General features: G+C 70.2%; 52 protein-coding genes and 2 pseudogenes. 31 read left to right on the top strand and 23 right to left on the bottom strand.

Features of this window, described 5'->3' with window-relative positions:
* The 3 genes from VGL30_RS12060 to VGL30_RS12050 form a co-directional block, all read right to left on the bottom strand.
* Positions 1-257 (bottom strand): hypothetical protein (locus VGL30_RS12060; protein WP_331540239.1); only part of this gene is annotated, 257 nt, incomplete at its 3' end.
* Between the two features lie 457 nt (positions 258-714).
* Positions 715-1,809 carry a PA0069 family radical SAM protein gene (locus tag VGL30_RS12055; protein ID WP_331540238.1) on the bottom strand — a complete coding sequence of 365 codons (1,095 nt, stop codon included), beginning with the start codon at positions 1,807-1,809 and terminating at the stop codon, positions 715-717.
* A complete protein-coding gene (locus tag VGL30_RS12050; RefSeq protein ID WP_414694987.1) occupies positions 1,806-2,102 on the bottom strand; it encodes a hypothetical protein in 297 nt (98 codons plus the stop codon). Before VGL30_RS12050 ends, VGL30_RS12055 begins: the two co-directional genes overlap by 4 nt.
* A 135-nt stretch (positions 2,103-2,237) precedes the next feature.
* On the opposite strand from VGL30_RS12050, the pseudogene VGL30_RS18835 reads away from it, so the two are divergent.
* Positions 2,238-2,746 (top strand): annotated as a pseudogene (locus VGL30_RS18835) (efflux RND transporter permease subunit).
* A 10-nt stretch (positions 2,747-2,756) separates the two neighbouring features.
* Here VGL30_RS18835 and VGL30_RS12035 read toward each other — a convergent pair.
* Positions 2,757-3,701, bottom strand: a complete 945-nt coding sequence (locus tag VGL30_RS12035; RefSeq protein ID WP_331540235.1) for a LysR family transcriptional regulator — start codon at positions 3,699-3,701, stop codon at positions 2,757-2,759.
* Between the two features lie 108 nt (positions 3,702-3,809).
* On the opposite strand from VGL30_RS12035, the gene VGL30_RS12030 reads away from it, so the two are divergent.
* A complete protein-coding gene (locus VGL30_RS12030; protein WP_331540234.1) occupies positions 3,810-4,433 on the top strand; it encodes an FMN-dependent NADH-azoreductase in 624 nt (207 codons plus the stop codon).
* A gap of 61 nt (positions 4,434-4,494) precedes the next feature.
* A complete protein-coding gene (locus VGL30_RS12025) occupies positions 4,495-4,956 on the top strand; it encodes a hypothetical protein (protein ID WP_331540233.1) in 462 nt (153 codons plus the stop codon).
* 4 nt (positions 4,957-4,960) lie between these two features.
* On the opposite strand, the gene VGL30_RS12020 is transcribed toward VGL30_RS12025, so the two are convergent.
* Together VGL30_RS12020 and VGL30_RS12015 are read right to left on the bottom strand one after the other, a co-directional pair.
* Positions 4,961-6,538, bottom strand: coding sequence for a lytic transglycosylase domain-containing protein (locus VGL30_RS12020; protein ID WP_331540232.1), 1,578 nt, complete (start codon positions 6,536-6,538; stop codon positions 4,961-4,963).
* A gap of 66 nt (positions 6,539-6,604) precedes the next feature.
* On the bottom strand, positions 6,605-7,432 hold the full coding sequence (locus VGL30_RS12015; RefSeq protein WP_331540231.1) for a uracil-DNA glycosylase: 828 nt from the start codon (positions 7,430-7,432) through the stop codon (positions 6,605-6,607).
* 133 nt (positions 7,433-7,565) lie between these two features.
* Here VGL30_RS12015 and VGL30_RS12010 point away from each other — a divergent pair, with 133 nt between their 5' ends.
* From VGL30_RS12010 to VGL30_RS12000, 3 genes are read left to right on the top strand one after another with little or no spacing between them, the layout of a single operon-like run.
* Positions 7,566-9,239: an electron transfer flavoprotein-ubiquinone oxidoreductase gene (locus VGL30_RS12010; protein WP_331540230.1), complete on the top strand. Its 1,674-nt coding sequence runs from the start codon at positions 7,566-7,568 to the stop codon at positions 9,237-9,239.
* A gap of 48 nt (positions 9,240-9,287) precedes the next feature.
* Positions 9,288-10,985: a tetratricopeptide repeat protein gene (locus VGL30_RS12005; protein WP_331540229.1), complete on the top strand. Its 1,698-nt coding sequence runs from the start codon at positions 9,288-9,290 to the stop codon at positions 10,983-10,985.
* Between the two features lie 5 nt (positions 10,986-10,990).
* A complete protein-coding gene (locus tag VGL30_RS12000) occupies positions 10,991-11,881 on the top strand; it encodes a 4-(cytidine 5'-diphospho)-2-C-methyl-D-erythritol kinase (protein WP_331540228.1) in 891 nt (296 codons plus the stop codon).
* A 66-nt stretch (positions 11,882-11,947) separates the two neighbouring features.
* Here VGL30_RS12000 and VGL30_RS11995 read toward each other — a convergent pair whose 3' ends face one another.
* Positions 11,948-13,378 carry an ammonium transporter gene (locus VGL30_RS11995; protein WP_331540227.1) on the bottom strand — a complete coding sequence of 477 codons (1,431 nt, stop codon included), beginning with the start codon at positions 13,376-13,378 and terminating at the stop codon, positions 11,948-11,950.
* A 34-nt stretch (positions 13,379-13,412) separates the two neighbouring features.
* Complete coding sequence (locus VGL30_RS11990) at positions 13,413-13,751, bottom strand: P-II family nitrogen regulator (protein WP_331540226.1); 339 nt, start codon at positions 13,749-13,751, stop codon at positions 13,413-13,415.
* A gap of 390 nt (positions 13,752-14,141) precedes the next feature.
* Here VGL30_RS11990 and VGL30_RS11985 point away from each other — a divergent pair, with 390 nt between their 5' ends.
* The 7 genes from VGL30_RS11985 to VGL30_RS11955 all read left to right on the top strand — a co-directional run bounded on the left by VGL30_RS11985 (position 14,142) and on the right by VGL30_RS11955 (position 23,404).
* Positions 14,142-14,816, top strand: a complete 675-nt coding sequence (locus VGL30_RS11985; RefSeq protein WP_331540225.1) for a fasciclin domain-containing protein — start codon at positions 14,142-14,144, stop codon at positions 14,814-14,816.
* 75 nt (positions 14,817-14,891) lie between these two features.
* Entirely contained in the window at positions 14,892-15,239 is a 348-nt protein-coding gene (locus VGL30_RS11980) for a hypothetical protein (protein WP_331540224.1), read from the top strand.
* An 84-nt stretch (positions 15,240-15,323) separates the two neighbouring features.
* Positions 15,324-16,226: a glycine--tRNA ligase subunit alpha gene (locus VGL30_RS11975; RefSeq protein WP_331540223.1), complete on the top strand. Its 903-nt coding sequence runs from the start codon at positions 15,324-15,326 to the stop codon at positions 16,224-16,226.
* Positions 16,227-16,393: 167 nt separating this feature from the next.
* Entirely contained in the window at positions 16,394-18,676 is a 2,283-nt protein-coding gene (gene glyS, locus VGL30_RS11970; protein WP_331540222.1) for a glycine--tRNA ligase subunit beta, read from the top strand.
* Between the two features lie 10 nt (positions 18,677-18,686).
* On the top strand, positions 18,687-21,383 hold the full coding sequence (ppdK, locus tag VGL30_RS11965; protein WP_331540221.1) for a pyruvate, phosphate dikinase: 2,697 nt from the start codon (positions 18,687-18,689) through the stop codon (positions 21,381-21,383).
* 87 nt (positions 21,384-21,470) lie between these two features.
* Entirely contained in the window at positions 21,471-22,676 is a 1,206-nt protein-coding gene (locus VGL30_RS11960) for a M48 family metallopeptidase (RefSeq protein ID WP_331540219.1), read from the top strand.
* 170 nt (positions 22,677-22,846) lie between these two features.
* Complete coding sequence (locus VGL30_RS11955; protein ID WP_331540217.1) at positions 22,847-23,404, top strand: outer membrane beta-barrel protein; 558 nt, start codon at positions 22,847-22,849, stop codon at positions 23,402-23,404.
* A 202-nt stretch (positions 23,405-23,606) separates the two neighbouring features.
* Here VGL30_RS11955 and VGL30_RS11950 read toward each other — a convergent pair whose 3' ends face one another.
* From VGL30_RS11950 to VGL30_RS11940, 3 genes are read right to left on the bottom strand one after another with little or no spacing between them, the layout of a single operon-like run.
* On the bottom strand, positions 23,607-24,602 hold the full coding sequence (locus VGL30_RS11950; RefSeq protein WP_331540215.1) for an NUDIX hydrolase: 996 nt from the start codon (positions 24,600-24,602) through the stop codon (positions 23,607-23,609).
* On the bottom strand, positions 24,599-25,111 hold the full coding sequence (locus VGL30_RS11945; protein WP_331540213.1) for a hypothetical protein: 513 nt from the start codon (positions 25,109-25,111) through the stop codon (positions 24,599-24,601). The genes VGL30_RS11950 and VGL30_RS11945 overlap by 4 nt, the downstream gene beginning before the upstream one ends.
* Before the next feature lie 8 nt (positions 25,112-25,119).
* Complete coding sequence (locus tag VGL30_RS11940; protein WP_331540241.1) at positions 25,120-25,713, bottom strand: HD family hydrolase; 594 nt, start codon at positions 25,711-25,713, stop codon at positions 25,120-25,122.
* Positions 25,714-25,873: 160 nt separating this feature from the next.
* On the opposite strand from VGL30_RS11940, the gene VGL30_RS11935 reads away from it, so the two are divergent.
* Complete coding sequence (locus VGL30_RS11935) at positions 25,874-26,686, top strand: universal stress protein (RefSeq protein ID WP_331540211.1); 813 nt, start codon at positions 25,874-25,876, stop codon at positions 26,684-26,686.
* 16 nt (positions 26,687-26,702) lie between these two features.
* Positions 26,703-27,077 (top strand): hypothetical protein, encoded by a 375-nt coding sequence (locus VGL30_RS11930; protein ID WP_331540209.1) that lies wholly within the window; start codon positions 26,703-26,705, stop codon positions 27,075-27,077.
* A gap of 125 nt (positions 27,078-27,202) precedes the next feature.
* On the opposite strand, the gene VGL30_RS11925 is transcribed toward VGL30_RS11930, so the two are convergent.
* The 6 genes from VGL30_RS11925 to VGL30_RS11900 all read right to left on the bottom strand — a co-directional run bounded on the left by VGL30_RS11925 (position 27,203) and on the right by VGL30_RS11900 (position 32,234).
* Positions 27,203-27,847 (bottom strand): glutathione S-transferase family protein, encoded by a 645-nt coding sequence (locus VGL30_RS11925; RefSeq protein ID WP_331540207.1) that lies wholly within the window; start codon positions 27,845-27,847, stop codon positions 27,203-27,205.
* On the bottom strand, positions 27,844-28,284 hold the full coding sequence (locus tag VGL30_RS11920) for an SRPBCC domain-containing protein (protein WP_331540205.1): 441 nt from the start codon (positions 28,282-28,284) through the stop codon (positions 27,844-27,846). Before VGL30_RS11920 ends, VGL30_RS11925 begins: the two co-directional genes overlap by 4 nt.
* Positions 28,281-28,619, bottom strand: coding sequence for a metalloregulator ArsR/SmtB family transcription factor (locus tag VGL30_RS11915; RefSeq protein ID WP_331540203.1), 339 nt, complete (start codon positions 28,617-28,619; stop codon positions 28,281-28,283). The genes VGL30_RS11920 and VGL30_RS11915 overlap by 4 nt, the downstream gene beginning before the upstream one ends.
* A 287-nt stretch (positions 28,620-28,906) precedes the next feature.
* Complete coding sequence (locus VGL30_RS11910; protein WP_331540201.1) at positions 28,907-29,779, bottom strand: MoxR family ATPase; 873 nt, start codon at positions 29,777-29,779, stop codon at positions 28,907-28,909.
* Between the two features lie 148 nt (positions 29,780-29,927).
* Positions 29,928-30,416 carry a hypothetical protein gene (locus VGL30_RS11905; protein WP_331540199.1) on the bottom strand — a complete coding sequence of 163 codons (489 nt, stop codon included), beginning with the start codon at positions 30,414-30,416 and terminating at the stop codon, positions 29,928-29,930.
* Between the two features lie 57 nt (positions 30,417-30,473).
* A complete protein-coding gene (locus VGL30_RS11900) occupies positions 30,474-32,234 on the bottom strand; it encodes a tetratricopeptide repeat protein (protein ID WP_331540197.1) in 1,761 nt (586 codons plus the stop codon).
* 242 nt (positions 32,235-32,476) lie between these two features.
* Here VGL30_RS11900 and flbT point away from each other — a divergent pair, with 242 nt between their 5' ends.
* The 9 genes from flbT to ssb all read left to right on the top strand — a co-directional run bounded on the left by flbT (position 32,477) and on the right by ssb (position 40,707).
* Positions 32,477-32,902, top strand: a complete 426-nt coding sequence (gene flbT / locus VGL30_RS11895) for a flagellar biosynthesis repressor FlbT (RefSeq protein WP_331540195.1) — start codon at positions 32,477-32,479, stop codon at positions 32,900-32,902.
* Positions 32,862-33,218, top strand: coding sequence for a flagellar biosynthesis regulator FlaF (flaF, locus tag VGL30_RS11890; protein WP_331540193.1), 357 nt, complete (start codon positions 32,862-32,864; stop codon positions 33,216-33,218). The genes flbT and flaF overlap by 41 nt, the downstream gene beginning before the upstream one ends.
* Before the next feature lie 477 nt (positions 33,219-33,695).
* A complete protein-coding gene (locus VGL30_RS11885) occupies positions 33,696-34,529 on the top strand; it encodes a flagellin (RefSeq protein WP_331540191.1) in 834 nt (277 codons plus the stop codon).
* A 135-nt stretch (positions 34,530-34,664) separates the two neighbouring features.
* Positions 34,665-34,946 (top strand): hypothetical protein, encoded by a 282-nt coding sequence (locus VGL30_RS11880; protein WP_331540189.1) that lies wholly within the window; start codon positions 34,665-34,667, stop codon positions 34,944-34,946.
* A 178-nt stretch (positions 34,947-35,124) separates the two neighbouring features.
* Complete coding sequence (locus tag VGL30_RS11875; protein ID WP_331540187.1) at positions 35,125-35,955, top strand: flagellin; 831 nt, start codon at positions 35,125-35,127, stop codon at positions 35,953-35,955.
* A gap of 199 nt (positions 35,956-36,154) precedes the next feature.
* On the top strand, positions 36,155-38,941 hold the full coding sequence (locus VGL30_RS11870; RefSeq protein WP_331540185.1) for a hypothetical protein: 2,787 nt from the start codon (positions 36,155-36,157) through the stop codon (positions 38,939-38,941).
* Positions 38,942-38,982: 41 nt separating this feature from the next.
* A complete protein-coding gene (locus VGL30_RS11865) occupies positions 38,983-39,678 on the top strand; it encodes a hypothetical protein (protein ID WP_331540183.1) in 696 nt (231 codons plus the stop codon).
* Positions 39,679-39,694: 16 nt separating this feature from the next.
* The gene (locus VGL30_RS11860; protein WP_331540181.1) at positions 39,695-40,078 is read left to right on the top strand and encodes a hypothetical protein; all 384 of its coding nucleotides are present in this window, start codon (positions 39,695-39,697) and stop codon (positions 40,076-40,078) included.
* A gap of 143 nt (positions 40,079-40,221) precedes the next feature.
* Complete coding sequence (gene ssb, locus VGL30_RS11855) at positions 40,222-40,707, top strand: single-stranded DNA-binding protein (RefSeq protein ID WP_331540179.1); 486 nt, start codon at positions 40,222-40,224, stop codon at positions 40,705-40,707.
* Positions 40,708-40,773: 66 nt separating this feature from the next.
* On the opposite strand, the gene VGL30_RS11850 is transcribed toward ssb, so the two are convergent.
* The 4 genes from VGL30_RS11850 to sodC all read right to left on the bottom strand — a co-directional run bounded on the left by VGL30_RS11850 (position 40,774) and on the right by sodC (position 44,048).
* Positions 40,774-41,214, bottom strand: a complete 441-nt coding sequence (locus VGL30_RS11850) for a DUF3617 domain-containing protein (protein ID WP_331540177.1) — start codon at positions 41,212-41,214, stop codon at positions 40,774-40,776.
* Positions 41,215-41,242: 28 nt separating this feature from the next.
* A complete protein-coding gene (locus tag VGL30_RS11845) occupies positions 41,243-42,313 on the bottom strand; it encodes a 2OG-Fe(II) oxygenase family protein (protein ID WP_331540175.1) in 1,071 nt (356 codons plus the stop codon).
* A gap of 85 nt (positions 42,314-42,398) precedes the next feature.
* A complete protein-coding gene (locus tag VGL30_RS11840; RefSeq protein ID WP_331540173.1) occupies positions 42,399-43,508 on the bottom strand; it encodes a 2OG-Fe(II) oxygenase in 1,110 nt (369 codons plus the stop codon).
* 9 nt (positions 43,509-43,517) lie between these two features.
* Positions 43,518-44,048 carry a superoxide dismutase[Cu-Zn] gene (gene sodC / locus VGL30_RS11835; RefSeq protein ID WP_331540171.1) on the bottom strand — a complete coding sequence of 177 codons (531 nt, stop codon included), beginning with the start codon at positions 44,046-44,048 and terminating at the stop codon, positions 43,518-43,520.
* Positions 44,049-44,155: 107 nt separating this feature from the next.
* On the opposite strand from sodC, the gene gyrA reads away from it, so the two are divergent.
* From gyrA to VGL30_RS11810, 5 genes are read left to right on the top strand one after another with little or no spacing between them, the layout of a single operon-like run.
* The gene (gene gyrA / locus VGL30_RS11830; protein WP_331540169.1) at positions 44,156-46,930 is read left to right on the top strand and encodes a DNA gyrase subunit A; all 2,775 of its coding nucleotides are present in this window, start codon (positions 44,156-44,158) and stop codon (positions 46,928-46,930) included.
* A gap of 60 nt (positions 46,931-46,990) precedes the next feature.
* Positions 46,991-47,485 (top strand): pantetheine-phosphate adenylyltransferase, encoded by a 495-nt coding sequence (gene coaD / locus VGL30_RS11825; RefSeq protein ID WP_331540167.1) that lies wholly within the window; start codon positions 46,991-46,993, stop codon positions 47,483-47,485.
* Positions 47,486-47,543: 58 nt separating this feature from the next.
* Positions 47,544-48,443 (top strand): peptidylprolyl isomerase, encoded by a 900-nt coding sequence (locus tag VGL30_RS11820; RefSeq protein WP_331540165.1) that lies wholly within the window; start codon positions 47,544-47,546, stop codon positions 48,441-48,443.
* Positions 48,443-48,910, top strand: a complete 468-nt coding sequence (locus tag VGL30_RS11815; RefSeq protein WP_331540163.1) for a peptidylprolyl isomerase — start codon at positions 48,443-48,445, stop codon at positions 48,908-48,910. The genes VGL30_RS11820 and VGL30_RS11815 overlap by 1 nt, the downstream gene beginning before the upstream one ends.
* 52 nt (positions 48,911-48,962) lie before the next feature.
* The gene (locus tag VGL30_RS11810; RefSeq protein WP_331540161.1) at positions 48,963-49,421 is read left to right on the top strand and encodes a hypothetical protein; all 459 of its coding nucleotides are present in this window, start codon (positions 48,963-48,965) and stop codon (positions 49,419-49,421) included.
* Positions 49,422-49,436: 15 nt separating this feature from the next.
* On the opposite strand, the gene VGL30_RS11805 is transcribed toward VGL30_RS11810, so the two are convergent.
* Positions 49,437-50,411 (bottom strand): endonuclease/exonuclease/phosphatase family protein, encoded by a 975-nt coding sequence (locus tag VGL30_RS11805; protein ID WP_331540159.1) that lies wholly within the window; start codon positions 50,409-50,411, stop codon positions 49,437-49,439.
* 68 nt (positions 50,412-50,479) lie between these two features.
* On the opposite strand from VGL30_RS11805, the gene queA reads away from it, so the two are divergent.
* Complete coding sequence (gene queA, locus VGL30_RS11800; RefSeq protein ID WP_331540240.1) at positions 50,480-51,556, top strand: tRNA preQ1(34) S-adenosylmethionine ribosyltransferase-isomerase QueA; 1,077 nt, start codon at positions 50,480-50,482, stop codon at positions 51,554-51,556.
* Entirely contained in the window at positions 51,553-52,674 is a 1,122-nt protein-coding gene (tgt, locus tag VGL30_RS11795) for a tRNA guanosine(34) transglycosylase Tgt (RefSeq protein WP_331540157.1), read from the top strand. Before queA ends, tgt begins: the two co-directional genes overlap by 4 nt.
* On the opposite strand, the pseudogene VGL30_RS11790 reads toward tgt, so the two are convergent.
* Positions 52,607-52,846: pseudogene (locus VGL30_RS11790) on the bottom strand (hypothetical protein); the annotation flags it as partial. The gene tgt and the pseudogene VGL30_RS11790 overlap by 68 nt on opposite strands.

The raw sequence follows: 52,846 nt of genomic DNA, 5'->3' as shown, positions 1-52,846 counted from the left end.
AAAGCGGTGGCGATCCACGGGTGCTTCCAGACGTGCCGGTCGAAGAGCCAGTACAGCACCGCGAAGACAGTGAAGGCCCCGATAGGCGGGAAAAGGACCGTCGGAATCTGTTCACCGAAGCCCAGGGTGTGGGCGACGTCAAAGGCGGCCAGCAACACGGCCACTAAGAAGGATGAAACGGCGGCGGCGATGACGCCGATCACCTGCCCGATCCGGGCTCGGTTGACGCCGCCGAGGACGCAGTATTCGTGATTCACAGGCGCTCCTTCGATGGACCGCCCAGGTGGTGCGCGTGCGCTCGACGTCCGCACAATCGGTTGTGCATACGCGCGTCGGGCGATACTCTTCGCGGCACCGACTTGAGCGAGTCGGGACCTTGGTGAGAGGGCGACGTTCTTGGACCGGCAAGTCGGACCGTCGTCCTCTCCCATCCAGCGGCAGACGCCGCCAGAGCCGCAGATCGGCTCCTGAAAAATCAAGCCGCCCGCTGCTTAGGTTCGTAGATTTTCGGCGGTGAAGCCCACCCTGCCGCGAACGCCGAATCGGCCCCCGCAACGCAATGATAGGCAGATTCAACGCGCAGCCAAGGCGCGTTAACCTTTTGCCTGTGACTGTCCCGAGATTCGGGCCTTCTGTCCACATCTTGAGGGGTGGTTGTGGATGGCCGCTAGATGTAGCGCCCATGTCACCGGAGCCGAGGCGAAATCAAGTCGCCTAGACGCGAAACAGATCGATCTGGTCCCCAGCCTGCGGCGGAACCCGAAATCTCGACAGGTCTAGGGAAGGCGAGGGGAAATCGAGGCCGTATCGCCGCTTCGCTGCCACGAACCGCTGCGCCATCAGGTCGGCGATCGGGCCTTCCCCCTTCATCCGCTTCCCGAACTCGGAGGCGTAATCCTTCCCGCCGCGCATCTGGCGGACAAGCGACATGACCTTTCGCGCCCGACCCGGATGATCCGTCGCAAGCCATTCCTGGAACAGGTCGGCGATCTCCAACGGCAGGCGCAACGCGACATATCCGGCAGTCCTGGCGCCTGCCTCGGCGGATCGTCGCAGAACGTCTTCCATTTCGTGGTCGTTCAGGCCGGGAATCGCGGGCGCGAACATCACCGCCACCGGGACGCCCGCCGAGGAAAGGTGACGCACCGCTTCAAGGCGGCGTTCGGGGGTGGCGGCGCGCGGCTCCATACTTCGCGCGAGCTTCCGATCGAGCGTCGTGATGGAGACCGCAACGCGCACCAAACTCGACGCCGCCATCGGCGCCAAGATGTCGAGGTCCCGAAGGATCAGCGCCGACTTCGTGATGATCGAGAACGGATGCTGGAATCGCTGTAGCGTCTCCAGGATCCCGCGCGTGATCCGTAGGCGCCGCTCGGCGGGCTGATAGGGGTCCGTGTCGCCGCCGATGTGAATGACCTGCGGCTTGTAGCGGGGGCGTGACAACTCACTAGCTAGGAGCCGACCGGCTTCCGGTTTGAAAAACAGCTTGGTCTCGAAATCGAGGCCCGCCGATAGCCCGAGATAGGTGTGAGCGGGCCTAGCGTAGCAATATACGCAACCGTGGCTGCAACCTCGATAGGGATTGATCGAGGCGGAGAACCCGACGTCGGGGCTGTCATTATGCGCGATCACGGTCTTCGACCGCATCGGTGTCAGGGTGTCGTCGATGCGCGCCGGCCTGGGGTCGTCGTCGTTGTTCCAGCCGTCGTCAAAGTCCTCGCGCTGCGCGGATTCAAACCGCCCGGAGCGATTGGAGCGGGCGCCACGGCCGCGCAATGCCGGCCCCGAGACGGGAGGATTTGGGCTCATGCTGCCTCCCACGCAAAGGACTGCGTAAAATAGGAGTTGACGCAGCCATGCTCGCAGCCCCGGTAGGGGTTGATCGAGGCGGAGAAGCCCACGTCGGGGCTGTCGTTGTGGGTGATGATCTTGCGGGCGGTCTCGGCGGTGAGGGTCGTGGCGATCTGCGCCGGCTGCGGGTCCTCAGCCGTCCAGCCATCGTCGAAGGCTTCGCGGACCTGGGCCTCGTAACGGCCGGTGGCGTTGGTGCGGGCGCCGCGGCCCCGAGGCGTTTTCGGGATCTGTCGGGTGAAGGTGGTCACCCGGGTAGCATAGCGCCTTGATCAGAACAAAACAAGAACTCATGGACCGCCGGCGCAGGTGCAGGGCTTGTGGCGTTGTACGCGTCCGTGGCTTCGGTCGATCGCGGCGCCGCGTTCGACTGTTTCCATTGTGCAATGCGGCGCCATCCTGCGGAAAGGCAGGTTGACTCTCAGGCCTGCCATTACCTGCGGTACGCGCCGGACGGGCGCCTGCCTTCGGCGGGCCTGGGCGCACTGATCGCCCTTTTGCTTGCGGGGCAGAACCTCAACGTCATCGGGATCATCGCCATCATCCTGCTGATCGGGATCGTGAAGAAGAACGGCATCATGATCGTCGACGTGGCCCTGCGCCTGGAGCGTGAGGGTCACATGACCGCCAGGGAAGCGGTGGTCCAGGCCTCCCACGTCCGGCTGCGGCCGATCCTGATGACCGCGGCCTGCGCGATGTTGGGGGTCTGCCGATGATCGTCGGCGCGGGAACCGGCTCGGAGTTCCGCCAGCCGCTGGGCTTCGCGATCGTCGGCGGCCTGCTGGTGTCGCAGGTGCTGACCCTGTTCACGACGCCAGTGGTCTACATCTATCTCGACCGCCTCCGCACACGCGGTCGCGACGCCGAGCTCGAGCCGGTGCTGGCTCAAAGCTGACCGCGCCAGCTCATGCCGGCAGGCGGCCCGCGCCGGCCCCCGCCGCCTTGCGCGCAGCGTAGCAGCCGTCCCAGTAGGGCTCGCCGCCGAAGCGCTCGACGAGCAGGTCGGTGAGGGCGCGGACCTTCCGGGTCGCGGGGCCGGCCGGGGGCGGGCGCACGACGTAGAGGCCGCCCTGGGGGATCGGATAGTCCGGCAGCAGCGGGACCGCCTGGCCGCTTTCGAGAGCGGGGCTGGCCAGGAAGGTGGGCAGCACAGCCACGCCCAGGCCGGCGATCACGCCGTCCAGCAGGGCCTGGCCGTTGTCGGCGCGGAAGCGGCCCTGCGGGCGTACGACGATCTCGCGCTCCCCGTCGCGAAAGCGCCAGACCTCGTCGCCCTGCGTCAACGCCGGATGGTGCGCCAGGTCGGAAGGGGTGGCGGGCGCGCCGAAGCGGGCCAGATAACCGGGACTGGCGACCGCGGCGGCGTTGATCGGGGCGATCCGGCGGGCGATCAGGCTGGAATCCACCAGGAAGCCCACGCGCACCGCCACGTCGAAGCGCTCGCCGATCAGGTCCACGAAACGGTCGCTGTAGGACGCCTCCAGCTTCAGGTCCGGATGGCGCATCGCCAGCTCGGCGAGCACGGGCGCCAGATGGGTCAGGCCGAAGGACAGCGGGGCGGCGACGCGCAGCGTGCCCACCACCTGGTCCCCCTGGCTGGCGATGGCGTCGCGGGCTGCGTCCAGGTCGGCGATCACCCGGTCTGCGTGGACCTTGAACGCCAGGCCGGCCTCGGTGACCAGCACGCCGCGGGTGGTGCGCGACAGAAGCTTGGCGCCAAGCTCGCCCTCCAGACGCGCCACGCGGCGGCTGACCATGGACTTGGACAGGCCCAACCGCTGGCCGGCCCGGCCGAAGCCGCCGCTCTCCACCACCTCGGCGAAGGCCTGGATGTCGTTCAGGTCGAACAAAACCGTTTCCTTATATGCAACAGATTGGTGCTGAATCAGGGCTTCTGTTGCTGATTTTGCGCCACCAGATGCAGGGGGTCAATTCATCCAGCGCTTGGGAACACAACCATGTCCAACCTGCTCGTCCTCAACAGCAGCGCCAGCGGCGAGGCCTCGGTCTCCAACCTCCTGGTGCAGGAAGCCGTGAACCAGATCGTCGACGGCAATCTCGCCACCCATGTGGTGCGCCGCGACCTCGATCTCGACCCCCTGCCGCACCTGACCTCGCGGACGGCGGCGGGGGTGCGCGCCGAGCCGGCCACCCCGGCGGAGCGCGAGAGCCGCGCCCTGTCCGACGCCCTGGTCGCCGAGCTGCAGGCCGCCGACCTCATCGTCATCGGCGCGCCGATGTACAATTTCAGCCTGCCCACCACGCTGCGGGCCTGGTTCGACCATGTGCTGCGCCCCGGCGTGACCTTCGGCTACTCGGAAGCCGGCCCCAAGGGCCTGGTGACCGGCAAGCGCGTGCTGGTGGTGGAGGCCCGCGGCGGCCTCTACAGCGAAGGCCCGGCGCAGGCGGCGGATTTCCAGGAGCCCTACCTGCGCCAGCTGCTGGGCTTCATCGGGCTGACCGACGTCACCTTCGTCCGCGCCGAGAAGATCGGCTTCGGACCGGACGCCCGCGCCGAGGCGATCGCCAAGGCCCGGGTGGAGATCGCCCGGTTCGCGCAGCCGCAAGCGATCGCGGCGTAAAAGCCCGTCGATCCAGCGGCGCCGCATTGACCCGCCGGCGGCGGAGCGGGTTAGTGAGCCGGTGCTCTCGGTCGTCATCCTCGCCAGCGATTCCGCCGCCGATGCGGCCGCCCTGATGCGCGCCCTGGTGCCGGCGGCGGTGGACGGGCTGGTGCGCGACCTGGTGGTGGCGCAGACAGGTCCGGGCGACGACCTGACGGACCTGTGCGAAGCCGCCGGCGCGGCCCTGGTCCGGGGCGGGCTCGCCGAGGCCGCCAGCCTGGCGAAGCGCGATCTGGTGCTGGTGGTCCCCAGCGGCCTGCGCCTGCCGGATATGTGGATGCGCCGGCTGGGCGAGACGCTGACCCGCGGCGTCCGGGCGGCGGTGGTCGCCGGCGAGGCGGAACGGGGCCTGCTGGCGGCGCTAAAGCCGCGGCCCTACGGCCTGGTGGCCCCGCGCGAGGAGATCGCGGCCCTCGGCGCGGCCGGCGACCTCGCGGCCCTGAAGCGGCGGCTGGGGGGGCGGGCGGTGAAGGTCGGGTAAGGGGCTAGCGGTCCAGCCGGGCGTCGATGAACTTGGCGCCGCCGGCCAGGGCGTCGAGGGTCTTGTTCTGCTGGCCGAACATATTGCGGTAGGTCCAGTAGGCGGCCATCACCTTCTCGACGTAGTTGCGGGTCTCCAGCGCCGGCAGGCACTCGATGACCAGCAGGCTGTCCGGGTCGCCGCCCAGCTGCTGGGCGGTTTTCTGCAACATGCCGGGCCCGCCGTTGTAGGCCGCCACCGCGCGCAGGATGTCGTAGCCCACGCCGCGCTCCATCAGCCAGGTCACGTAGTCCTGCCCGACCCGCAGGTTGAAGGCCGGGTCCAGGAGCGGCTTCATGTCGGCCTTCAGCTTGTCGTCGCCGGCGGCGCGGGCGGCGGCCTCGGGCATCAGCTGCATCAGGCCCACGGCGCCGGCGCGGGACAGGGCCAGCGGGTTGAAGCGGCTTTCCTGGCGCACGATGGCGTAGACTAGCGCCTTGTCGAGGGTGAAGCCCGACCGGGGCTCCAGCGGCGGGGTGGGGTAGTCGGCGGCGCTGGCGGTGCGCGTCACGGGCGGTGCGCCGCGGGCAGCCTGCGGGTTCAGCGCCAGGACCAGCGAGGTCCAAAGCTGCCGCTCCTGCGGCGTCCTGGCCAGGGCCAGGCCGGCGCGCAGCTCCTGGTTGGACTCCGTCGGCCGGCCGATCTGCGACAGCGCCGCGGCGCGGTGGGCGCGGGGATCCAGCTTGACGAAGCGGGTGATCTCCACCGTCGGGCCGCTGTAGGCGGCCAGGACGATGTCGCCCTGGCGCGCGCCGCCCGGGTCCGCGTTCAGCGCGGCGGTCTGCAGCCGTCCCTGCCGCTCGGCGATCATGCCGTAGAAGGTGTCAGGGAAGGCGGCGGCGTCGCGCAGATGCGCCGCGGCCTTGGCCCGGTCGCCCAGCGCCGTCGCCGAGCGCGCCGCCCAGTAGCCGCCGCCGGCCCGCAACCAGGGGTCCTCGCGGCCGTCGTCGGCCACCTTGTCGAAATAGCTCTCGGCCAGGGCGTAGTTCCCCAGGCGGTAGGCGGAAAGCCCGGCGATCCACTCGTCGCCGGCGCCCGGCGCCAGGGCGAGGGCGCGCTTGACGTCGCCGGCGTAGAAGGCCTGGCGGGCGGCCTGGCCGCGGCTGCCCGGCAGCCGGTTGATCCACTGCTGGGCGCTGTCGCTCAGGCCCTGCCAGTCGATCCCGGCCAGCAGCGGCGCCTTGGGGGCGGCGGCGCCTGTGGGCTTGCGCCTGGCGGCCAGGTTGAACACCCGGTCGGCCCAGGGCAGGTCGGCGTACTTGGAGAGCCAGGCGTTGAGCTCGGCGAAGGTGGCCGTATGCGCCGACGGGTGCATGAGCTGCTGGAAGGAGAGCAGGCCCAGGAGCGAGGTGTCCTTGATCCCGCTGGACGACATCTGGGCTTCGATGAAGTCGCCCCGCTCGGTCGCCGCGAACGCCTGCGAATAGGCCTGCGCGTCCGAGGCCGACAGGGCCTGCGGGCCGGCGGCCTGGGCGGAGCCCACGGAAATGGCGGTGCAGATCATGGCCAGGACCGCGATCCGCATGCGCGTCTTAAGCGTCATGCCGTCTTCCACCCGACCGCGATATTTCGCATGCCGCATGGCCCTTTTCCCAATGACCGGACCTGTCTAGGCGGGGCGTTCGGGGCGATCAAGCCTTTCGGCCAGAGTCAAAAGGTCGCTCCAGGCCCGCTTCTTGGCGGCCGGCTGACGCAGCAGGAAGGCCGGGTGCAGGGTCGGCAGGGCGGGGATCTCGCGGGCGCCGTCCGCCGGGCGCCACTCGAACCAGCGGCCGCGCAGCGACAGGATGCCTTCCTCACGCCGCAGCATCGACTTGGCCGAGGCCCCGCCCACGAGCAGAAGAAACCTTGGCGAAATCAATTCGATAGCCCGCTCCAGGAAGGGTGCGCAGACCTGCTGCTCAGCCAGGACCGGGGTGCGGTTGCCGGGGGGGCGCCAGAAGACGGTGTTGGTGATGAACACCCGTTCCGACAGGCCCGCGGCGGCCAGCATGCGGTCCAGCAGCTTGCCCGCCCGCCCGACGAAGGGCTGGCCCTGCACGTCCTCCTCGGCGCCCGGACCTTCACCGATCACAAAGAGGGGAGCGTCCACCGAACCGCGGCAAAAGACCGATTGGCGGGCGGCGCCCTCGAATTTCAGCGGGCAGCCGTCGAAGCCGGCGATGGCGGCGGCCAGCGCCGGGATGTCCGCAGCCGCGGCGGCCAGGCGGCGGGCATCCTCGACCCGGGCGGCGACATCGGGCGAGGGCGACGCGCCGGCCGCCGGCTTCGCGGCCGGCGCGGCGGGGCGGGCCGCCGGCCTGGGCGGGACCGTGCGACCGGCGGCGATGCGGTCGACGGGGGCGTCCAGCAGCATGGCGTCGACGCCCGCCTCGGCCCAGAAGGCCAGCAGGCTTTCGGCCCGCCGATCGTGTCCCGTGCTTCCGGCGGCGGCCATGATGCGTGTTGTTTCCCTGGGTGCGGCGGCGTTCATGCTTGACCGCCTGCGTGCGACATTCCGATAAGTCGCGCCACGGATCAACGCTGCGAGAGGCCGAGGGGGCTCCTCGCGCGGCAAGGAGACTGAGATCATGACCGAGGCCGTCGAACGCGAGGCCATGGACTATGACGTCGTGATCGTCGGCGGCGGGCCGGCGGGCCTCGCCGCGGCGATCCGCCTGAAGCAGCAGGCCGAGGCGGCGGGCGCCGAGATCAGTGTGGCCCTGCTGGAGAAAGGTTCGGAGGTCGGGGCCCACATCCTGTCGGGCGCGGTGATCGACCCGATCGCCATGAACGAGCTGTTCCCCAACTGGAAGGAGCTGGGCGCGCCGCTGGAGACGCCGGTCACGGAGGACAAGTTTCTGTTCCTCGGCCCGCAGGGCGAGCTGGACCTGGGCTTCGTGCCGTTCCCGAAGTTCGTGCTGAACCACGGCAACTACATCGCCTCCCTGGCCAACGTCTGCCGCTGGCTGGCGACCCAGGCCGAGGCACTGGGCGTGGAGGTCTATCCCGGCATGGCCGCCTCGCAGCTGGTCTACCGCGAGGACGGCTCGGTGAAGGGCGTCGTGGCCGGGGTGTTCGGCGTCGGCAAGGACGGCCAGCCCAAGCCGGACTACCAGCCGGGCATCGAGCTCAACGGCAAATATGTGTTCATCGCCGAGGGCGCCCGCGGCTACCTGGCCAAGCAACTGGCGGCCAAGTTCGGCCTCGAGGACAACTGCGACCCGCAGAAGTTCGGCATCGGACTGAAGGAGGTCTGGCAGATCCCCGACGCGGCCTTCGTGCCCGGCTACGTGCAGCACACCTTCGGCTGGCCGCTGGACAACGCCACCGGCGGCGGCAGCTTCATGTACCACTTCGGGGACAATTACGTGGCCTTGGGCTTCGTGGTGCACCTGAACTACAAGAACCCCTGGCTCTCACCCTTCGACGAGTTCCAGCGCTGGAAGCAGCACCCGTCGGTGCGCAAGTTCCTGGAGGGCGGCAAGCGCATCGCCTACGGCGCGCGCGCCATCACCGAGGGCGGTTACCAGTCGGTGCCGCAGCTGCACTTCCCGGGCGGCGTGCTGATCGGCTGCTCGGCCGGCTTCGTGAACCTGCCGCGCATCAAGGGCAGCCATAACGCCATGAAGACCGGCATGCTGGCCGCCGAGGCCGCCTTCGCCGCCATCCAGGCCGGCCGCGAGGGCGACGAGCTGGTCGAATACCAGACCGCCTACGACAATTCCTGGGTCAAGCAGGAGCTCAAGGTCGTCCGCAACGTCAAGCCGCTGCTCACCCGGTTCGGCACCCTCGCGGGCCTGCTGCTGGGCGGGATCGACATGACCATCGCCAGCCTCACCAAGGGCTTCTCGCTGTTCGGCACCCTGCACCACACCAAGACCGACGCGGCCTCCACGGGCCTGGCGAAGGATTACGAGCCGATCGTCTATCCCAAGCCCGACGGCGAGATCAGCTTCGACAAGCTGTCCTCGGTGTTCCTGTCCTCCACCATGCACGAGGAGGACGAGCCGTCGCACCTGAAGCTGAAGGACCCCTCGATCCCGATCTCGCTCAACCTGCCCCGCTACGGCGAGCCCGCCCGCCTGTATTGCCCGGCGGGGGTCTACGAGGTGCTGTACGACGAGCAGGGATACAATCCGCGGTTCCAGATCAACTTCCAGAACTGCGTCCACTGCAAGACCTGCGACATCAAGGACCCGACGCAGAACATCGTCTGGACCACGCCGCAGGGCGGGGAAGGGCCCAACTATCCGAATATGTGACGCGAGGGGCGCTTGCGGCGGGCGTTCAAAGCGACGAAGGGTCCTTTCATGCGTAACGCGTTCCTGAGCCTCCCCCTGCTGCTGCTGGCGGCCTGCGCCACCTCCCAGAGCCCGACGGCCGCCGCCGGGCCGGACTCGCCCGCCAGCCATTCCGCCTACGGTCTCTTCCTGGCGGGCGAAGGGGCGATGAACGACGGCCGCAGCCACGAGGCCGGCGAGTTCTTCAGCCACGTACGGTCGGGCGGCGAGGACGAGGGCCTCGTGGGCGAGCGCGCCTTCACCGCCGCCCTGCTGGCCGGCGAGGTGGACAAGGCCGCCGCGCTGGCCCCCGACGGCGAGCAGGTGTCGGAGGGCGCCAAGCGCCTCGCCCTGCTGGTCAAGGCCGTGAAGGCCATGGCCGACGGCGACGGCAAGGCCGCCAAGGTGCTCCTATCCGGCGAGGAGATCGGCTTCCCGCACCGTCCGGCCGCCGCCCTGCTGGCGCCCTGGGCCTCCGCCATGGCCGGCGACGTGGACGGCTCCGTGGTGCGGCCCGAGGTGCGCGGCGACAAGCTGGTCGACTACTTCGGCCAGCTCGGCCAAGCCTACCTCTTCGAGCGCGCCAGGCGCTACGACGAGGCCGAGACTGACTTCAAGGCGGTGACCGGAAGCGACAGGCCCGGCGAGATGGTGGTGCTGGCCTACGGCGGCTTCCTGGAGCGTCGCGCCCGGCGCGCCGACGCCATCGCCCTCTATGACGCGAGCCTGGCCCGCGATCCGGACAGCCAGGGGCTGAAGGCGGCCCGCGAGCGGACGGCGGCGAACAAGCCCGCCCCGCCGGCCCCGACCCTGAAGCAGGGCGCGGCCCAGGCCCTGCTGGCGCCGGCGGCCACCATGCTGGCGGCCAAGCAGAACCAGCTGGCGCTGGCCGACCTTCGGCTGGCGCTGCGCCTCGACCCGGACCGCGACGAGGCCTGGGTGATGGTGGGCGACGTCAAGGCCGACGAGGGCGACCAGGAGGCCGCCCGCGCCGCCTACGGCATGCCCAAGCCGGGTTCGCTGGAATATCCGTCCGCCCGCGCCAAGCTCGCCTGGACCTACCAGGCCGACAAGGACACCGCCACCGCGCTGAAGCTGGCCCGCGAGGGCGCGGCTTCCGGCGACACGGACGCGCGGCTGACGCTGGCCGACCTCCTGCGGGTCAACGAGCAGTACGAGGAATCGGCGCAGATCGTCTCGGCCCTGATCGCCCAGTCCAAGTCGCCCGAATGGCGGCTGCTCTACGCCAGAGGCGTCGCCTACGAGCGCCTGGACCGCTGGCCCGAGGCCGAGCGCGACCTGGAGGCCGCCCTGAAGCTGCAGCCGGACGAGCCGGAGCTGCTCAACTACCTGGGCTACTCCTGGATCGACCGCGGCATACGCCTGAAGGAGGCGCTGGCCATGGTGCAGAAGGCGGTGGCCGCCAACCCCAAGTCCGGGGCGATGACCGATTCCCTGGGCTGGGCCTATTACCGACTGGGCGATTACAGGAAGGCCGTCGAACTGCTGGAGACCGCCGTCGAGCTCGAAGCCGGCGAGCCGGAAATCAACGACCACCTGGGCGACGCCTACTGGCGGGTCGGCCGCCGCGACGAGGCCCGCTTCCAGTGGCGCCGCGTCCTGACCCTCGACCCCGAACCGAAGATCAAGGCCGGCGCCATGGCCAAGCTGGAGGCCGGGCTGGGCCCTACGGGACCGGCCAGCAAGCCCAAGCTCGCCGGGCAATAGCCGCTGTGGGCCGGTCCGCCTTCGCGCCCGCCAAGGTGAACCTGTTCCTGCACGTGGGCGCGCCGGACGCGGACGGCCACCATCCGCTCTGCAGCCTGATGGTGTTCGCCGACTGCGGCGACCGCCTGCGGGCGGGCCCGGCGGAGGCCCCTTCGCTGCAGGTCGACGGCCCGTTCGCCCACGAGATGGGGGAGCCCTTCGACAACCTGGTCTCCCGGGCCGCACGCGCCCTGGTCGCCAGGGCCGGCGGGCCGGTGGCGCCGATGGCGGTGACGCTGGAGAAGCTGTTGCCGGTGGCCGCGGGCCTGGGCGGCGGCTCGAGCGACGCCGGCGCGGCGCTGCGCCTGCTGCGCGAAGCCCTGGGGATCGCCATCTCCGACGCCGTCCTCACCGAGTTGGCCGCGGGCCTGGGCGCCGACGGCGCGGCCTGCCTGTTCGGCCGGCCGGTGCTGGCGGAGGGGCGGGGCGAGCGGCTGTCGCCGGCCCCCGCCATGCCGGTCCTGGACGCGGTCCTGGTCAACCCGCGGGTCGCCCTCTCCACCGCCGAGGTCTACCGCGCCCTGGACGCCGCCGGCCGGTTCGGCGACGTGACGCCGCCCTGGACGCCGGACGCCTTCGAGAGCGCCGCGGAACTGGCCGCCTGGCTCGGCGGCGCCCGCAACGATCTGCAGGCCCCGGCCGTGGCCCTGGCCCCCGAGGTGGGCGCGGTGCTGGAGACGCTGGCCGACGAGCCGGAGACCCTGCTGGCGCGGATGAGCGGCTCCGGCGCCACCTGCTTCGCCCTCTGCCCCGGCGACATCGAGGCGCAAGCCCTGGCCGAGCGCCTGGAAGCCATGGCCCCGGGCTGGTGGGTCCGCCGCTGCCGGCTGGGCGGCCCCTGGCCCGACGAGACCTGAGGCGCCCAAACGAAAACGGGGGCCCCGAAGGACCCCCGTTCCGTAGGTTCCCCTCTCGGGCGAAGGCTATTCGTGCAGCGCCTCGCCGTGCAGCGCCATGTCGAGGCCCTCGACCTCGCTTTCCTCCGACACCCGCAGGCCCGTGGTGAACTTGCAGATGTAGAGGATCACCAGGGTGGCGACCGCCGTCCAGATGATGGTGACGCCCACACCCTTGGCCTGGGTGATGATGCTGTGGTCCTTGCCGAGCGCATTGATCGCCGGGTCGGCCAGCACGCCGGTGAGCAGGGCGCCGGCGATGCCGCCGATGCCGTGCACGCCGAAGGCGTCGAGGCTGTCGTCATACTTGAACGCCCGCTTGATCCAGACCGCGCCAGCGTAGCAGACCACGCCCGCGACGAGGCCGATGATCAGCGCGCCCTGCGGGTTCACGAAGCCGGCCGCCGGCGTGATGGCCACCAGGCCCGCGACCGCGCCCGAGGCCAGGCCCAGCATGCCGGGTTTCTTGCGCTCGAACCATTCCACGACCATCCAGGACAGCGCCGCGGCGGCGGTGGCCACCTGGGTGTTCAGCATGGCGATGCCCGCCAGCGCGTTGGAGGCCACGGCCGAACCGGCGTTGAAGCCGAACCAGCCGACCCACAGCAGGCTCGCGCCGATCATGGTGAAGACCAGGTTCGACGGAGCCATGTTCTCCGAGCCGTAGCCCTTGCGCTTGCCGAGGACGAGCGCGCACATCAGGCCGGCGACGCCTGCGTTGATGTGCACGACGGTGCCGCCCGCGAAGTCCAGCACGCCGGCCGCGCCCAGGAAACCGCCGCCCCACACCCAGTGCGCGATCGGCATGTAGACGAAGATCGCCCAGAGGGTCATGAACAGGATCAGCGCCGAGAACTTCATCCGCTCGGCGAAGGCGCCCGCGATCAGCGCCGGGGTGATGATCGCGAAGGTCATCTGGAACATCACGAACACCGATTCAGGGATCGTGGCGGCCAGGCTGTTGGTGCTGGTCATGGTCACGGCGGACAGGAACAGGTTCCCGAACCCGCCGATGTACTTGTTGAGGTTCGCATCGGGGTTGGTGGTGAACGCCCCCGAATAGCCCACGACCATCCAGACGATCGTCACCAGGCAGGTGATGACGAACGACTGGGCGACGGTGGCGATGATGTTCTTCCGCCGCACCATGCCGCCGTAGAACAGGGCGAGGCCGGGAATGGTCATCATCAGCACGATGGCCGTGGAGGTGAGCATCCACGCCGTGTCGCCGGTGTCGAGCTTGGGCGCGGGCGCAGCCGCCGGAGCGGCTTCCGCGGGCGCAGCGACCGCGGCGGGCGCAGCGTCCGGCGCAGGCGCGGCCGCCTCGGGCGCCGCAGCGGCCGGAGCCGCCGCCGGCGGGGCCGCGTCCTGGGCCATGGCCGGCAGCGCGAACGGCGCTCCGGCCAGCATGGCGGCGGCGAACAGGCCAGCCAGCCGGTTTAATCCTCTGGATATCATGATTGTCCCCTTGTCCCGATGAGTTGGCGCGCCCTCAGAGGGCGGCGGTTCCGGTCTCGCCGGTCCGAATGCGCACGGCGTCCTCGACGTTGACGACGAAGATCTTGCCGTCGCCGATCTTGCCAGTGGCCGCGGCCGCCTTGACGGCCTCCACGGCCTTGGCGGCGGCGGAGTCGTCGACCACCGCCTCCAGCTTCACCTTGGGCACGAAGTTCACCTGGTACTCAGCGCCCCGGTAGATTTCGGTCTGGCCCTTCTGGCGGCCGTAGCCCTTCACCTCAGAAACCGTCAGGCCTTCGACACCGGCCGCTACGAGCGCTTCGCGCACGTCGTCCAGCTTGAAAGGTTTGACGATCGCAATGATCAGTTTCATCCGCTCGCTCCCGCGCGGCCAAAGCCCGACACGCGCCCCTCGTGTTGTTTCCATCGGTCATGGACGCGATGGTCCGCCGTTCGACGGCATGGCGACGCTATCGACGCTGCGGGCCCGCCATGGCGCCGCGCGACCCTCTGTAAACACGGAAAGGGGATCGGCGCCTAATATTAGGGCGTTCAGCATGAAACATGCCGAAATAAGTGGCGGAATTTTGCACGGACGACTCGCCCAAGGCGCTGCGGCGGTGGTTTTGCGGCGGCCAAATGGCGGCTTTTCACGAAGCCGTGATCGCGCGCAACCCGCCACATTTCAGCGCGTAGTGAGGCCAACCCTAGAACTATGAAGCGAACCGGCCCGAAGGGCTGGAGCAACCCAGAGAGGAATTGAATGCATCCTACGCGTCTCCTGATCGCGGCCGCGGGCTTGAGCCTGGCCGCCGGCATGGCTTCGGCCCAGACCCCCGCCGCCCAGACCTCCGCCGTCCCGGCGCCCGCGGCCCCGATGTCCGCGAGCCAGCCCGCTCCCGCCGCGGCCTCGCCGACGGCCAATAAGGTCGTCGCCAACGGCGACATCGTCCAGACGATCAAGCTGTCCGGCCAGTTCACCACCTTCGTGAAGGCTGCGGACGCCACCAACCTGACCGGCCTCCTGAAGAACAACCAGAACCTGACGGTCTTCGCGCCCACGGACGCGGCCTTCGCCGCCCTGCCGCCCGGCGAGCTCGACAAGCTGATGGCCGACAAGCCGCGCCTGCAGAAGCTGCTGACCTACCACATCATCAACGCCCGGGTGGACTCGGCGAAGATCAAGGGCGCCCGTGGCGCCGTGCCGACGGTGGCCCAGGCGCCGGTCGAGCTCGACGGCTCCGGCGGCATGCTGATGGTCAACAACGCCGACATCATCCAGCCGGACGTGATGGCCACCAACGGCATCATCCACGTGATCGACAAGGTGCTGACGCCGGACGGCGCCCAGGCGGCCGCCTCGACCGGCGCGGCGTCCCAGGCCTCGGCCACGGCGCCCGCGGCGAAGCCCGCCGGCGGCAAGGGGGGCGGGCTTTAGAACGTGAGTAGCGCGTGCGTACGGCGAGACGGGGGTTCGTCGGCTTTTGTCCCTGCAAGTCCTGGAGCGAACACCATGAAACTCAGACACCTGATCCCCTCCGCCGTCGCCGCCTCGGCGCTGCTCGCCGGCGCCGCCCTGGCGCAGGAGGCCGCCACGACGCCCCCGCCCGCCACGACCGACGCGGCCCCGCCGTCCGACGCTGCGCCGCCCGCGGCCGGCACGGCCGCCGACCCCTCCGCCGCCCCGGCCGCCATGCCGGCGCCGGCGGCCGATTCGGCGACGACCAACGCCACGCCGACGGGGGCCACGGTCACCAACATGACCCTGACCAACGGGCCCGTGCCGGACACCCCTGAGAACCGCGCGAAGTACCAGCCGCTCTCCAGGGCCGGCAAGCATTCGGCGGCCAAGGGGAACTGATCCGCCGCTCGGCGCGGCTTGAAGCGAAGGTCGGCGGGCCCTATGGTCCGCCGACTTTTTTTGCGCCCGCGAACAAGCTGCCAAATGCCTTCAGAAAAGCCGCTTTCGTTTCAGGGCCTGATCCTGAAGCTGCACGACTATTGGAGCCGCCAGGGCTGCGTGATCCTGCAGCCGCACGACGTGGAGGTGGGGGCCGGCACCCTGCATCCGGCGACGGTGCTGCGCGCCCTGGGCCCCAAGCCGTGGCGGGCGGCCTACGTGCAGCCTTCGCGCCGTCCCGGCGACGGCCGCTACGGCGAGAACCCCAACCGGCTGCAGCACTATTACCAGTACCAGGTGATCCTGAAGCCGAACCCGGACGACCTGCAGGACCTCTACCTGGGCTCGCTCGACGCCATCGGCCTGGACCTGAAGCTGCACGACATCCGCTTCGTGGAGGACGACTGGGAGAATCCCACGGTGGGCGCCTGGGGCCTCGGCTGGGAAATCTGGTGCGACGGGATGGAGGTGACGCAATACACCTACTTCCAGCAGGTGGGCGGCCTGGACGTCTCGCCGGTGGCCGGCGAGCTGACCTACGGCCTGGAGCGGCTGGCCATGTACCTGCAGGGCGTCGACCACTTCGCCGACCTGGCCTTCAACGACCCCGACGGGCCTGCGCCCATGACCTATGGCCAGGTGTTCCTGGAGAACGAGCGGCAGCACTCCACCGCCAATTTCGAGGGCTACGACGTGGCCACCCTGAAGCGGCAGTTCGAGGACATGGAGATCCAGGTCCCGCGCCTGCTGGCGATCAAGGGGCCGCAGGGCCAGGCGATCGTGCTGCCGGCCTACGACCACGTGCTGAAGGCCAGCCACCTGTTCAACCTGATGGACGCCCGGGGCGCCATAGCCGTAGCCGAGCGCCAGAGCTACATCGGCCGCATCCGCGACCTGACCAGGATGTGCGCCGAGGCCTGGGTGGCGAACGAAGGGGCGAACCGGTGATCGTCGAGCGCCATTGTCACGTTTCAAGCGTCGTCCTTTCCTCCTCTGTCCCACAGAGGACAGGGGAGGAAAAAAGGGCGAGGCCGACCGCAACCCATCGCCCCGTCGCGGCGGCTACACCCCCATCCCCGGCCCTTCCCCCATCGCGGGGGAAGGGAGGATAAAAGATGCCCCAGCTGCTTCTCGAACTGTTCTCCGAAGAGATCCCCGCGCGCATGCAGGCGCAGGCGGCCCGCGACCTCGAGCGCCTGGCGCGCGAGAAGCTGGCCGAGCAGGGCCTGCTGCCCGAGGCGCTGATGACCTTCGCCGGCCCCCGCCGCCTGACCCTGGTCGCCGAGGGCCTGCCGGCCGCCCAGGGCGACCGCGGCGAGGCGCGCAAGGGCCCGCGCGTCGGCTCGCCCGACCAGGCGATCGAGGGCTTCCTGCGCTCGACCGGCCTCTCCCGCGGGCAGCTCGTCGAGCGCGACGGGATCTATTTCGCGACCCTCGAGCGGAAGGGCCGGGCGACGGCCGAGATCGTCGCGCAGATGGTGGACGGGATCGTCCGCGGCTTCCCCTGGCCCAAGTCGATGACCTGGGGCTACGGGACCCTGCGCTGGGTGCGGCCGCTGAAGCGCATCGTCTGCGTCTTCGACGGCGCGGTCGTGCCCTTCGCCGTCGACGGGATCGAGAGCGGCGACGCCACCGAGGGGCACCGGTTCATGGGCTCGGGCCAGCCGTTCAAGGCCGGGGACTTCGACCGCTACGCCGACGGCCTCGCCAGACACTTCGTGGTCCTGGACCCCGAGGAGCGCAAGGCGCGGATCATGGACGGGGCCCGCACACTCTGCTTTGCGCGCGGCCTCGATCTGGTGGACGACGAGGGCTTGCTGGACGAAGTGGCGGGCCTGGCGGAATGGCCGACGCCGCTGCTCGGCGACATGGATCCCGCCTTCCTCGACCTGCCGCCGGAGGTGATCCGCACCTCCATGCGCAATCACCAGAAGTACTTCGCGGTGCGCGACGCCAGGACCGGCAAGCTGGCCCCGCACTTCCTCGCCGTCGCCAACATCGAGGCGCCCGACGGGGGCAAGGCGATCGCCGCCGGCAACGCCCGCGTGCTGTCGGCCAGGCTGAGCGACGCGCGGTTCTTCTGGAGCGAGGACCGCAAGCTCCCGCTGGAGGGCCGCCTGAAGAAGCTGGAGGGCGTCACCTTCCACGCCAGGCTGGGCACGCTGCGCGAGCGCGTGGAGCGGCTGGAGATGCTGGCCGCCGAGATCGCGCCCAAGGTCGGCGCCGACGTCGCCAAGGCGACGACCGCCGCGCGGCTGTGCAAGGCCGACCTCGCCACCGGCATGGTGGGCGAGTTCCCGGAGCTGCAGGGGGTGATGGGCGGCTACTACGCCCGCGAGGAGGGGCTGAGCGCCGTGGTCGCCGAGGCGATCTCCGACCACTACCGCCCGGTGGGCCCCGCCGACGAGGTTCCGGACAAGCCGGTGACCATGGCCGTGGCGCTGGCCGACAAGCTGGACACGCTCACCGCCTTCTTCGCCATCGGCGAGAAGCCCACCGGCTCGCGCGATCCCTACGCCCTGCGCCGGTCCGCGCTGGGCCTGATCCGCATCCTGCTGGCCAGCGAGGTCCGCGCCCCCGTGCGCGGCCTTGTGCAGGCCTGGTACCGTTCGCTCCGCTGCTTCGTGGACCCGGGCCGGGCGCTCTACGTCTCCACCGACCGCACCACCGCCTGGCTGGGCGCCCGCGGCCGGGCGGCGTCGCAGGAGTTCAAGGTCTACCTGCAGGAGTTCGACGAGGCCCTGCTGGAGGACAGCCCGCCGATCGTGGTGGCGATGGACGAGGAGGTCGACGTCAGGTTCGACCGCAGCCGCCGGGTCGGCGGCGGCGAGCCCGACGGCGAGGTGCAATACCGCTTCCGGCCCTATCCTGAGGTGGCCGACGACGTGCTGGCCTTCCTGGCCGAGCGGCTGAAGGTGCTGCTCCGCGACCAGGGCCGGCGGCACGACCTGGTGGACGCCGTGTTCGCCCTCGGCGACGACGACCTGGTGCGCATCGTGGCGCGGGTGAGCGCGCTGGCGCGCTTCCTCGACACCGAAGACGGCGCCAACCTGCTCGCCGGCTACAAGCGCGCCACCAACATCCTCAAGGCCGAGGAGAAGAAGGGACCGCTGCCCGCAGGCGGCGCCCTGGCCATGGCCGGCGCGCCCGCCGAGGAGGCCGCCCTGATCGCGGCGCTGAAATCCGCGGCGGAGCCGGTGGCGAACGCCCTGGCCGACGAGGATTTTGCAGGCGCCATGCGCGCCCTGGCCGGACTTCGTGCCCCGGTTGACGCCTTTTTCGACAAGGTGATGGTGAATTCCGAGGTGGCGGCCGAACGGCAGAACCGATTACGGCTTTTGGGCGAGGTCCGTGACGCCATGGGCCGCGTGGCGGACTTCTCGCAAGTGACGGGCTGAAGAGGAACGGATGAGCGCAGACACCTTAAGCAAGACGCGCTGGGTCTACGCCTTTGGCGGCGGCCGGGCCGATGGCGACGCGTCGATGAAGAACCTGCTGGGCGGCAAGGGGGCCAACCTGGCGGAGATGTCCGCCCTGGGCCTGCCGGTGCCGGCCGGCTTCACCATCACCACCGAGTGCTGCACCTACTACTACGGCCACGACAGCAGCTATCCCGACGACCTGCAGGCGCAGGTGGCGGCGGCGATGGCCACGGTGGAGCAGCAGACCGGCAAGCGCTTCGGCGACCCGGCCAACCCGCTGCTGGTCTCGGTGCGCTCCGGCGCGCGGGCCTCGATGCCGGGAATGATGGACACCGTCCTCAACCTGGGCCTCAACGACGCGACGGTCGAAGGCCTGGCCAAGCTCTCGGGCGACCGGCGCTTCGCCTTCGATTCCTACCGCCGCTTCATCCAGATGTATTCCAACGTGGTGCTCGATCTCGACCACCACATGTTCGAGGAACTGCTCGACGAGCATAAGGACCGGCTGGACGTCACCATCGACACTGCGCTCACCGCCGAGGACTGGGAGGCGGTGGTCGCCGACTACAAGGCCGCCGTCGCCCGCGAGCTCGGCCAGCCCTTCCCGCAGGACCCGCAGGCCCAGCTGTGGGGCGCGGTGGGCGCGGTGTTCGCCAGCTGGATGAACGACCGGGCCAAGTTCTACCGCCGCATGCACGACATCCCCGAGAGCTGGGGCACGGCGGTGAACGTCCAGTCCATGGTGTTCGGCAACATGGGCGACACCTCGGCCACGGGCGTGGCCTTCACCCGCAATCCCTCCACCGGCGAGAACCGCCTCTACGGCGAGTTCCTGCTCAACGCCCAGGGCGAGGACGTGGTGGCCGGCATCCGCACGCCCCAGGCGCTGACCCGCGTGGCCCGCGAGGAAATGGGCGAGAAGAACCTGTCCATGGAAGAGGCGCTCCCCGCCGTCTTCACCCAGTTCAAGTCTGTCGTCGAGACGCTCGAGAAGCACTATCGCGACATGCAGGACATCGAGTTCACGGTGGAGAAGGGGCGTCTGTACATGCTGCAGACGCGCAACGGCAAACGCACCGCCAAGGCGGCGCTGAAAGTCGCCGTCGACCTGGCCTCCGAGGGCCTGATCACCCGCGAGGAAGCGGTGATGCGGGTGGATCCGTCGTCGCTGGACCAGCTGCTGCACCCCACCATCGACCCGTCGAGCCCCCGCTCGGTGATCGCCAGCGGCCTGCCGGCCTCGCCGGGCGCGGCCACCGGCCAGATCGTCTTCACCGCCGCCGAGGCCGAGCGCCTGGGCGGGACGGGGGGCGCCGTCATCCTGGTGCGCGAGGAGACCAGCCCTGAGGACATCCGCGGCATGGACGCCGCCCGCGGCATCGTCACCGCCCGCGGCGGCATGACCAGCCACGCCGCCGTGGTCGCCCGCGGCATGGGGCGCCCCTGCGTCTCCGGCGCCGGCGAGATGCAGATCGACATGAAGGCCGGCGAGCTGCGCGCCCGCGGCAAGATCTACCGCGCCGGCGACATCATCACCGTCGACGGCTCGACCGGCGAGGTGCTGGCCGGCGCCGTCGACATGATCGAGCCCGAGCTCTCCGGCGACTTCGCCATCCTGATGGGCTGGGCCGACGGCCTGCGCCGCCTGAAGGTCCGCGCCAACGCCGAGACGTCTGCGGACGCCCGCGCCGCCCGCCAGTTCGGCGCCGAGGGCATCGGGCTCTGCCGCACCGAGCACATGTTCTTCGACCCGGCGCGCATCGCCGCCGTGCGGGAGATGATCCTGGCTGACGACGAGGCGGGCCGCCGCGCGGCGCTGGCCAAGATCCTGCCCATGCAGCGCGACGACTTCGTCGAGCTGTTCGAGATCATGGAGGGGCTGCCGGTCACCATCCGCCTGCTGGACCCGCCGCTGCACGAGTTCCTGCCGCACACCGAGGAGGACGTGGCCGCCGTCGCCGCCGCCACCGGCTTCGACGCCGCCAAGCTGCTGCGCCGGGCCCAGGAGCTGCACGAGGTGAACCCGATGCTGGGCCACCGCGGCTGCCGGCTCGGGGTCTCCTATCCGGAGATCTACGAGATGCAGGTCCGCGCCATCATCGAGGCCGCCTGCGAGATCACCGCCCGCGGCAAGACGGCGCCGGTCCCCGAGATCATGCACCCGCTGGTCGCCAAGGGCGAGGAGATGAAGTTCCTGCGCGACCTCACCGACCGCACCGCCCGCCAGGTGATCGCCGAGAAGGGCCAGGAGATCGCCTACCTGGTGGGCACCATGATCGAGCTGCCCCGCGCCGCCATCCGCGCCGGCGACCTGGCCGAGCACGCCGAGTTCTTCTCCTTCGGCACCAACGACCTGACCCAGACCACCTTCGGCATCAGCCGGGACGACTCCGGGCGCTTCCTGGGCGCCTATGTCGAGAAGGGCATCTTCGAGCGCGACCCCTTCGTCACCATCGACCAGGAGGGCGTCGGCGACCTGATCCGCCTGGCCGTCGAGCGGGGCAGGGCCGCGCGTCCCGGCGTCAAGCTCGGCATCTGCGGCGAGCACGGCGGCGACCCCGCCTCGATCCAGTTCTGCGAGAGCGTCGGCCTGGATTACGTGAGTTGCTCCGCCTACCGCGTGCCCATCGCCCGCCTGGCCGCAGCCCAGGCCGCCGTGGGGGTGCGCGAAAAGGACCGCTGACCGCCTGCGACGGATGGCGGGATTTTCACCTGACAACGCCGTGCAACTCTGGCCTTCTCCCCGCGGGGCCGGGGAAGGGGCGAGCACATGGCGCATTCGGCTGCAATCTTCGATCCCGCCGCGGCGACCGCGGCCTATCTGGCGCAGCTGCCGCCGGAGGCCCACGCCAAGGCCCAGGCGTACACCCACGGCGGCCACTGGCTCCTGCTGTGGTCGGCGCTGGTCTCGGTGGCCGTCGCCTGGCTGCTGCTGCGCACCGGCGTCCTCGTGCGCCTGCGCCGCCGCATCGCCTCGCGCCGCCGCCGGCCGTGGCTGGCGGCGCTGGCCGTGGTCGGCGCCGGACTTGCGATCGAATCGCTCCTGGTCCTGCCATGGAACGCCTACGAGCACTGGTGGCGCGAGCGGGCCTACGGCCTGACCAGCCAGGGGTTCAGAGGCTGGCTGCTCGAGGCCCTGGCCAAGGACCTGATCTACGGCCTGATCACGCTCGCCCTGATGCTCGGCCTCTACGCCCTGATCCGCCGGGCGCCGAAACGCTGGTGGCTGTGGGGCGCCGGCGCCACCGGCGTCGTCTTCGTCCTGATGCTGGTGGTGGCCCCGGTGCTGATCCAGCCGCTGTTCAACACCTTCAAGCCCGCGCCCCCCGGGCCGGTGCGCGACGCCGTCGTGGCGCTGGCCCAGGCCAACGGCGTGCCGTCCGACAAGATCGTGATCTTCAACGGCTCCAAGCAGTCCAACCGCTACACCGCCAACGTCTCGGGCCTGTTCGGCACCGCCCGGGTGGCGATGAGCGACGTGATGTTCGCCAAGGGCGCCGACATGGCCGAGGTGCGCGGCGTCGTCGGCCATGAGATGGGCCATTACGTCCACCGCCACACCCTGTGGCTGGCGGGGGCCTACACCCTCATGGCGCTGGCCGCCTTCTTCCTGGTGGACAAGCTGTTCTTCCCCGTCCTCCACCTCACCGGCGCCGAGGGGGTGGAGGGGCTGGCCGACCCCGCCGGGATGCCGGTGATCGGCATCATCCTCACGGTCCTGGGCCTGCTGGCCACTCCGCTCACCTGCGCCATAACCCGCGAGGCCGAGTCCGACGCCGACAGGTTCTCTCTGGAGCGAGCCCACGAGCCGGACGGCCTCGCCAAGGCCCTGGTCAAGACCATCGAGTACCGCGCGGCCACGCCGTCGAAGCTGGAGGAAGTGCTGTTCTACGACCACCCGGCGGTGGGCGTGCGCATCCGCCGCTGCATGGACTGGAAGGCCGCGCACCTGGACGACCCCGCGAAGCCCCGGTAATTTCTACCTCCGGTCGTAATGGGGCGGAAATGGGACGCGCCAAGATTGTGGCCCGCCGGCCACAGGCGCCGCCGGATCGCGCCCGCGACACAGAACCGAACCCTCCGCGCCACGTTCGGAGCCCTTCAAGGGGCGGCTGGGGTGCTGAAGCGTAGAGTGGAGTAACCGTCATGAGAGCTTACATCGTCGCCGCGGCCTCGGCCGCCGTCCTCCTAGCCCTGCCGGCCGCAGCGTCCGCGCAAAGTCCCGACACCGCTTCCGGAACCAGCTTCTACGGCGGACTGGGATACGCCCAGCACGACTACGGCAAGGCGGACCTGGGGACGGTCCAGGGGCGGTTCGGCGCCCGCCTGAACCAGAACTTCGCCGTGGAGGGCGAGGTCGGCGGCGGCGTGAAGAGCGACAGCATCGACGCCGCGGGCGTCCACAGCCGTTCCAAGGTCACCCGTCAGGGCGCGGTCTATGGGGTGGGCGTTCTCCCCATCTCACCGAAGCTCGATCTGCTCGGACGGGTGGGCTACGGCGCGACCCAGGTGAAGAGCCAGGTCAACGCCGCCGGCGTCACCGATTCCGACAAGCGCACGGTGAAGTCCCTGAACTTCGGCGGCGGCGGCCAATACAACTTCGACCGCGCCAACGGCCTGCGCGCCGACTACACCCGCCAGGAAGCGTCGAACGGCGACCGCAACGCCAACGTCTGGTCCCTGGGCTACGTCCGGCGGTTCTGACCGGCGACCGGTTTTCCTCCCCCGTCCCGCAGAGGACGGGGGAGGGGCCTTCGCACCGACATTCAAGCCGTCATCGCAGCTTGTCCCGGCTGCCTATGAACACCGGTTTTCAGACCTGTCCTGGGCTTCGGTGTGCATGGGTCCCCGCATTCCGCGCTCCAGCCGAGGATGACGCTCAGGACGGCGAGCGGCGCGGCGCCCCTCACTCCCGCAGCAGCGGCAGCGACAGCCCCGACACCGGCCGTTCGCTCAGCAGCTCCCGGCGGAAGCGGAACAGCTCGGCCGGCCGGCCGCCGGTTTCGGAGTCCACCCGCCCCAGCCCCTCCACCAGCCCGGTCCGCTCCAGCGCCCGGCGAAAGTTCTGCTTGTGCAGCAGCACGCCGGCGATCGCCTCCACCGCCCGCTGCAGGGCCGACAGGGTGAACGCCTCCGGCAGCAGCTCGAACACCACCGGCCGGTACTTGAGCTTGCCCCGCAGCCGGCTCAAGGCCGTGGCCAGGATCCGCCGGTGGTCGGAGATCATCGGCTCGCCCACCGCCGCCGCCAGCGCCTCGGACAGCGCGAACGGCCCTTCGCCACGGTCGCGCACCGCCTCGGGCGCCAGCCCCGCCTCGTAGAGCAGCTCGTAGCGCTCCAGCACGCGCTCCTCGTTCCAGGGCGCGCCGTCGAGCGCGAAGAGCAGGCGCGCGCCGGCCAGCCGCCTGGCGCCCTCGGCCCCCGGCGCGGACGCGCTCCAGCGGCGCAGCGCCGCGCTGATCGGCTCCAGCGCCGGCGGCGGGCCGCAGCGCCAGTCCTCCCACGGGAAGAACCGCGACCAGGCCGACCATTCGCTGTCCGGCGCCTCGGTCTCCACCGCCGTGGGGGTCAGCGCCAGGTAGCCCACCGAGATCACCCGGGCGGCGCTCAAGCCTTCGCCCATGTCGGCGATCGGCGCGTCGCGGCCCTTGTCGCCGAAGGTGTAGAGCTGCTCCACATAGCCCAGGTCGAACCGGGTCTGCTCGGTCACGAACGCCCTCAGCGCCAGCTCGAAGGTCCGGTGCCCCGCCGGGTCGAAGGGGCCGAACGGCAGGCCCTTCGCCCGCGCCTGGCCCCCCGGCTCCCGCGGGCGCACGGTCAGGACGGCGCCGTCGCCGTCGTGGATCGCCACCACCACGGCCGACAGTCCGATGACCACCGTCGGGGCCGGCGGGCGCGTCATCCGTGGCGCGCCGCGAAGTCGAAGGGCACGCCGGAGTAGAGGCCGCTGGCCCCCATGGCCGCCACGGCGTCGACCATGCGCCCGCCGCGGCCGAGGATGTCGTCGCCCAGCGCGACGATGCGCCGGTTGGGGCTGGCGTGCGGGGCGGCCCGGCGCATGGCCATGGCGATGTCCCGCTCGCACGCCTCCGGGCTCCGCTCGCAGGCCAGCACGAAGGCGCTGGCGGTCGAGCGGCTGATCCCGGCCCAGCAGTGGATCAGCATCGGCGCCGTCTCGTCCCAGCCGCGGCCGAAGTCCAGCAGGCGCATGACCACCTGCTCGTCGGGCGCCATCAGCCCCTCCATGGGCTCGGCAATGTCGTTCACCCCCAGCCGCAGGTGCCGCTCCGCCGCCAGCCCCCCCGGGGTGTCGATCATCGTCGCCGGGTCCAGCAGGGTGACCAGGTGCGACGGCCTGCGGGCGGCGACGATCCGCTCCACCTCGCTCAGGCCGCAGACGATCAGGGTCATGGACGAGCTCACTCCGTGTCGAACGCGGCGTCGGCGCCCTGGAACCCGGCGGCCTCCGACAGCACCTGGTAGCGCTGGATATACCGCGCCTGGGCGGCCGTGGGCGCGAGGGATTCGATGTGCAGGCTGTAGCCGGCGGGGGGCGGACCGAACAGGTCCGTCGCCTCGGCGTGGGTGAAGCCCGCCAGCTGCGTCGCCTCGAAGAAGGCGCTGGCCCGGTCGGCGGCCTTGATCAGCCTCTTCACCGCCGCCGGCGTCTGCGCCGGCAGGCCGAAGCGGATGTGGATCACGCTTTCCAGCCGCGCTTCGAAGGTGCGGTAATCGATCCCCAGCGCCGCCTTGAACGGCGAGATCATATCGCCGATCACATATTCCGAGGCGTCGTGCAGCAGGGCGGCCAGCCGCCAGCGCGGCGCGATCTGCGGCTGCAGGTGCGCCACCACCTCCTCGACGACCACCGAGTGCTGGGCCACCGAGAAGGCGTGCTCGCCCAGCGTCTGGCCGTTCCAGCGCGCGACGCGCGCCAGGCCGTGGGCGATGTCCTGGATCTCGATGTCCATCGGCGACGGATCGATCAGGTCCAGCCGGCGGCCCGACAGCATTCTTTGCCAGGCGCGCGGTTCCTGGGCCCTGCGGCGCAGCCCTTTCGTCACCGGTGCGTTCCCTTCACAGTCAAGTTCGTGGCGCCGTCCAGGGCTTGAGAAAGATCAACGTATAGCGCCATCCTGCGGGCAAGACGTCGTAGGAGGAAAGGCGGACCAGATGAGTTGGGCGCGAATCATGACGCCGCTGTCGGGCGGCGAGGCCGACAAGGCCACGGTGGCGGCGGGCGCGATGCTGGCCGAACCCTTCGGCGCGGAGCTGGCGGGGGTCTACGCCCCGGCCGACGTGGCCGACGTCCTGCCCTGGATGGGCGAGGGCTTCCTGGGCGGGGTGCAGGCCACGGCGCTGGAATCGCTGAAGGAGGCCGCCGCCGTCGGCGAGGCCAAGGCCCGGGCGGCCTTCGCGGCCTGCGGCTACGGCAAGAAGCAGTTCATGTCCTTGCAGACCCCGGTATGGGCGGGGCTTTCCGCCGAAAGCCGGCTCTGCGACGTGGTGGTGTTCACCAACGACCCGGCCCGCGGCCGCGGGCCCCTGGCCGAGGCGTTCCAGCAGATGGTGGCCGACGAGCAGCGGCCGGTGCTGATCGCCCGCGAGGGCCTGAAGGTCGGCGGCACGGTGGCCGTGGCCTGGGACGGCGGCAAGGAGGCCTCCCGCGCCGCACGCCTGGCGATGCCGCTGCTGGAGAAGGCCTCGCGGGTGGTGATCCTGGCCGCGCTCAAGGCCTCCTCGCGCGGCTTCGATCCGGCCCGGCTGCAGGCCTATTGCGCCGCCCGCGGCGTGGACGCCGGGGTGCAGGTGCTCTCCGAGCCGGGCGACGCGGCGCCGGCGCTGCTGAAGGCCGCGGAAGCGGCGGGGGCCGAGATCCTGGTCGCCGGCGCCTTCGGCCACCCGCGCCTGCAGGAGTTCATCTTCGGCGGCGCCACCCGGACGTTCCTCAACTCCGAGCGGCCGTCGCTGTTCCTGTCACACTGACCACGAGGTGGAAGCCATGCCCCTGTCGCGCATCGTCATGCGGCTTGCCCGCAATCCCGGCACCGAGTTCGCGGGCGGGGACGATCACCGCGGCTACGCGCTGACGGCGCCCCTGACGCCGGAAGGGCGCCTGGACGAGGCGGTCTACGCCAAGTCCCGCGACGCCTGCACCGTGCGCCGCTTCGCGCCCGACGAGGACGCCGTCGATGGCCGCCTGGCCCGCAGGGGCTCGCGCTGGTTCTTCGACTACGACGATAGCGACACCGTCGACGACGAGCCGGTCCACCGCCTGGGCGAGCACCGCTTCGCGGTCGGCGAATACGTCACCGTCACCGACGAGGACGGCCGGCCGCTGACCTACAAGGTCGTCGAGGTGCAGCCGGCGCGGTAGCAACCCCTCGCCCCCGGAATCCGGGAGAAAGGTTGGGTGAGGGGGGCGTCTCCGCCCAGGCTGGGCTGCAGACACCCTTCACCTTCGGTGCAACAGAAGCGGCGAGGTATTCGGTGGCGCATGTATCAAGCTGCATCTGCCGCAGCAAAGTGGGCCATCTGGTCGTCGTATGCCTTCACGAAGGCCGGTCGGGCCGTGGCGCGCGCGACGTAGGCGCGGCAAGCAGGGAATTGTGCGAGCCCATCGAACCGATCGACGAGGCGCAGCACATCCGCCATGAGAATGTCGGCTACGGAGAAGGTCCCGACCAGCCATTCGCTTCCGTCCAGGACCGTTTCCATGTGCTTGAGCCGGGCCTCAAGGAAGGAGTCAAAAAACTTTCGCATTGGCGTTTCGTCGGCGTCACCCGAGAACATGAAGAAGGACCAGGGCTGGCTCGCGGCCTCGACAGAAGCGAGCGCTGCGAACAGCCATTCCTTGGCGTCGCTGCGGCCGCGCCGATCCGCGGGCATCAGCTTGTCGCTCAGCTCGCCGAGGTGGAGCAGGATCGCGCCGCTCTCGAAGATCGAGAGGTCTCCATCGGTCAGCCATGGCGCCTGGCCGAAGGGTTGGTGCGCGAAATGGCCGGGGCCCCGATCTCGAAACGGCGTGCTCTCGACCCGATAGGCCAACGCGGCCTCTTCCAGCGCCCAGCGCACCCGCAGGTCGCGCACATAGCCGCGCGGCATTTCGGGAACCCAATCGAAGGTGGTGAGGATTATGTCGCTCATGCGCAATCTCCAAGGAAGACGGGAAGCTTGTCGAGGAGGCCGTTCCAGCCTTCCTCGTGACTTGTGCGGGCCTCTTCGTCGGGCAGGTGCTCGTGGGTCAGGGTCAGCACGGTTCCGCCGTCGAACGGCTCAAGCCGGAACGTCACCAGCGACTCTCGTTCAGGCGTCCCGGGCAAGTTCCAGGTGAAGACGAGCGTCTTTTCGGGAACCACCTCTTGATAGATCCCGGTCGGGTTGTGCTCGTCGCCGTCGAGCAGCCGGAACACGACGTTGAAGCGGCCGCCCGGACGCACGTCAGCCACCACGCTGAGGGTCGGCCCCGCATCGGGACCCCACCACTGCATCATCAGCTCCGGCTGCGTGATCGCCGCCCAGACCTTGGCGGGCGCGGCCTTGATCCGGCGTACGATGGTCACGCTCGGGAGGCGGTCGGTCATTGCCCTCCATCCCCTTCAACGAGCACAGCAAGTCGATCCAGGCTTACCGCCCAGAAGCGTTCATACCGGTTGAGCCACGCCATTGCCTCCCGCATCGGCGCGGCCGAGAGGTTCACCGCCACGGTGCGGCCGGTCTTGGTCCGCGTGATCAATCCGGCATCGGACAGGACGTCCAGATGCTTCGTCATCCCGGGAAGCTTTAGCGAAAAAGGCCGCGCGAGCTCGCTGACCGAAAGCCCGGGTTCGTCCATCAGGCGCTGCAGGACGCCCCGCCGGGTGGGATCGGCCAGCGCCCAAAACGTACGGTCCATGCCCGATGTTTGATGCTTCGCCATGTAGCGAAGTATCTATTGTTTACGCTGGCGAAGTCAATCAGCGAACGCCTCCGCTACGAGAACCATTTGACGTGCTGATGTTTTCCATGGGCGCGAAAACGGTCAAAGGCTGTCTGCCGTTGAGCGGACGCAGGACCGCCGGGCTACTGACAGGCGGGGTTTGCGCACAGCCTGCGCCGCAATCCCCCATGGACTTGCATCCGGAGCATGGCGTCTTCGACGCCACCGCGCCGCGGCGCGGCCCCTCACCCAGCCTCTCCCCGCAAGCAGGGAGAGGGGTCAGGCCGCTACTTCGTCCCCGGACGCGCGTTCTGGCCTTCGCGGCGGGCCAGGAAGGCCAGGCGCTCGAACAGGTGCACGTCCTGCTCGTTCTTCAGGAGCGCCCCGTGCAGCGGCGGGATCAGCTTGGTGGGGTCCTTCTCGCGCAGGGCCTCCTCGCCGATGTCCTCGACCATCAGCAGCTTCAGCCAGTCCAGCAGCTCCGACGTCGACGGCTTCTTCTTCAGGCCCGGCACCTTACGCATGTCGTAGAAGATGCGCAGCGCCTCGGCGACCAGCTTCTGCTTGATGCCCGGATAGTGCACCTCGACGATCTCGTTCATCGTCTCGACTTCCGGGAAGCGGATGTAGTGGAAGAAGCAGCGGCGCAGGAAGGCGTCCGGCAGCTCCTTCTCGTTGTTGGAGGTGATCAGCACGATCGGGCGGATATCCGCCTTGATCGTCTCGTCGGTCTCGTAGACGTAGAACTCCATCCGGTCGAGCTCCTGCAGGAGGTCGTTCGGGAACTCGATGTCGGCCTTGTCGATCTCGTCGATCAGCAGCACCGGGCGCTTCGGCGCCTTGAAGGCCTCCCAGAGCTTGCCCTTCTTGATGTAGTTGCGGACGTCCTTGACGCCCTTCTCGCCCAGCTGGCTGTCGCGCAGCCGGGTGACCGCATCGTACTCGTAGAGCCCCTGGTGGGCCTTGGTGGTCGACTTGATGTGCCAGGTGATCAGCGGGGCGTCGAGCGCCTTGGCGATCTCGTAGGCCAGCACGGTCTTGCCGGTGCCGGGTTCGCCCTTGATCAACAGGGGACGCTCCAGCGCGATGGCCGCGTTCACGGCGACCTTCAGGTCGTCGGTGGCGACGTAGTTGTCGGTGCCTTGAAAACGTTGACTCATGAAATGTCCCTGGGCGGGGAGGCCCGCGAAAATGTCGAACAGTTGTTTCAACCGTCCAACCTAAAGGCCGGCGCGCGACATTCAAGCGGCTTCGCGGGGGCGAGCGCCAGGGAACCCAGGGACGGGCCGGCGGCGCCTCGGCCGGGGTCTAGCCGTCCGGTTTCGCCTTGCCGGAGGCGTCGGAATATCCCATCCGCTTCAGGTCGGGGTCGCTGACGCCCTTGGACTGGAAGTTGGTGAAGTCGTCCTCGCCGCCGCTCACCAGGTCCGCGTCGGCGACCTCGTCCAGGCCGTCGATGTTGTCATCGCCGTCGAGGATGTCGTCGTCGAAGGCCTGCTGCTCGTCGGTGAGGTCGGTCTCGTCGGCGGCCAGCATGTCCGGGGCGATCCGGTCGTCGTCGTCTTCGAGCAGGTCGGGGTCCAGGTCGTCGGGGTCGTACTCGCCGGCGTCCAGGGCCAGGCCCTCGTCGTCGTCCGAGTCGCCCAGCGCCTGGGTGACGTCCATCACGTCGGGCAGTTCCTCGAACGTCCGCAGCTCGGCGACCTCGCCGGCGTCATCGTCGTCGTAGTTGGTCTCGTCGAACGTCTCGGCGCGGTCCTGGTCTTCGAAGCCGCCGTCCGGGTCGATGTCGGGCATGAAGGTCTCCTGGCCGGGCGCGGCCCACGCCGCCCCGGGAGAACCCCCGCCGTCCCGTTACCGTTCCGGCCCGGCCACGAAGCGGGCGAGCGCCCCGGCGATCTCCGCCATCACCGCGTCCCAGGCGCCGTAGGTCGCCGGCGCGAACACCTTGGCCTGCGGATACCAGGGATAGCGGTCGGACCCCAGCCTGGGCCAGGCGGCCGGCGTGCTGATCAGCCAGGTGGGCGCTCCGCAGGCCGCGCCCAGGTTGAGCGTCGCGTTGGAGAAGCCCAGCACCAGGTCGACGGCGCAGCACAGCGCGGCCACGTCGTCCAGGTCCTGCTTCAGGTCGATCCCCGGCGGGGTCCAGATCTCCACGCCCAGCCGCCGCCGGGCCTCGTCCAGCTCCACGGAGCAGTCGCCGTACTGCAGACTGACGAAACTCACGCCGGGCATCGCCAGGATCGGCCGCCAGGCCTCGAACGGCGAGAAGAACCGCTGGCGGGCGCTGGTGACCATCCCGCTCTTCCAGAGGAGCCCCACCTTGCGCCCGCCGGGCGCGCGCTTCAGCACGCGCCGCCAGTGCGCCACCCGCGCAGGATCCGGCGTCAGGAACCGCTCGCGCGCCGGGAAGGCGGCGACCGACGTGCGATATTGTCGCAAAAGGTCGGCGATCGGCGCCCACAGGTCGATCGCCTGCGGGTCCTCGACGAAATGGGCGAACCGCGCCGTCCGCCCGGCGACGCTGTAGGTGGCGTGCTCGCCCACCACCGCTTCCGGGAACGAGCGCTGGAACAGCCCGACCAGCCGCTTCTCCACCGCCAGCGTCAGCTTGCCTTCGGGCCCGAGCGCCTGCGCCACGTCGGCCAGCACGTTGGCGAACAGCACTTCGTCGCCCAGCCCCTGCTCGCCCAGCACCAGCAGCGACCGGCCGGCCAGGTCCATGCCCGGCGCCCACTGCGGCCGGTCCACCTGGAAGTGGGTGACGCCGGCGAACTGCGGGTGCAGCCGGGCCTGGTACTCCTCCCAGCCCTCCTGGATGCGCCCCAGGGCGATCAGGGTGGTGGAGCGCGCCAGCCGCATCATCTGCCGCTCGTCCTCGCCCACCGGCAGGGCCATGGCGGCCTCGCAGTCGGCGAGCGCGCCCCCCGCATCCCCCAGCGCCAGCCGGCTGTTGCCCAGGTTGTAGCGCGCCTTGGCGAAGCCGGCGTCCAGCCGCAGCGCCTCCTCGAAGAAGATCCGGGCGGTCTCGAAGTCGCCCTGTTCGCTCACCACCGTGCCCAGGGCGTTCCACAGCATCGCCGCCTCGGGGTTGGCCACGATGGCGGCCCGCAGGATCTCCACCGCCTCGTCGGGCCGTCCAAGCTCGCGCACGGCGCAGGCCAGGTTGTTGGCCCCCTCGACGTGGTCGGGGTGGCGCGCCAGAAAGTGGCGGAACAGCTGCTCCGACTGCGGGAGCATCCCCATCCGGAAGGCCAGCCGGCCCAGGTCGTTGGCCACCTCGGCGTGCTCCGGCAGCAGGCTGAGCGCCGATTCGTAGCACTGCACGGAGGAGGCGAAGTCCCCGGCCTTCTCGCGGGAAAAGGCCAGCAGGTACCAGGCCAGGCCGCTGCGTTCGTCCTGCTGCAGGGCCTTCAGCGCCCAGTCGCCGCCCGCCTTGTGGTCGCCGGCGTTCAGCGCCGAGATCGCCTGCTGCAGAATCGGCTGGATGGCGAAGGCGCGCAGTTCGGCCACCGCCTCGTTCAGCCGGGCCAGCGCGTCCTTGGAGCCGGCCACGCCCGCGGCGCCCGCGGAGAAGCGCGGCGGCGTCGCCACCGCCGCGGACTGCAGCGCCACGGCGGAAATCTCGCTTCCGGGGCCCCGCCGCGGCATGGTCCGACTCCCAATCGTCTGTGGACTGGGCCATGGTTCCCCCGGTCATGCTTAACCGCGCCTTAAGGGGTGCAGCGTGTCGCAGCCGGCAATCGCCCGTTAACTCGCGGCGATTATCCCTGTCGGCGATCGCTGAGCCCGACAGGCCAGGGGAAGGTGTCTTAGGGGTGCGGCTGTGGCCGCCAGCGGTTGGGGAGCCTGAGAATTTGCCGCTCAAGTTGTCGCTGAAGCCGGGCGAGAAGTTCGTGCTCAACGGCGCGGTCGTCCAGAACGGCGACCGGCGCGGGGTTCTGGTTCTTCAGAACAAGGCGTCCGTGCTTCGCGAGAAGGACATCATGCAGGCCGACGAGGCGAACACGCCCGCCCGGCGCATCTATTTTCCGCTGATGATGATGTACCTCGATGAGGCCGGCGCCGGCCGGTACTATGACGAGTTCGTCCGGCGGCTCACCGAATTCATGGGGGCGGTCCGCAACCCGGGCATCCTCGCCGACTGTGTGGCGATCTCCAAGCACTGCATGGCGCACGAATACTACAAGGCGCTGATGCTGTGCCGGAAGCTGATCGAGTACGAAGACGAAAGGCTGGGCAATGTCCCTTCGAGCGTATCAGCAGGCGACGGCGAGAGCTGAATCTTCGCGTGAGGCGGAGTACAGACTGTTCGGCCAGGTCACCCGCGCCCTGATGGCGGCCGCGGCGCTCGACCCGTCGGACCTGCGCGGGCGCATCGACGCGCTCGACTGGAACCGGCGCCTGTGGACGGTGCTGGGCTCCGACTGCGCCGCGCCTGAGAACCAGCTGCCCGACGCGCTCCGCGCCTCGATCATCTCGCTGAGCATCTGGGTGGGCAAGCACACCAGCGCCGTCATCCGCCGCGAGGAGGAGATCGAGCCGCTGATCGACATCAACCGCATGATCATGCAGGGCCTGGGCGGCGAGACGGCCTGACGCCCCGGCGCGCTGCGCCGCGCCTTTCGACAAGGTCCATGAACGTCCGCAGCGCCCGCGCCGCGGACGTTTTCGCGCGCGCCGCCCTTCAATGGGGCGTCATGGCGGAGCGTGTCCCGGCCACCCATGACCATCGATTTTCGGGTCCATTCCGAGCGCGCGGCGATCCTGGATCCGCCGGCGTTCCGCGCGTGCCGCGCTACAGTCGAGGATGACGCGCGAGTCGGGGGAGGGACGGGCGTGGACCACGCCCGTCCCCGCTCGGCCGACCGGCAAAAACTGCCGCCCACCTCGCTGCTAGGCAATTCCTGCCGGCCGAAAGCATGCCTAACAGCTCTATAACGCTGTTATTCCAATGACTTGCGGGGCGCCTTCCGGCCCGTCCGGATGGCCCGGCGCTTGCTCGGGTCTTCATCGGGCAAAACGCCCTCGGCCAGCCAAAATGGCGGCCGGATACCTGAGAAAAGGACCACCCATATGACTAGCGTGAACACGAACGTCGGCGCCATGGTCGCGCTGCAGAACCTGAACCAAACCAACAACGACCTGATGACGGTGCAAAACCGCATCAACACCGGGTTGAAGGTGGCCAGTGCGAAGGACAACGGCGCCATCTGGGCGATCGCCCAGAACCAACGGGCCAGTTCCAACGCCCTGAACGCGGTGAAGGATTCGCTGCAGCGTGGCCAATCGACCGTCGACGTCGCGCTCTCGGCCGGCGGCGCGGTCTCCGACCTGCTGCTGCAGATGAAGGAAAAGGCTCTCGCGGCTTCCGACAATACGCTCGATACCGCGAGCCGGACGGCTTACAATGACGAGTTCAAGTCGCTCGTCAGTCAGATCACGAAGGCGGTCTCCAACGCCGACTTCAACGGGGCGAACCTTATCAAGAACGCCGGCACGTCGATTTACGCGCTGGCGAACGCGGACGGCACCTCGAAGATCACCGTGGCCGCCCAGGACCTGTCGCTCGGCGCTTCTGGTGGCGCCCTGGCGTCGATCGCCGCTACGGCGTCGATCGGCACCCAGACCATCGCCACGGCGATGATCGCCACCGTGACGACGGCGATCAGCAACGTTTCGACCGCCCTGTCCAAGCTGGGCACCGGTTCGAAGTCGTTGGGCTCGCACCTGACCTTCATCGGCAAGCTGCAGGACAGCCTGGACGCCGGTGTCGGCAACCTGGTCGACGCGGACCTGGCGAAGGAAAGCGCCCGTCTCCAAGCGCTGCAAACCAAGCAGCAACTGGGGATCCAGGCGCTCTCGATCGCCAACCAGTCTTCTTCGAGCCTGCTCAGCCTCTTCCGCTAAGCAAAGTAACCGGATCCGCGCCGCAAGGCGCGGGTCCGGCCGCTCCGCTGCGAAGGGGCTCCGACCTCCTCGCCGCAGAGGTCCTTCACCGGCTCCCGCCCACGCGGGCGGCCCCCAGCAAAAGGAGAGGTTCCCGTGGCGACAATCTCTGCCACGCCCGACGCCAGCTTCGGCGTCCCCCTGCGTCCCGCACCGTCGGATGCAGCCAGAACCGGGCGCCAACCCATCGATCCGGCGCAGAACGAGGCCGATCTGCGTCTGGTGATCGAGGAAGGCGAGACGCCTGGCTCCTACATCTACAAGACCGTCAACCGGGTGACCGGCGAGGTGGTGGCGCAGTTTCCGCAGAAGCAGCTGCTCCAGCTCAGGGACGACGCGGCCTACGCCGCCGGCGCGCTGCTGAACGCCAAGGCCTGATCTGCGGGCCCGCATCGCGGCGTCGAGGCGCCTCGATCCGCTCCGGCCGCACGGCCGGCGGCGGGCGCGGCCATGGGCGCCGTTAACCATCTGGACACCATGATTCCGTAACTCTGCCGCATGCGGCGGGGCGCCCGCGAGCCAATGCTCCGGGACCGGGTCAAGGAGATCCAGAGACATGACGATCGGCGTCCACACAAACGCTTCGGCGCTGACCGCCCTGCAGAACCTCAACAAGACCAATGACGAACTGACGGGGGTGCAGAACCGGATCAACACCGGTCTGGCCATCTCCAACGCCAAGGACAACGCCGCCGTCTGGTCGATCGCCCAGGGGCAACGGGCCGACATCGGAGCGCTGGGCGCCGTGAAGATGAGCCTGGACCGCGCCAAGTCCATCGCCGAGGTCGCCATGACCGCCGGCAATTCGGTCTCCGACCTCCTCGTGCAGCTCAAGGAGAAGGTGGTCACCGCCCAGGATCCGTCGCTGGACGCGTCCTCCCGCACGGCGGTGAACTCCGACTACAAGTCGATCCTGCGCCAGATCACCCAGGTCATCCAGAACTCCGCCTTCGACGGCGCCAACGTCCTGGACAACAGCATCACCGGCGGCATCAAGTTCCTGGCCAACGCCGACGCCAACTCCTACATCACACTCTCCAGCAAGAACATGACGCTAGGCGGCGGCATCATCACGCTCACCGCCCTCTCGTCGATCGGCACCGTGACGCTGGCCACCACGGCCATGACCGCGCTCAACACCTCGATCACCAACGTCAACCAGGCCCTGGGCGACATGGGGTCCCAGGCCAAGCAGCTCGAGAACCACAACGTCTTCGTCTCCAAGCTGACCGACGTGCTGACCGCCGGGGTCGGCAACCTGGTTGACGCCGACCTCGCCAAGGAAAGCGCGCGCCTGCAGGCCCTGCAGGTCCAGCAGCAGCTCGGCGCCCAGGCGCTTTCGATCGCCAACCAGGCGCCGCAGGTGATCCTGCAGCTCTTCAAGTAAGCGCCGCGGACCTCCCGAATCGCTCAGATCGGATCCCTCCCACGACCCGCTCATCGCCTTCACCGGGATGAGCGGGTCGCGGGTCAGCCTGAACGGACTTTGCTAGCCGCCTCGATCGCCTTTTCATCGTGGCCTTAACCCACCGTCAGGCTTGTTTCCCCATGATCGGATTGCGGACCTGCGTCCGTGGACCGGTGCGATGACCATCAGCTTCGACAGCAGCCTCCTGCTCGCGTACTACCAGAACCGCGCCGGGGTCCCGGTGACCGGCTCGGCGAGCACGGCTGCGCCGGCGAAGCAGGTGGCGCCGACCGCGCCCTGGCAGTCGACGCCCACGCCGACGGCGGACCAGACCTCGGCGGCGATCCGCAGCGCGCTGGCCGGCCACAGCCTGATCGACGAGAACGCCGCCAAGCTCGACCTCGCGGGCGCCAGCACCGACTACAAGAAGCTGTTCGCCCTCTACCAGGGCCTCGGAACCCTGTCCGCCATGGCCGACAAGGCCCAGGCCAAGGGAACCACCGCCCAGGACCTGCGCCAGCTCGGCCAGGCCTTCACCAAGGGCATGAGCGAGGTCTCGGCCTATGTCGCCGCGGCCAAGCTCGACAACGTCCGCCTGGCGCAGGGCGACGTCTCCATCAGCGCCAAGACCACGCTGGGCGTGGCGCGCACCCAGACCGAATATGTCACCGGCCCGCTGGTCTCCGGATCTTCGAGCACCGAGGTCCCGGCCTTCCAGGGCGCCGTCCAGTTCACCATCTCCGCCAAGAGCGGAAACAACACCAAGACGGTCAACATCAACCTGGCGGACCTGGGCGTGCTGCCGCGCACCCTCGGCAACGTCATCAACTACGTGAACGGCAAGCTGCAGGACGCCGGCATCGCCTCCCGCCTGGCGACCCAGCGGACGCCGGCGGTCCCCACGACCACGACGGTCGGCGGCAAGACCGTCACCCTGTCGCCCGGCGCCGACCAGTGGGCGCTGAAGGTCAAGGTCGATTCCATCGAGACGCTCAGCTTCTCCGCCCCGGCCACCGCCGGCGCCGTCTACCTGGCGCAGTCCGTCGGCGATCCGAATCCGGACAAGAACCCGCTCACCGACGACGGCGTCACCAGCCGCGAGCTGCTCAAGTTCCAGACCGACACCACGGCCGTCGACGCCGCGCCCAAGCCGGCCGGCGCCGCCAACTGGGTCGACGGGCGGGTGTTTTCCGAGGCCCTGGGGCCGGAGGTCAAGACGGTCCGCGCCACCAAGATCGGTCCGGACGGCTCGGTCTACATGCTGGCCGACATCACAGCCAAGACCGGCGACCAGGCGATCAAGGGCGGCCAGGACGTAGCCCTGATGAAGTACGATTCGGCAGGCAAGCTTCTCTATACCCGCACCCTCGGCGCCTCCGACGAGGCCAGCGGCCTGGGCCTGGCGGTCTCGGCGGACGGGCAGGTGGCCGTGGCCGGCTCGCTGACCGGCGGCCTGATCGGGGCGCAGACCGGGCCGACCAACTCCGGCCCGACCGGAACCAACGCTGCGGCCAGCGACAGCTTCGTCACCCTCTACGACAAGGACGGCCAGGAAGTCTGGACCGAGCGGCGCGGCGCCCGCCTCGACGACGAGGCGAGCCAGGTGGCCTTCGGCGCGGACGGGACCGTCTACGTGGCCGGCCGGTCGAAGTCGGCCGTCCCGGGAACCACCACGATCGGCGGCTGGGACAGCTACACGGAGGCCTTCAAGGCCGACCCGAAGGGCAAGGTCCAGACCCTGTTCGCCCAGTCCTTCGGCACGACGGGCGACGACAGGCCCGCGGGCCTGGTGATGGACGGGACCTCCATGGTGGTCGCCGGCACGGAGGACGGCCACGCCGTGTTGCGGCGCTACGACGTCTCGGGCGCGGCGCCGGTGCTGACCGCCACCCGCGACCTCGGCGACCTGCAGGGCGGCGATATCGCCGGCCTGGCGCTGGACGGCGGCCAGGTGGTGGTGGCCGGAACCACCAGCAACGCGGCGCTCGCGGGCGGAACCATCACCCACGCGCTCTCCGGCGGCACGGACGCCTTCGCCGTGCGGCTGTCGGCGGACCTGGCGCCCGGCGCCGGCGATGCGGTGGCCTATTACGGCGGATCGGGGAACGACAAGGCGACTTCGCTGGCCGTGGGCGGCGGCAAGGTGTGGATCGCCGGATCCACCGCCAGCGACCTGCCGAACCTGGATCCCATGGGGGTGAAGGACGGCTTCCTCGCCGGCCTGGACATGGGCACGGGCCAGGCGACCTGGTCGCGCCGCTTCACCGGCAAGGACCGCCAGGCGGTCCCCAGCGCGATCGCCTTCGACGCCTCCGGCTCCAGCGTGCTGGACCGCTTGGGCCTGCCGCAGGGGACGCTCACCATGGCCGGGTCGCAGCGGCTGACCGCGGCCAGCGCGCTCCGGGCCGGCGACCAGTTCACCGTCGCCGCGGACGGGGGCCGGCCGGTCGCGGTCTCCATCGACGACAAGGACGCCATCGACACCCTGGCCACCAAAGTGCGTCGGGCGCTGGGCTTCAACGTGCTGGTCGACATCGTCACCGTCAACGGGACCCGCCGGCTGCAGATCAAGCCGTCCAGCGACCGCTCGACCATCACCATCGGCTCGGGCAAGGACGGCCAGGACGCCCTGCCGCTGCTCGGCCTGTCGCCGGGCGTGGTTCGCGCCACGACGACGCAAGACGGCAAGACCGTGCCCGGCGACGGCAAGGCCCAGATCTACGGCCTGAAGCTGGACACCGCCATCAACCTGTCGAGCGCCGACCAGATCAAGCACGCCGCCGCCGAGCTCGCCACCGCGATGGGCGTGATCCGCAACATCTACAAGGACCTGGTGGCGGCGGCGTCGCCGAAGACCGCCACGCCCGCCGCCAGCACGGCGTCCGGGCCCGTGCCGGCCTATCTCACCAACCAGATCGCCAACTACCAGGCGGCCCTGGACCGGCTGACGGCCGGCTCCTCCTGACCTAGCTTGAAACCGCCGCCGCCGCAGTCTAGCCAGGGCGGATGGCGTTTATCTCCGACCGTCGCAATCTGTCGCTCCTGATCGGGGCGGGGCTGGCGCTGCTGGCCGGCGTGGCGATCGCCGCCCTGCTGGTCCTTCGCCACCGGAACGAGACGCCGCCGCCGGCCCCGGCCTCCCAGGCCGGCCTGGTGATCGACGCCACGGGCAAGGAGGAGGGCAAGCTCGACCCGGCCAAGCCGCTGCGCTGCTTCGTTGGCGGCCAGTTCGTGGGCGAGCTCACCCTGGCCGACTGCGCCCAGCGCAACGGCGTGGCCACCGGCGCGCTGGACGTGGGCGTCGACGAATCCGGACAGCTCGCCGCCGCCGACCAGGCCGGCACGGTGCTGACGCCCCTGCCGCCGGCGGGGGCCGCCACCGCGCCGGCCCCCGCCGCCGCCGCGCCCGCCGCCTCCGCCACGCCGGCGTCCACCTCCTCCGGCACGCCCACGCCTGCTGGCGCCTGCTGGCGCTACGCGGACGGCGAGTGGCGCAGGCTGCCCCAGGACCTGACCCTCAACGCCTGCGTCCAGACCCTGTTCGCCGGCCGTTGCGAACGTCCCGACGGCGCCACCTACGGCCGCTGGATGCAGCAGACCCTGCGCCTGGCGCCGGGCAAGGTGGAGGTCTCGGGCGACAACCACAGCTTCCGGCTTCTGGTGGAACAGGCCGCCGGCTGCGCCATTCCGGCTATCGGCTAGATCTCAGGAGACCCTCATGCGCCGACCGGCCCTGGTCCTAGCCCTCGCGGCGGCCGCCGCGCTCGCAGGGTGCGCCAAGCGCACCCTGCCGCCCGGCGACGTGGGCGTCTGCTACCACGTCGCGCCGCTGAAGGACGGCAAGTCCCTGCGCTACAACCGGCTGGTGGAGAACGTACCCAGCCTGGAGTCCTGCGCCGCCAACCTGGAGGCGATGCGCATCAAGTTCCTGCGGCTCGGCGGCAGCAACCAGGACATCTACGGGGCCTACCAGGGCAATTTCATCTTCATCCAGAGGGAAGGGGTGTTCACCGCCCCCTCCCTGGAGGAGCACCGCTACCTGGCCCTGGTGCGCACCGGCGACGGGCGGCTCGCGATCCCCAGCGCCATGCCGACGCAATAGCCGCGGCGAATCCGCCCCGGGGACGAACTTGCCTGTGGGCGGATTGGAACGGAAGAAGAACATCTTATTGATCCGCCGCGGCCGGCGCGCTAGCGTGCCGGCGGGCCCAGCGCCCGCATCTACGGAAACCAGGGAAATTCGACATGGCGGGCAGCGTCAACAAGGTCATCCTCATCGGCAACCTCGGGGCCGATCCCGAGATCCGCACCCTCAACTCCGGCGACCGCGTCGCCAACCTGCGCATCGCCACCTCCGAGACCTGGCGCGACCGCGGCTCGGGCGAGCGCAAGGAGCGCACCGAGTGGCACCGGGTGGTGATCTTCAACGACAACCTGGTGAAGGTGGCCGAGAGCTACCTGCGCAAGGGCTCCAAGGTCTATCTGGAGGGGGCGATCCAGACCCGGAAGTGGACCGACCAGTCCGGCGTGGAGAAGTTCTCCACCGAGGTCGTGCTGCAGAAGTTCCGCGGCGAGCTCACCATGCTCGACGGCAAGGGCGAGGGCGGGGGCGCCGACCGCGAGGAAGGCGGCTATTCCGGCGGCTTCTCCTCCGCCTCCGGCCCGAAGACCCAGCGCTCCGGCCCGCGCGAGGAGTTCTCCGCCGACCTGGACGACGAGATCCCGTTCTAGGGCGATCCCTTTCATCCCCGTCCTCTGCGGGACGGGGAAGGAAAGTCGCCCGCGGGCCCTACCGCCTCACTTCTCGGGCGCGGCCTCGGGCGGCGGGCAGGCGTCGGCGATGCGGTGCGATTCGGTGCGCACCTTGCCGGCGATCGGGATGCCCAGGATCTCGGTCGCCACGTCCGCCGTCAGGGTGAAGCTGGTGGGCGTGTAGGCGCCTTCCCCGGACAGCGCCACCTGCTGGCCCTTCTTGCTGACGCAAGTCCCCTTCAGGAGGATCTTGCCGTCCTCGAACGCGCGGGTCGGATAGGTGCAGGCATAGTGGCGGTTGGAGGGGCCCATCATGAACTTCTCCACGTCCGCCGGCGTGATGCAGCGCCTCTCCGTGGACGTGGTCCGGATCGGCGACAGGACGCGGTTGGTGGATTCCCAGTAGCCGGGCTGGATGGTTTCGGCGGCGGCCGCAGCGCCGGCGCAGGCAGCCAGGACCAGGGCGAAGGGGAGGGCGGCGTTCATCGGGCGAGACTGCGCAGCCAGCCGTGAACTAGGCCTGAACGCCAGCCGGCGGCGGGACCGCGTCGTCGATGAACCTCAGGTTCGCCTCCCGCACCCTGGCGCCCTCCTCGTCGTAGAGGAACGGCAGGAAGGCGTAGCGTCGCCCCCTGGTCACCGGCGTGGCCTCGTGCAGCAGCGAGCAGGAAAACACCACCGCCCCGCCGGTCGGCGGCCGGTAGGTGCGCCGGCCGAACTCGGGGAACCTCAGGTCGCCGCCCTCGAACGCCTCGGCGTCGAGGTTGATCGACACGGCGAACCGCCGGTGGACCGTGCCCTTGGTGGTGTTGTCGCGGTGCGGGCGGAAGTAGCCGCCCTCCTCGGCGTCGTAGCGGGCGACGATGTAGCGCTCCATCCGCGTCGCCTTGAACTGCAGGGCCTTTTCGACCTCCGGCAGCAGCCGCCGGGCGATCCGCGCGCGGAGCTCCCTGCGCAAGGCCTGGTCCTCGATGTCGGCGTCGCGGCGGCTTTTGAAGTCGTCCACCATGCCGACGGTCCGCCCGTCGACCTCGCGCATCACGCCGGACACCGTCCCGCCCACGCGGTCGTAGAGGGCGATCAGCTGGCGGCAGACGGCGGGCTCGAAGATCCGCGGGACGATCAGCACCGGGGCATGCATCGTCACCCCCGCGTGGTCGTCGGGCGCGGGCAGGGCGGCCAGCGACCGGAACAGGCCCTCGGCCGCGTCCAGCGGCGCCGTCGCGATCACCCGCAAGGTGGGGTCGAGCAGCAGCCAGCCGGACCCGGCGCCGTCCGGTTCGAGGAACTGGAACTGCCGGGAGACCCCGCCGTCCCGGTCGCGGGCGTAGCGCAGGCCGGGAACCTCGTCCCGCGCCGCGGCGATGGAGGCCTCGTCGCGCAGGATGAGGAAGGCGCAGAGCCCCATGTCGTCGAACCGGTCGCGCCCGGCCGCGATCTGCGCCCTGGCCAGGGCCAGGCTCTCCGCGTCCGGGACGCAGCCCACGAGCACGAAGCGGCCGGCGGCGACGCTGAAGGCGAAGCGTGGATTGCCCGGCGTATCGAGATCGGGCCACGGCGCGGCCTCGCCGAACTGCAACGCCATCGGATCCCCCGACCCAGGCGGGCCCGCGCGCCCGCAGCGCTGAGCCTAGCCACAAGCCGCACGCCGGCGCCAGACCCGCGGGCCGTCAGCCGGGCGCCTGCGGGGATTCGACACTGTTCAGATACGCCGCCAGGGTCCGGGCGCCGGCCGCGTCGTAGAAGAACGGCAGGAAGGCGTAGCGGCGGCCCCTGGTCACCGGCGTCGCCTCGTGCAGCAGCGAGCAGGAGAACGCCACCGCCCCGCCCACCGGCGGCCGGCAGGTCGTCCGGCCATACTCCGGAAACCGCAGGTCGCCGCCTTCGAAGCCGGCGTTCAGGTTGATCGAGCAGGCGAACTTGCGGTTCGCGGTCTGGCGGGTGGTGTCGTCGCGGTGGGCGCGGAACAGACCGCCGTCGTCCGCATCGTAGCAGCCCAGCAGATAACGCTCGATCTCGGTCACCTGGAACTGGAAGGCCCTGTGGATCTGCGGGAACAGCCGCCGGGCCAGGGCGTCGCGCAGGGCGGCCTTGAGCTGCGGATCGGCGATGGTCACGTCGCGGCGCTTCTTGAAGTCGTCCATCACCGCCCGGGTCCGCGCGCCCCCGTCGCGCATCACGCCGCCGAAAGCCCCGCCGTCGGCGTCGAAGAGCGCGATCAGGCGCTCGCAAAGCTCCGGCTCGAGAATCCGCGGCGCAATCAGCACCGGCGCCACCAGGGGGACCTCGGCGTAGCCGTCCGGCTCGGGCAACCGGCGCAGCATCTGGAAGACCTGGGCGGCGGCGGCCAGGGGCGCGCGGCCGGCCACCCGCAGCGACGGATCGAGCAGGATCCACAACGGCGTCTCCGTTCCCTGGTCGTCGAGGGCGCCGTAGAGGCGGCTCACCGCGCCGTCACGATCGAGGAACCAGCGCAGGCCGCGCTTGTCCCGCGCCGAGGCCGCCGTCTCCGGATCGCGCGCCACCAGGAAGGCCGATAGCCGCACGTCGTCGAACAGCGCCCGGTTCGCCCCCGCCGCGACCATCGCCGCCTGCCGCTGGTCGGGGTCCAGCGGCAGGAAGCCCAGCAGGACGTACCGGCCCGCCACCGTGTTGAAGGTGAACGCCGGCTGGCTGGGCGTGTCGGCGGTGAACCAGGGCGCCGGGTCGCCCAGGGTAAGCGGCAGGCTGGCCGCATTCCCCGGCCGTCGGTCGGGCGGCGGCGCGGAGGCTGCGGTCATGGACGCGGCTCAGCCCTTGGGGGCGATCACGCCGCAGGCGATGCGCGCGCCGGCCCCGCCGATCGGCTGGGTGCGGTAGTCGTCCGGGTTGGCGTGGATGACGATGGCCGACCCGTCCGCGTCCGCCAGCGCCGGACGCCCGGACGCGGCCAGCGACACGTAGGTCGAGAACAGCTCGACCGTCGCCGTTCCGTCGGCGCCCACGTAGAGGTTCGGCAGGTCGCCGGCCTCGGTGGCCTCGGTGTTCAGCAGGCCGTGCACGATCGTGGCCTTGGCGTGGACATGGCCGCCGGCCGAGGTGAAGTCGGCCTTCGAGCAGTCGCCCTTCTCGTGGAAGTGCAGGCCATGCCAGCCGGGCGTCAGGCCCTTGGCCTCTATCCTGACGAGCACCCCATTCGGCGCCTCGGTGACCTGGGCCCGGCCCACGCTGGCGCCGGCCGCGTTCTTCAGGTCGACGCCGACGCCCGGGGGCGCGTCGGCGGCCCAGGCGGCGGTTGCGGCGCAGGCTGCGCCGACCAGGGTGAAGATGATGGATTTCATGGTCGTTTTCTCCGCCTCGGCCGGTGCGAACGTTGGCGCCCGGCACTTTAGAATGCTAACAGGACTCCCCCATATCCTGTGTTCGATTCTGACGGCTAAATCCTCCCTTGACCGACGACACGACTATCCCGCCCGATGACAGCCGGCGCGGGGGCATAGCCCCGATCGCCATCGAGGATGAACTCAAGAAGTCGTACCTCGACTACGCCATGAGCGTGATCGTCAGCCGCGCGCTGCCGGACGTGCGCGACGGCCTGAAGCCGGTCCACCGCCGCATCCTGTTCTCCATGAACGAGCAGGGCCACACGCCGGACCGCAGCTATGTAAAGTCCGCCCGCGTGGTGGGCGACGTGATGGGGAAATACCACCCGCACGGCGACGTGGCGATCTACGACACCCTGGTGCGGATGGCCCAGCCGTTCTCCATGGGCCTGCTGCTGATCGACGGCCAGGGCAACTTCGGCTCGGTGGACAACGACCCGCCGGCGGCCATGCGCTACACCGAGTGCCGGCTGACCAAGGCCTCGATGTCGATCCTGGCCGACCTCGACAAGGACACCGTCGACTTCAAGGACAACTACGACGGCTCCGAGCACGAGCCGGTGGTCCTGCCGTCGCGCATCCCCAACCTGCTGGTCAACGGCGCCGGCGGCATCGCCGTGGGCATGGCGACCAATATCCCGCCGCATAACCTGGGCGAGATCATCGACGCCTGCGTGGCCCTGGTCGACGATCCCGAGATCGGCCTCGACGCCCTGCTGGACATCGTGCCCGCCCCCGACTTCCCCACAGGCGGCGAGATCATCGGCCGCACCGGCGCCCGCGCGGCGCTGATGACCGGCCGCGGCTCGGTGATCATGCGCGGCAAGGCGGCGGTGGAGGAGATCCGCAAGGACCGCGAAGCGATCATCATCACCGCCATCCCCTACCAGGTGAACAAGGCCGCCCTGGTGGAGCGGATCGCCGAGCTGGTGCGGGAAAAGCGCATCGAGGGCGTCGCCGACCTGCGCGACGAGAGCGACCGCCAGGGCATGCGGGTGGTGGTGGAGCTGCGCCGCGACGCCTCCGGCGAGGTGGTGCTGAACCAGCTCTACCGGTTCACGCCGCTGCAGACCTCCTTCGGCGTCAACATGCTGGCGCTGAACCGGGGCCGGCCCCTGCAGATGGGCCTGCGCGATATCCTCGAGGCCTTCATCGCCTTCCGCGAGGAAGTCGTCGTCCGGCGGATCAAGTTCGAGCTGGGCAAGGCCCGCGACCGCGGCCACGTGCTGGTGGGCCTGGCCATCGCCGTGGCCAACATCGACGAGGTGATCCACATCATCCGCTCGTCCAAGGACCCGGCCGAGGCGCGCGAGCGCCTGGTGGCGCGGGACTGGCCGGCGGGCGACATGATGCCCCTGATCGCGCTGATCGCCGACCCGCGCACCCAGGTGGTGGACGGCGACCGCGTGCGGCTGACCGACGAACAGGCCCGGGCGATCCTCGCCCTGACGCTGGCCCGCCTGACCGGCCTCGGCCGCGACGAGATCTTCAAGGAGGCCAGCGACCTGGCCCGGGCCATCGCCGGCCACCTGGATGTGCTGTCCTCGCGCGAGAAGATCATGGCCATCGTCCGCGCCGAGCTGATCGAGGTGAGGGAGGCCTTCGCCGTGCCGCGCCGCACGGAGATCGTCGACGGCGACGCCGACGTCGAGGACGAGGACCTGATCGCCCGCGAGGACATGGTGATCACCGTCACCCACTCGGGCTACGTCAAGCGCACCCCGCTGGCCACCTACCGCACCCAGCACCGGGGCGGGAAGGGCCGCTCGGGCATGTCGACCAAGGAGGAAGACGCCGTCACCCGGGTGTTCTCCGCCTCCACCCACGCGCCGGTGCTGTTCTTCTCCTCCGGCGGCAAGGTCTACAAGCTGAAGGTCTGGCGCCTGCCGGTGGGCACGCCCACCTCGCGGGGCAAGGCGTTCATCAACCTGCTGCCCATCGAGCCTGGCGAAAGCATCACCTCGATCCTGCCGCTGCCGGAGGACGAGGCCAGCTGGGACCAGTTCGACGTGATGTTCGCCACCCGCTCCGGCGGCGTGCGGCGCAACAAGCTCAGCGACTTTGTGCAGATCAACCGCAACGGCAAGATCGCCATGAAGCTGGACGAGGGCGATTCCATCATCGGCGTCGGCCTGTGCAACGCGGCGCAGAACGACATCCTGCTGACCACCGCGCTCGGCCGCTCGATCCGCTTCGCCACCGAGGAGGTGCGGGTGTTCGCCGGCCGTGAATCCACCGGCGTGCGCGGCGTCCGCCTGGCCGATGGCGACAGCGTCATCTCCATGGCCATCCTGCGCTCGGTGGACGCCACGCCGGCCGAGCGGGCGGCCTACATCAAGCATTCCAACGCCATGCGCCGCGCGGTGAGCGGCGAGGACGAGATCGAGGACGCGGCGCCCGACGACGAAGACGAGGCGGTCGACGAAACGGCGCTGACGCCGGAGCGCATCGCCCAGCTGGGGGCGGCGGAGGAATTCATCCTCACCGTCTCCACCGAGGGCTTCGGCAAGCGCACCTCGGCCTACGAGTTCCGCCGCACCGGCCGGGGCGGGCAGGGGCTGCTGGCCCAGGACCTCACCCGCAAGGGCGGCCGGCTCGCCGCCTCCTTCCCGGTGGAGGAGTTCGACCAGATCCTGCTGGTCACCGACCAGGGCCAGCTGATCCGCACGCCGGTGAGCCAGGTGCGCATCGTGGGCCGCAACACCTCGGGCGTGACGATCTTCCGCACCGCCCCCGATGAGCATGTGGTCTCGGTGGAGCGGCTGGCCGATTCCGGCGAGGATGCCGACGAAGCGGGCGACGCAGCGCCGGGCGACGCGGCGGCGGGCGGTGAAGATTAGACTTGCCAGATGGCCGGGGCCCGGCGAAAGCCGAAAGGCGCTGCTGGGGGATCAAGCCGCATGACCCGTATCGGGCTCTATCCTGGGACTTTCGACCCGTTCACCAACGGCCACACCGACATCATCGGCCGGGCGGTCAAGCTGGTGGACAAGCTGGTCATCGGCGTGGCCCGCAACGAGGGCAAGGGGCCGCTGTTCTCGCTCGATGAGCGGGTGGCGATCCTCCAGGAGGAGATCGCGACCCTCAACAGCCAGATCGAGGTCGTCGTCCAGTCCTTCGACGGCCTGCTGATCCACTACGCCCGCGAGGTCGGCGCCTCGATGATCATCCGCGGCCTGCGGGCGGTGGCCGACTTCGAGTACGAGTTCCAGATGACGGCCATGAACCAGCAGCTCGACCGCAACATCGAGACGGTGTTCCTGATGGCCGACCCGCGGCACCAGGCGATCTCCTCCAGCCTGGTCAAGGTGATCGCCCAGCTGGGCGGCGACGTCTCCCGCTTCGTGAGCCCGCGGGTCACCGTGCGGCTGGCCGGCAAGGTGGGCGGCTCTTGACGCCGGCTGCCGCGGACAGGCTGGCGGTCACGCCAGGCCGCCGTTACGGTTGACCGCGATGTTCTTCAGACCCGCGCTCCTCGCCGCCGCCCTGGCGGCCGCCACAGGCTCCGCCGACGCCGCTCCGCGCCCGGCCCGCGCCACGCCGCCGCCCGCCGCAAAGCCGGCCCCGCCCGCGCCTGTGAAGCCTGGTCCGCCGGGCCCCTCCGACTGGCGCACGCCCGACCCGCAGGACATCCTGGTGATCGACACCAACAAGGGCCGGGTCATCGTCGAGCTGATCCCCGAGATCGCGCCCAACCATGTCCAGCGCATCCGCGACCTGGCGCACGAGAACTTCTACGACCGCCTGACCTTCTTCCGCGTGATCGAGAATTTCATGGACCAGACCGGCGACCCGCAGAACACCGGCGTCGGCGGCTCGGCGAAGCCGAACCTGGCGGCGGAGTTCACCTTCCGCCGCGGGCCTGACACCGGCATGGTGCTGGCCTCCGACCAGGGGGTGGCCGAGACCGGCTTCATCAAGTCGATGCCGGTGATGAGCCAGAGCTCGATGCTGATGCCGATGACCGCCGACGGCAAGGTCTCGGCCTGGGGCCTCTACTGCCCGGGCGTCGCGGCCATGGCTCGCGACAACGACCCGGCCTCCGGCAACAGCCAGTTTTTTCTGATGCGCGCCGGCTATCCTTCGCTCGAGAGGCGCTATACCGCCTGGGGCCGGGTGCTCGCCGGCCAGGACGTGGTGCGGGCGATCAAGACCGGCGAGCCGGTGGCCGAGCCGCAGGACCGCATGGAGAAGGTCCGCCTGCTCTCCGACATGCCGGCGGCGGAGCGGCCGCAGGTGCGGGTGGTCGACCCCAGGAGCGCGTGGTTCAAGTCCGAGATCGAGTGGGTGCGTATGGCGAAGAGCGCCGACTTCACCCCGTGCGATGTTGAAATCCCAGTAGAGGTGAAGTGATGGCCAACGACCCCGAGAACACCCTGATCCTGACCCTGGAGGGCGGCCCGGTGACCATCCGGCTGCGTCCCGACCTCGCGCCCGGCCACGTGGCGCGGATCAAGGAGCTGGCGCGCGAAGGCTTCTACGACGGCGTCGTCTTCCATCGGGTGATCCCGGGCTTCATGGCCCAGGGCGGCGATCCCACCGGCAGCGGCATGGGCGGCTCCAGCAAGCCCAACCTGCCGGCGGAGTTCTCCAAGGCGCCGCACATCCGCGGGGTCTGCTCCATGGCCCGCTCGTCGAGCCCGAATTCGGCCAACAGCCAGTTCTTCATCTGCTTCGACAACGCCAGCTTCCTCGACGGCCAGTACACCGTCTGGGGCGAGGTGACCGAGGGGATGGAGCAGGTGGACGCCCTGCCCAAGGGCGAGCCGCCGCGGGAGCCCGGCAAGATCGTCTCGATGAAGGTCGCGGCGGACGCATGAGGCCAAGGCCCGGGCGACCCGGGCGCTGGCCTCGCTGAGCCGAGGAGCCGGCATGGCGGGCAGGCTGAAGGTCTTCGTCACCTCGGACGGCCTCACCGACTTCGTGGTGGCGGCCAGCTCGCGGCCGAAGGCGCTGGCCGCCTGGGGCGTGCGGCAGGACCTTTTCAGGGAAGGCCTGGCGCACGAGACCGACGACCCGAAGCTGGCCGCCGAGGCCAGGGCGCGGCCCGGCGAAGTGCTGCGCCGGCCGGCCGGCTCGCGGGCGGCGCTCGCCAGGCTGAAGCCACCGCCGAAGCCCGAGGGACCGTCGAAGGCGGCGTTGCGCAAGGCGGCGGAGCTGAGGGCCAGGCTGGCGGCCCTGGAGGCGGCGCACGCCGAGGCCGAGACGGCGTTCGACCAGGCGCGGCGCGAGCTGGAGGCCGAGGCGGCGAGGCGCCGACGCCGCACGGCGGGCCGGCGCGACAAGCTGAGCGCGGCGCTGGAAGCCGCGGAGCGCGCGCTCGAAACCTGATCGCCCGGGGGAAGCTCATGGGGCCAAGGCCAGCCTCACGACCACCGGATAATGGTCCGAGCCCAGCTTCGGCCCGCGCCTGACGCTGACGGTGCGCCAGGCGGGCCCGGCGTAGACGTGGTCGATCGGCAGGAAAGGCGCCACCACCAGCAGGCGGTGGCCGGTGGAATTGCGGGCGGGCCAGGAGAACAGCGCCCGGGTGCGCCGCTCCAGGCCGAAGCGGGCGTCGTCCCGCCGCCGGGCGAAGGACCAGGGCGTCGAGTTGAAGTCGCCGGCCACGATCAGCCGCGAGTGGTCGAAGCCGTCCAGCACCCTGGCGAGATCCGCGGCCTGGGCGGCCTGCATCCGCACCAGGGTCGGCCAGGCGTAGTGGACGCCCACCACGGTGAACCCCCCGTCGGCCGTCGCGAAGGTGGCCAGCGCCAGCACCGCATGCGGGCCGCGGCCCCGTGGCCGGGGCAGGACATTGCTCGCCTGCGGCGCCTTGGAAAGGATCACCACGGAGCTGCGCGACCCCGACTGCTGGTAGCGCTTCAGGCGCCGGATGGCGTCGAGCACCGGTGGCTGGGCCTCCTCGATCACCACGATGTCGGGATCCTCCCCCACGATCCAGCGGGCGGTGCCTTCCGGATCGACGTTGCGGTTCCAGGTGTTGAACTGGATGAGCTTGATCTGGTGCGGCGCGTCGGGCGCCACGCGCGGGCTCATGCGGCGGATGAGCTCGGGGACGATCAGCCCGCCCGCCGCGACCATGGCCACCACGCCCGGGATCAGCAGCGCCGCCTTGATCGACGGCGGCCGCAAGCAGAGCGCCGTGACCGTCGCCGCCAGGCCGCCCGCGAACCAGAAGGGGGCGAAGTGGGCGAGGATGTCCAGTCGCCCGTCGGCGCGCCCGCCCCAGGCGAGGACCGCGCCCGCGGCGCAGAGGAAACCCATGCCCAGCGCGGCGCTCGCGACCAGGCTGGAGAAGAGGATGACGACGAACCGCATTCGCGCCCAGCTCTAGCATGGCGGCCCGCTTGACGCGCCAGGCCATGCATGCGCTTGACCCGCTGTTCATGCAGCTTGCCGATTTCGACTTCGATTTGCCCGAGGGGCGCATCGCCCTGCGTCCGGCCGCGCCGCGGGATGCGGCCCGGATGCTGGTGGTCGTCCCCGGCCGGCCGCTGCACGACCTGCGGGTCAGCGACCTGCCGGGCCGGCTTCGCGCCGGCGACCTGCTGGTGATGAACGACACCCGGGTGATCGCCGCGCGGCTGAAGGGCCGGCGCTGGCGCGACGAGGCCAGCGTCGCCGTCGAGGCCACCCTGCACCGCAGGCTGGCGCCACACCTGTGGACCGCCTTCATGCGGCCGGGCAAGCGGCTGGCGCCCGGCGACCGGGTGGCGCTCGGCGAAACCGGCGACCGGGCCTGCCTGCTGGGCGCGCTGAACGCCACTGTCGAGGCGAAGGGGGAGGGCGGCGAGGTGACCTTGGCCTTCGACCTTGCGGGCCCGGACCTCGACGCGGCGATCGCCGAACGGGGCGCGATGCCGCTGCCGCCCTATATCGCCGCGCTGCGGCCCGAGGACGAGCGCGACCGCACCGACTACCAGACCGTCTACGCCCAGGCCGACGGCTCGGTGGCGGCGCCGACGGCGGGCCTGCACTTCACGCCGCAGCTGCTGGACAGGCTGGCGGCCGCCGGCGTCGGGACGGCCTATGTCACCCTGCACGTGGGCGCCGGCACCTTCCTGCCGGTGAAGACCGAGACGGTGGAGGCGCACCGCATGCACCCCGAACGGGGCGAGGTGAGCGCGGCGGCCGCCCAGGCGGTGAACCGCACGCGGGCGGCCGGCGGACGCGTCGTCTGCGTCGGCACCACCTCCCTGCGCCTCCTGGAATCGGCGGCCGGCGAGGACGGGACGATGCGGCCGTTCGATGGCGAGACGGCGATCTTCATCACCCCGGGCTACCGGTTCCGCGCCGCTGACGGATTGATGACCAATTTCCACCTGCCCAGGTCGACGCTGTTCATGCTGGTCAGCGCCTTCGCGGGCCTGGCCGAGATGCGCGCCGCCTACGCCCACGCCATCGCCGCGGGCTACCGCTTCTATTCCTACGGCGACGCCAGTCTGCTGTGGCGGGCCCGATGACGGCGTTTCCCTTCCGCATCGACGCCCGGGACGGCCAGGCCCGCACGGGGGCGCTGCAGACGGCGCGCGGCGAGATCCGCACACCGGCCTTCATGCCGGTGGGGACGGCGGCGACGGTGAAGGCGCTGACGGTCGACCAGGTGGCGGCGAGCGGCGCCGACATCCTCTTGGGCAACACCTACCACCTGATGCTGCGGCCCACGGCCGAGCGGGTGGCGCGGCTGGGCGGCCTGCACCGGTTCATGCGCTGGGCGAAGCCGATCCTCACCGATTCCGGCGGCTTCCAGGTCATGTCGCTTTCGAAGATCGCCAGGGTGACCGAGGAGGGGGTGGCCTTCCAGAGCCACATCGACGGCTCCCGCCATGCGCTGACGCCCGAGCGCGCGGTGGAGATCCAGGCCGACCTGCTGGGGTCGGACATCGTCATGCAGCTCGACGAGTGCGTCGCCTGGCCGGCGGAACCGGCGCGGGCCGCAGAGGCGCTGCGGCTCTCGGCCCGCTGGGGCGCGCGCTGCAAGGCGGCGTTCGGCGATCGCGAGCGCCAGGCGCTGTTCGGCATCCAGCAGGGCTCGACCTTCCTCGACCTGCGGCGCGAGTCCTCCGAGCGCCTGCAGGAGACTGGCTTCGACGGCTACGCCATCGGCGGCCTGGCGGTGGGGGAGGGGCACGAGGCCATGTGCGGGGTGCTGGACGAGGCGGTGGACCTCCTGCCCGCGGATCGGCCCCGCTACCTGATGGGGGTCGGCAAGCCGATCGACCTGGTCGAGGCGGTGGCGCGCGGGGTGGACATGTTCGACTGCGTGCTGCCCACCCGCTCAGGCCGCCACGGCCAGGCCTTCACCTGGGACGGCGTCGTCAACCTGAAGAACGCCCGCTTTGCCGAGGACGCGACGCCGCTCGACGCCGACAGCGCCTGCCCGGCCAGCCGAGACTACACGAGGGCGTACCTGCATCACCTTGTGAAGGCGCAGGAAATTCTCGGACAAGTGCTGCTGTCCTGGCACAATCTGGCCTTCTACCAGGCGCTGATGGCGGCCATGCGCCAAGCGGTCACTGAGGGGCGGTTTGCGGCGTTCCGGGCTGAGATGCGCGGTCGCCTAGGTGGATCGGGAAGTTAGGCTTCAGCCGCCCCGCCTCGCGCAGCACGGATTCGTCCTGCATCACCGGACGCCCGGCGTTGACGTGGGAGGGCGTGGCCGGCGGCTCGCAGCCGCGCGCCTCGCCCAGGCCTTTCAGATAGGCCCGCCGCACGGCGCCGGCCACGATCGCCGACTGCACGAGGTGGTCGTG

It is taken from the genome of Phenylobacterium sp. (assembly GCF_036502675.1).
GTDB lineage: Bacteria > Pseudomonadota > Alphaproteobacteria > Caulobacterales > Caulobacteraceae > Phenylobacterium.
This window is presented reverse-complemented; position numbering and strand designations above follow the sequence as displayed.

What these genes read in the sequence shown, in the direction of transcription:
- coaD (WP_331540167.1), top strand. Translation starts at nt 46,991, where the DNA reads ATGACCCGTATCGGGCTCTATCCTGGGACTTTCGACCCGTTCACCAAC.
- queA (WP_331540240.1), top strand. Translation starts at nt 50,480, where the DNA reads ATGCAGCTTGCCGATTTCGACTTCGATTTGCCCGAGGGGCGCATCGCC.
- VGL30_RS11990 (WP_331540226.1), bottom strand. Translation starts at nt 13,751, where the DNA reads ATGAAACTGATCATTGCGATCGTCAAACCTTTCAAGCTGGACGACGTG.
- VGL30_RS11845 (WP_331540175.1), bottom strand. Translation starts at nt 42,313, where the DNA reads ATGGCGTTGCAGTTCGGCGAGGCCGCGCCGTGGCCCGATCTCGATACG.
- ppdK (WP_331540221.1), top strand. Translation starts at nt 18,687, where the DNA reads ATGAGCGCAGACACCTTAAGCAAGACGCGCTGGGTCTACGCCTTTGGC.
- VGL30_RS12030 (WP_331540234.1), top strand. Translation starts at nt 3,810, where the DNA reads ATGTCCAACCTGCTCGTCCTCAACAGCAGCGCCAGCGGCGAGGCCTCG.
- glyS (WP_331540222.1), top strand. Translation starts at nt 16,394, where the DNA reads ATGCCCCAGCTGCTTCTCGAACTGTTCTCCGAAGAGATCCCCGCGCGC.
- VGL30_RS12015 (WP_331540231.1), bottom strand. Translation starts at nt 7,432, where the DNA reads ATGGCCGCCGCCGGAAGCACGGGACACGATCGGCGGGCCGAAAGCCTG.
- VGL30_RS11850 (WP_331540177.1), bottom strand. Translation starts at nt 41,214, where the DNA reads ATGAACGCCGCCCTCCCCTTCGCCCTGGTCCTGGCTGCCTGCGCCGGC.
- VGL30_RS11910 (WP_331540201.1), bottom strand. Translation starts at nt 29,779, where the DNA reads ATGAGTCAACGTTTTCAAGGCACCGACAACTACGTCGCCACCGACGAC.
- VGL30_RS11860 (WP_331540181.1), top strand. Translation starts at nt 39,695, where the DNA reads ATGCGCCGACCGGCCCTGGTCCTAGCCCTCGCGGCGGCCGCCGCGCTC.
- VGL30_RS11985 (WP_331540225.1), top strand. Translation starts at nt 14,142, where the DNA reads ATGCATCCTACGCGTCTCCTGATCGCGGCCGCGGGCTTGAGCCTGGCC.
- VGL30_RS11950 (WP_331540215.1), bottom strand. Translation starts at nt 24,602, where the DNA reads ATGACGCGCCCGCCGGCCCCGACGGTGGTCATCGGACTGTCGGCCGTG.
- VGL30_RS11930 (WP_331540209.1), top strand. Translation starts at nt 26,703, where the DNA reads ATGCCCCTGTCGCGCATCGTCATGCGGCTTGCCCGCAATCCCGGCACC.
- VGL30_RS11995 (WP_331540227.1), bottom strand. Translation starts at nt 13,378, where the DNA reads ATGATATCCAGAGGATTAAACCGGCTGGCTGGCCTGTTCGCCGCCGCC.
- flaF (WP_331540193.1), top strand. Translation starts at nt 32,862, where the DNA reads ATGTCCCTTCGAGCGTATCAGCAGGCGACGGCGAGAGCTGAATCTTCG.
- VGL30_RS11815 (WP_331540163.1), top strand. Translation starts at nt 48,443, where the DNA reads ATGGCCAACGACCCCGAGAACACCCTGATCCTGACCCTGGAGGGCGGC.
- VGL30_RS11905 (WP_331540199.1), bottom strand. Translation starts at nt 30,416, where the DNA reads ATGCCCGACATCGACCCGGACGGCGGCTTCGAAGACCAGGACCGCGCC.
- VGL30_RS12010 (WP_331540230.1), top strand. Translation starts at nt 7,566, where the DNA reads ATGACCGAGGCCGTCGAACGCGAGGCCATGGACTATGACGTCGTGATC.
- VGL30_RS11940 (WP_331540241.1), bottom strand. Translation starts at nt 25,713, where the DNA reads ATGCTGTCGGGCCGCCGGCTGGACCTGATCGATCCGTCGCCGATGGAC.
- VGL30_RS11960 (WP_331540219.1), top strand. Translation starts at nt 21,471, where the DNA reads ATGGCGCATTCGGCTGCAATCTTCGATCCCGCCGCGGCGACCGCGGCC.
- VGL30_RS11865 (WP_331540183.1), top strand. Translation starts at nt 38,983, where the DNA reads ATGGCGTTTATCTCCGACCGTCGCAATCTGTCGCTCCTGATCGGGGCG.
- ssb (WP_331540179.1), top strand. Translation starts at nt 40,222, where the DNA reads ATGGCGGGCAGCGTCAACAAGGTCATCCTCATCGGCAACCTCGGGGCC.
- VGL30_RS11810 (WP_331540161.1), top strand. Translation starts at nt 48,963, where the DNA reads ATGGCGGGCAGGCTGAAGGTCTTCGTCACCTCGGACGGCCTCACCGAC.
- VGL30_RS11975 (WP_331540223.1), top strand. Translation starts at nt 15,324, where the DNA reads ATGCCTTCAGAAAAGCCGCTTTCGTTTCAGGGCCTGATCCTGAAGCTG.
- VGL30_RS11935 (WP_331540211.1), top strand. Translation starts at nt 25,874, where the DNA reads ATGAGTTGGGCGCGAATCATGACGCCGCTGTCGGGCGGCGAGGCCGAC.
- VGL30_RS11980 (WP_331540224.1), top strand. Translation starts at nt 14,892, where the DNA reads ATGAAACTCAGACACCTGATCCCCTCCGCCGTCGCCGCCTCGGCGCTG.
- sodC (WP_331540171.1), bottom strand. Translation starts at nt 44,048, where the DNA reads ATGAAATCCATCATCTTCACCCTGGTCGGCGCAGCCTGCGCCGCAACC.
- VGL30_RS12055 (WP_331540238.1), bottom strand. Translation starts at nt 1,809, where the DNA reads ATGAGCCCAAATCCTCCCGTCTCGGGGCCGGCATTGCGCGGCCGTGGC.
- VGL30_RS11915 (WP_331540203.1), bottom strand. Translation starts at nt 28,619, where the DNA reads ATGGCGAAGCATCAAACATCGGGCATGGACCGTACGTTTTGGGCGCTG.
- VGL30_RS12005 (WP_331540229.1), top strand. Translation starts at nt 9,288, where the DNA reads ATGCGTAACGCGTTCCTGAGCCTCCCCCTGCTGCTGCTGGCGGCCTGC.
- VGL30_RS11840 (WP_331540173.1), bottom strand. Translation starts at nt 43,508, where the DNA reads ATGACCGCAGCCTCCGCGCCGCCGCCCGACCGACGGCCGGGGAATGCG.
- VGL30_RS11920 (WP_331540205.1), bottom strand. Translation starts at nt 28,284, where the DNA reads ATGACCGACCGCCTCCCGAGCGTGACCATCGTACGCCGGATCAAGGCC.
- VGL30_RS11945 (WP_331540213.1), bottom strand. Translation starts at nt 25,111, where the DNA reads ATGACCCTGATCGTCTGCGGCCTGAGCGAGGTGGAGCGGATCGTCGCC.
- VGL30_RS11870 (WP_331540185.1), top strand. Translation starts at nt 36,155, where the DNA reads ATGACCATCAGCTTCGACAGCAGCCTCCTGCTCGCGTACTACCAGAAC.
- VGL30_RS12020 (WP_331540232.1), bottom strand. Translation starts at nt 6,538, where the DNA reads ATGACGCTTAAGACGCGCATGCGGATCGCGGTCCTGGCCATGATCTGC.
- VGL30_RS11820 (WP_331540165.1), top strand. Translation starts at nt 47,544, where the DNA reads ATGTTCTTCAGACCCGCGCTCCTCGCCGCCGCCCTGGCGGCCGCCACA.
- VGL30_RS11925 (WP_331540207.1), bottom strand. Translation starts at nt 27,847, where the DNA reads ATGAGCGACATAATCCTCACCACCTTCGATTGGGTTCCCGAAATGCCG.
- VGL30_RS11955 (WP_331540217.1), top strand. Translation starts at nt 22,847, where the DNA reads ATGAGAGCTTACATCGTCGCCGCGGCCTCGGCCGCCGTCCTCCTAGCC.
- VGL30_RS11805 (WP_331540159.1), bottom strand. Translation starts at nt 50,411, where the DNA reads ATGCGGTTCGTCGTCATCCTCTTCTCCAGCCTGGTCGCGAGCGCCGCG.
- tgt (WP_331540157.1), top strand. Translation starts at nt 51,553, where the DNA reads ATGACGGCGTTTCCCTTCCGCATCGACGCCCGGGACGGCCAGGCCCGC.
- VGL30_RS11875 (WP_331540187.1), top strand. Translation starts at nt 35,125, where the DNA reads ATGACGATCGGCGTCCACACAAACGCTTCGGCGCTGACCGCCCTGCAG.
- VGL30_RS11885 (WP_331540191.1), top strand. Translation starts at nt 33,696, where the DNA reads ATGACTAGCGTGAACACGAACGTCGGCGCCATGGTCGCGCTGCAGAAC.